The sequence below is a fragment of the Pseudomonadales bacterium genome (assembly GCA_041395945.1).
GTDB lineage: Bacteria > Pseudomonadota > Gammaproteobacteria > Pseudomonadales > Azotimanducaceae > SZUA-309.
This window is the reverse complement of the sequence record JAWKZN010000001.1, coordinates 2,649,093-2,706,763: the sequence shown is the minus strand read 5'-3', so window position 1 is coordinate 2,706,763 and position 57,671 is coordinate 2,649,093. Positions and strand designations below refer to the sequence as shown.

Sequence of the window (57,671 nt, the reverse complement as noted above, 5' to 3'; positions counted from 1 at the left end):
ACCGGAAGGGAAAACCACCTGCCCGGTCTGCTCGCGTATGCGACGCGGCATTCTCTACAGCTTTGCGCGCCGGATCGGCGCCAGCCGAATAGCCCTGGGTCACCACCTCGATGATGTGGTGGAGACTCTGTTCCTCAACCTGTTTTTCGGCGGCCGCCTGAAGGCGATGCCACCCAAGCTCAAAAGTGACGATGGCAGCAATGTGGTGATCCGCCCGCTCTACTACTGCCGGGAACGGGATATCGCCCGATGGGCCGATTACCGTGCGTATCCCATCATCCCGTGCAATCTCTGCGGATCTCAGGAAAACCTGCAGCGTCAGGTGATCAAGCAGATGCTGGAGCAGTGGGATGTCGAGTCACCGGGCCGGGTGGAAAACATCGCGCGCAGCCTGCGCCACGTGGTGCCTTCACACCTTGGCGACAGGGATCTCTTTGACTTTGTGAAGCTGCAGCAGGACGGAGATCGGGAGAAAGCGGCCGAGCTGCTGCCACTGCTGGACCTCACCCCTCCGAAAAGTCGCTCGCTCTGAGCGGAATCTCGTTGCTCGCCAGGGCTTCGGTCGATTCGAGCACTTCGGTCAGCGCGACTTCGAAGCTGCGTACGAGCCCGAGCAGATTGCGGGAGTCGTTGGCGACAAGGGCGAGCTCCAGTGCCTTCGAAGCTTCCTGCAACCGGCTTGCCCCGAAACTGCCCGCGACACCCGCCAGGTTGTGCGCCAGCCGTTCCGCTGCCTCATACTGCTCGGCGGTGGCGTAGCCGCGCATCTTTGCTGCGGCGTCGCCATAGTACTGGCCGAACTCTCCCATGAGCCGGACCATCAGTTTCACGTTGCCGTTGTGGCCGCGAATGGCGTCGCCGATATCGATGCCGGGCAGGCGCTGCTGGGGGAAGGAGCGCAGCGCTTCTTCCATCATGGATTCCGCATCGGCATCCACCGCCACCACCGGCTGATCGCTGGCGCGTCGACGGGGCTGGCTGCTGTCCAGACTCGGCAGCAGCTCACCCAGGGTGTGGACGAGTTCATCGAAATCGATCGGCTTGGTGAGATAAGCGTCACAGCCAGCCTCGGTTGCCGCGAGCTTGCTGCTGGAAAGGGCGTCGGCTGATACCGCGATGATGGGCAGGGTCAGTCCGAGCAGTCGCAGCTGAGTGGCGGCTTCGAGGCCATCGAGTTCCGGCATGTGGATGTCCATGAGAATGGCGTCGAACTCCGACTCGGTTGCCCGGTTCACAGCCTGCCTGCCATTTTCGGCGATCTGCACCGACGCCCCGCGACGCTGGAGGAATTCAAGCGCCAGCTGCTGATTGATCGGGTTGTCTTCCGCAACCAGGATGCGGCGGTCGTGCAGCACCATATCGCTGGGTCGACGCTTCGATCCCCGCGCTGCTGTGGCGACGGCATCCGAGGGCAGACGGGTCAACAGGGTGAATTCGAAGCAGCTGCCGTTACCCACTTCGGAAGTCACCGAGACCCTGCCACCCATGAGTTCGACGATGCGCTTGGAGATGGCGAGGCCGAGCCCGGTACCGCCATAGCGCCGCGTTGTGGAGGTTTCTGCCTGTTCGAAAGACTCGAAAAGACGTTTCTGGTGCTCCGGATCGATACCGATTCCGGTATCGGTCACCGATATGCGCAGTTCGATCTGATCATCTCCCGCCCGCGCGTTACTGACTTCCGCAGCCAGTTCGATACGGCCGACTTCCGTGAACTTCATGGCGTTGCCTACCAGGTTGACCAGAACCTGCTGCAGACGCAGAGCATCGCCGAGCAGCATGCCGTCTGCGGGGATTGCAGGGTCTGTCTGGGTGCGATCATCGATTTCCAGGACCAGATTGCGTCTGCGGGCTTCGGTGCGGAACAGCCTTTCTACCTCCGCGAGGGTTTCGGAGAGTTTGAAGGGTCGGGCTTCCAGGGTCAGCTTGCCCGCTTCGATCTTCGAAAAGTCCAGCACGTCGCTGACCAGCGTCAGCAGGTTTTCCGACGCGTTGCGGATCGATGTCACGTACTCGTGCTGCTTGCGATCGAGGGAAGTCTCCAGCGCCAGCCGGGAGAAACCGACGATGGCGTTCATCGGCGTGCGGATCTCATGACTCATGTTGGCGAGAAACTCGCTCTTTGCCCGTGTGGCCGCCTCGGCGATCTGTCGCTGTTTGTCTGAGCGTTCCCGATCGATACGCTCGGAAATGTCGATGAGGCTGCCGTCGATGAAATCCCCGCGTTCCGTATCGCTGCTGAGACGTGCGGTGAGTGCCACCCAGAAGACGCGACCGTCCCGGGTCACACCCTGTGCTTCAAAGCCGCTGACCAGGCGGTGCTCCTCCAGCTGGGAGATGAAGAGACCGGCCTGTTCGTTGTTGAGGAACACCCGATCGATGAGGTCCCGGTACTCGTCGAGCAGCTGCTCCACCGAGTCGAAACCGAGAATGCGGGCCAGTGTCGGGTTGGCATTCACCAGATAGCCCTCCGGGCTGATCCGGAACAGGCCTTCGATGGCATTGTCGTAAAGCGCGCGATACTCGTCCTGGGTGGCCTGCAGGTCAGCATAAAGGCGCGCGTTCTCGATCGAGATTGCGGCCTGGGAAGACAGCAGAGCCAGTACTTCAACCCGCTGGGAGGTGAACACCCCGGTGAGCCAGCGATGCTCCACGTAGAGGATGCCGGTGATGTCTCCGCGGTGGATGATCGGCAGGCACATCACGCTCAGAGGCTGCAGGCGTCGTACGTAGGGATCCTGGGTGAACACGTCTTCCTGTGTTGCGTCGGTAAGTACCAGCGCTTCCTTGGTGCGGGCGACGAACTGCACAATGCTTTCCGGCACTTCACCCGTCGCCTCCAGCGGTACCGCCGGGCTGACTCTGCGGGTCGGGCCGGCGTCCACCGAGGCTATGGCTTCCAGGTAGAGACGACGGTCGTGCGCCAGCAGCATGCACGCCTTCTGGGCACCCGCATGCTCGAGTGTCAGCCGCAGCAGCTTTGTCAGTACCTTATCCAGCAGTATCTCGCCGGAGATGGTCTGGGCGGCACGCAGTACCGTGGTGGTGTCCACGATGCGCTCGTTGAGTTCGGTACTTTCGAAGGTCGTGCTGTGAGTCTGGAAATCCCGCACAGTAAGATCTGCGAGATCGCCGACCGATAGACTGGCTCCCCGGGAAACCGGATGATTTTCAGAAAGCAGCCCGTGGAATTCCCGTTCGAGCTGATTGGCTTTTGCGGTAGCCCCCCAGCGCAGATAGGCCTGATAGGCGTTGCGCGCAAACAGCTTGGCGAAGTCACTGCGGCCACTGCTGTCGCAGGCACGGGCGGCCAGTTCATAGGCGAGCGCTTCATCATTGGCCTGACCATTCATACGGGCGCGATCGGCCGCCTGCTCGAAATATTCGAGACTGCGGGTTGTCGCACCGCCGCGGCGCGCGAGCTCCGCCTGCAGGATGAGCCGCTTCGGTCGTGCGTGCAGCGCACCGAGTTTTTCCCAGCCCCGCATTTCCCACAGATTGCGTGTCGCCGTGTAACGACCGGCAACCGTCCCGCGGCGCAGTTCGATCAGGCCTTCGGCGAGTCTGAAAGTCGCCAGCAGCGGCGAACCGGTGAGTGCGGCAACATGTTCGCGAGCCAGCTCCAGAATGGCGCCTGCCCCTTTGAAGTCGTTGAACAGCACGGCGAAATACAGGCGCAGCACGTACACGTAACCGTGAGCCACCCGATCCCGGGGGTTGGAAATCCGCAGTTCATTGTGATCTGCGCCGCTGTCCGACTCACTGCGGCCGAGGAGAGACACTACGATCTGCAGCACGAAATTGGTGATGTTTATTCCGGTGATATGACGGAACTGACCGATGTCCGCAATCTGCCGGATCAGTTCCCGTTTCAATGAGCCGAGTTCAAGTCCCCGCAGCAGACCATTGGCCGCGTAAAGCGCGCTGGCACTGGCCGCGAACTCCACGTCGTGGCGGGCCAGACTGCTGTTCAGATTGTCAGAAAGCACCGGCAGTGTCTGATCGAGGGTGCCGAACCAGGGGTCGAGGAGACCGGCGAGCAGGGTACTGGCGCGGATGGAAGCACTTTCGCCTGGAAACTGTCCGATCAGCGCCCGGGCTTCCAGAGCATGCCGGCGTGCGGCGCGGATGCGACCGTTGGCGACATCGTTGATGGCGGTGGCGGCGAGGGCGAAGGCGGCCTCTGCGCAGTAGCCCTTGCGGGCGCACAGGCGCAGCAGGTCCGAGATCACCCGGTCGAGGGCGGGCAGACCGAGGTGGTAGCCGGCATGCAGCAGGTAGCAGACAAAACGGAAGCTCTGGTGCAGCCGTACATCCTCCAGAGTCCGTACCGGTGTCCGCAAGGCGCGCTGTGGCACGCGCAGCCAGTCAGGCAGAAAACCCGCCAGACCCGGTCCACGCACGGGATAGTTCAGGCTGCCCAGTGCGGCGAGTGCCAGGCCCCGCGCACCGGTCAGGTCGTTCTGGGCAATGGCTGCCCGGACCCTGATTTCCTCGAGCGCGCTGTGATGATCGGGGACGGCGGCAAGGACACGATCGAGCTGTTCGAAATCACCGCAGAAGAATGCCGATTCTGCCGCGCACTGTGCCAGCTCGAGCTTCATGGGCTCGGTGCCCGGATGCCGGTGCAGCAGCAGCAGGCCGATGCGACAGTACTTGTAGGCCTGCTGAAAGGCGCCCTGCCGCAGGGTCTCCCGTGCGGCGAGCAGATTGCAGTGGGCGACTTCCGTGCGGCGCGCTTCGTCCGGCTCGGTGGGGTGGGTGGCGGCGTTCAGATGATCGGCGATCTGCAGCAGTTTGGCGCCGCTGGGTCTGCCGCCCTGTTTGAGCTTGGTGGCGACCCTTTGATGATTCGCAACCTTTTCGGACTCTGTGAGCCCGCCGTAGATGGAGGCACGGATCCGCGGATGGGCGAACTGATACTGGAGCTGGGTGGCAGTCCCACCCATTGACTGGGTGACCAGCAGCCCCTGATTCATGGCGGGTCGCAGAATGGCAGCGGTGGCGGACTGATCATGGTCCGCCAGATCCGCGATCAGGCGTGCGGTGAACTGTTCCCCGATAGCGGCACCGAGCCCCAGTGCATGCAGCGTTTCTCCGGGAAGCTGATTGAGCTGATGGGTGATGCGGGCTGACGTGTTGTTGCTGAAGAAGTGGCCGCGGATTCTATCCAGATCCCAGGACCAGCTGCCCGCGTTGGCGTCATGCACGATGGACTGTGTCTGGTGCAGTTCTTCGACAAGCGCAAGCACGTCCCGGGGCAGCCCATCGGTCTTCGTGTGAATCTCACCGGCAAGTTCCCTTACCCGCGCCTCGCTCTGGGACAGCATGTCAGCGAGCAGCGCGCGCACATCGGATTTGTCAAACGGGGCCAGAGGCAGGTGAGTAGTTTTTGCGGCGATCCGTGGCTCGGAGAAGAGCCTTGGATGGGGACGCTCCCGGGTAATCACCAGCAGCAGATTTCGGGAATACAGAGCTGCATCGATCAGATCACTGAGACATTCCAGGGGTACCTGATCCGTTTCCTCCACCACCACACAGACCGGCTGCGGGACGATAGCGCTCAGCAGCGCGCGGATACCCCGGGCCGGGAGTCCGGCGCTGGACTCATCCGGAGCGGGAAGCAGATTTTTCAGCTCCGGAATGAAAGGGGTGAGCGCGCGGACGTCTGCGGATTCGAGATGAGACAGGCGTTCGATAAGCGCCTCAGCGGGAGATTCTCCCAGCGAGAGGGCCTGGCGCACGAGCTGACGCAGCAGCTCCAGCCAGAGAGAGTCGGTGTCACGAAGCTCGACTCCTGGCGCAGATATCCGGGCCAGGAGCATCCGGTTCTCGTGTGCGGACCGGCCGATTGTGCTGCACAGGGCGCCCTTGCCGACCCCCGCATTGCCGGTAATTTCCAGAATGAGCACTTCACCCTGGGCGATCCGGCGCAGGTGATCGGTGACCTTGGTGGTTTCTGTAACACGCCCGTAGAGTCGTTTGGGTAACGTCAGCTGTCCGGGGGTATCGGTCTGACCGAGGCGGAACGGAATGATGTTGCTGTGATTCTGGCCTTCTGTCAGGTCGTCGTGCACCGCGGCGGCGGATTGATAGCGATCTTCGGGCTGCTTGGCGAGCAGCTTCTGCACGACTTCGGACAGCCAGCGGGGTACCGTATCGACCACCGCGTTCAGCGGGCGTGGTGTGCTGGCGATATGGGCGTGTATCAGCTCCAGCGGGTCCGTGTTGGGAAAGGGCGGCGCACCGGCGAAGAGTTCGTAAAGGGTTGCACCGAGGGAGTAGAGGTCGGTCCGGTAGTCGACTACCCGATTAACCCGGCCGGTCTGTTCCGGGGACACGTAGGGGAGGGTGCCGGTGAGCTGGTGGATGTGATCGGTCTGCGGGTACTCCCTGGGTATGAGGGTAGCCAGTCCGAAATCGATCAGCCGCACACTGAAAGTTTCTTCGTTGACGATGATGTTGCCCGGATTCAGATCGCGGTGAATCACGCCTTCATCGTGAATCGACTGCAGGGCGCGGGTGATGTCTGCGGCGATGTCGAGACGCTCGTCGAAGGTGAGTGTGCCGGTCTGGATCAGGGTCCGCAGCGACTCCGCACCGTCATCTTCATAGATGATTCGTGTGTTGCGGTCGTCCATCGCCAGCGCCCGACATACATAGGGACTGGTGAGCGACTGATTGATGTTGAACTCGTGGTGATAGCGCGTGATCGCGTTGGGTGTCTGCGCGCTGGCCTTGAGAGTCTTGGTGACAACGGCCTGATCGTGCCACGTCGTCCGCTTCACCAGGGTCGACGCGCTTTCGTAGATTTTCCTGTCTACCACCGGATTCCCCGATCCCGACCCCCGGGAAGCAGTCTGTGCTGCAGCCTGACAGAAACTTTGACCGGTCTGATCACTGTCTTCGCCAGACCGGCGGCCGCGATCAATCGGCTGGAGCTGTCAGCGCGATCCGAAGGGTCGCGATACCGTTCAGACCACTTCCGGTGTGAACAGGTATCCCGTGCCATGGATCGTCGCGATGATCTTGGCGTTGGCCGCGCGCTCACCCAGCTTCTTGCGCAGCTGACCGACCAGCACATCGATGTAGCGATCGTCCGGAAACCATTCCCGGTTGCGGATGCGGTTCATGAGCTGATCGCGGTTCATGACTTCACCGGCTTTTTCCATAAAGGCCAGCAGCAGCTGGTATTCGCCGGCCGACAGAGTGGCCTTGGTGCCGTCCGGGGCGGTCAGCTCACGCTTGTTGAGGTCGAGCTGCCAGCCTTCGAAATTTCGGATGTGGTTCTTGCGGCGCTGCTTCTGCTGGATGTGGACCCGGCGGATGAGATTGCGGGCACGGCTGAGCAGTTCGCGGGGATCGAAGGGCTTGGTCACATAGTCGTCTGCGCCGCTTTCGAGTCCGAGAATCCGATCGATCTGTTCCTGCTTGCTTGTCACAAGAATGATGCCCATGTCCGACTGGGCGCGAATCTCGCGGGTGAGCGTGAGACCATCCTTACCGGGGAGCTTGATGTCGAGCAGGACCAGAATGATGTCCTTCTCGGTCAACAGCTTCAGCACATCATCCCCTGATGCGGTGGAGGTGACTTTGAAGCCTTCGTCCTCCAGATAGGAGACGAGCTGTTTACGGGTGATGGGTTCGTCTTCGACGACGAGTATGTGATCCTGTTCGGCCATGGTTGTCTTGTCCTTTTGGAGCGCGGTCCTTTCGTAGCGCGCCGTCCTGTCCTGCCCTGTCCAGTCGCAAAGCGGTTCCTTATCCTGATGGAATACCCTGATGGAACGTCACTAAACTACTGATTCAGCTCGATAAGTAACGCACCTTGGCCAGGCAAATTCAAGATAGAATCGAAAGCTTCAGTACAGGTATGCGGCCTGCGTCACTGTTTGGCGGTGGTCTGGTCGTCCTTCAGCCATCCTGAGCCACCGGGCGATGATCGGGGTGGTGTAAATCCTCTGCCGGTCGGGAGTGGCATGAAAATTCCTCTGGAGACGCTCACCGAGGCAGCGCTGGCCGGGATCATCGAGTCTTTTGTGCTGCGCGAAGGCACCGAGTACGGGCCTTCGGAACATGACCTCGAGCGCAAATGCGAGCAGGTGCGACGTCAGCTGCGCCGCGGCGAGGCGGAGATCGACTTTGATCCGGAAACCGACAGCGTCGACATCCGGCCGGTGTCAAAAAACCGTCGCGAAACCTGACAGATTTCGTCACCCGTCAATCCCCTCCATGCCACATTCGGACCTGCAGCGTTAGCGTCAGCATTCTGACGCCACCCTGACTGGCCGCCGCGGAAATCCGTCGGGCCACGCGCCCTGTGGCCTGGACGCCCCGGCAGCGACGGATTTCCGGCACCGCCCTCCTTTGGCACGACCCTTGCCCCTTTTGCGGGGTGATGTGTCACCGAATTGCCGCCCTTGTGAAGATTTACAGCCAATCCCCCGCCAGTTGCGCTGCCGGTTCAGCACCGGTGCGCCTTCGTGCCAAATTTCCGGCAGATATGACGCAGATCACGGATTGGCCCTTCGCAACAGGTAAACATCTGTTTTGGTTGAGGATTGACCAGACAACGAGGCCAGGTACTGCCATGAAATCGAGCCATTGCTCGCGACGCAATCGCGTCGCACGCGTCACTTATCTGGCGTTCGCGCTGTTACTCACACTGGGAGTGAGTGCCAATTCGCAGGCATTGGGTACCGATGCCGGGCGCGAAATCCTCAATTCTGCCCAGGCGAGCTTCGAGATCGGCGGCGTGCCCCAGACCCCGGTGATCAGCCTTCCCAGTCAGACTTTCGTGGACGAACTGCTCAACGCGGTGGTGGTCAGCAACGATGCGGGGCCGGTCGGCGTCAGTGCCGGTCAGGCGAGTGCCATTCTGCAGTTCACGCTGACCAACAACGGTAACGGATCCGAAACATTCCGGCTGATCGCCGACAATGGGGTAGGCGGTGACGACTTCGATCCCGCACTGGTCCAGATCTACCTCGAAAGTAACTCGATAGCCGGCCTGCAGATCGGCGATGACACCGCTTATGTCGCGGGCGCGAACGATCCGCTGCTCGCCGAGGATGCCTCGCTGATCGTCTACGTGGAAAGCAGCATCGGCGCCCATCCGGCCAACGAACAGGGCGCCGTACAGCTGCGGGCAGTGAGTCTGACCCTCTACAGCAACGCCGGCACGGATGATCCCGCCAACCCTGCCTTCCCGCCTGCAGGCACCAGCTATGCTGGCGGCGGAGATCCCAGAGAGTCTGGTGGTGGCAACGTCACCGCTGTGGTCGGCACGAGCCACGATACCGCCAATCTGCTGATCCGCGCGGAAGGGCGATACCAGGTCAGCGCGGCGGTCGTGAACATCACCAAAACCGCCGTTCTGATCGTGGATCCATTTGGCGGTACCACCCTCGTGCCGGGCTCGGTGATCACCTATCAGATCGATGTGAGTGTGACCGGCACAGGCGACGCCGAGAGCCTGGTCATTACCGACGCTATTCCGGTCGAACTCGAATACCAGCCCGGCACCCTTGCGGTGTCGGCGCTGCCGCCCGGCGAGGATGCGGACGACGACTTCGCACCTGCCGGAACGGATAACACCGGCTTCAATGCCGGGACCCAGACGATCCAGGCGACCCTCGGTGTTATCACCGGGGGTTCGCCTGCGATCAGCATCACCTTTGATGCCGCCATTAGATGAGAACCGGCGTCAGCCGGACAACACACACAGGAGAAAAGAGATGACGCAAGCACAGACACGCAACACGGCGCGGAAACTGGCCTGCTCCATGGTTGCCACCTTGAGCCTCCTCCTTGCTGTTTCGGCAGCGGCGGAAGTGAAGCTCGAAAACTCTGTGAAGAAGGTGGAAGCCTTTGTTAACGAAGCGGGCGCGGTAGAGCGGCGCCTGGTCGACGCGGACCGCGTCGTGCCGGGAGACGAGCTGCGCTATTCGATCCGCTTCCGCAACCGGGGCACGGAAGCGATCGATGCGGGGAGCGTCGTGATCACCAATCCGGTACCTGCCGACACGGAGTATCTGGAAGGGAGCGCTTTCGGCGCCGGCACCGAGATTCTCTTCTCGGTGGACGGCGTGCATTTCGATGTGCCCGAAGCGCTGACGGTTCTGCTGAATGGTGAGGAAGTCGTCGCCTCTGCGAAGGACTACCAGGCCATCCGCTGGACGTTTCTGCCGGAGCTTGCTCCGTCGGAAGAAGGGTTCGTCACCTTCAATGTTCGACTCAAGTGACTCTCTCGTAACTAACGCACTGAAGAAAAGGAACTAGCAATGCAGTACTTCAAACGCACCTGCAGAACGGCCCTCGCCGCTCTGGCCATATCCGGCGCGATGCCGGTGCTGGCTATCGGTACCGATGCAGGCACTACGGTAACCAATTCGGTCACGCTGAACTACAGCGTCAACGGTGGCGCCCAGCCGCAGTTGATCGACGCTGTCAGTTTCCAGGTGGACCGTGCTCTTGCGGTGGACGTCACCGCGACCGATGCGAACTGGGTAACCGTCACCGCAGGTCAGCAGTACGCCACTCTCTCGGGAGTGCCAGCTGCGAACTACACAGTGACCAACACCTCCAACGCGGCGTCGGATATCGTCCTGGCCATCGTCGATCAGAATGCCACCCAGGTGAACACCTTTTCGCCGGTGGGCGGAACCTTCTTCGATGAGGTGACCCTGACTCTGGCGATTGATGCCAACGCCAACCAGCTCTACGACGACGGTGTCGACACGGTGCTGGTCCCGGACGGCAACGGTATCTACAGCCTGCCCGCGGTCATCGAAGACGACACCATCGAACTGGTGCTTGTCGTCGAGGTCCCGGGCACTGCTGCCGCGGACGACTATGCGACCTATACCCTGGTTGCAGCGGTTGCCACGGGGGGTGCTGCGATTGCCGCGGACGACAGCGGTAATGCTTCGCCCGGCCAGGCCGGGACCAACAACCCGAACACCGCTGCGGTGGAAACCGTGTTCCGTGATGGCTCATCTGCCAACAGTGAAGACCTGCGCTACAACTTCTTCGCCTTCGCCGTTGTGGCAGGCGCTGATGTGGCCAGCAACGGTCAGAATTCGGACAGCTCGGGCTTCGTAGTCCAGGGTGTGAACATACTGGTCGCAAAATTTGCCGAGGTCATCTATGACCCGATCAGCGGCAACCGCTACGACGGCGCAGGTGCTTTGAATGCGGGTGTGGAACCCAAGGCGATCCCCGGTGCCGTGATCCTCTATGTGGTCGGTGTGCGTAACAACGACACCACCTTCACAGCCCAGTCCCTGCAGATCACCGACGACATCCCGGATGTGGGCCTTCTGCTCACCGAGCCTGTCGACGAAGGGAATACGGGTGCAGCAGCAGTGAACGTGCCCGCCTCGGTGACTTTCGACCTCGACACCGGAATTCCAGTCGTGAACGCCACATTCTCGCTTACGGGCGTAACTGATCTCGATCTGGTACACCGCGAGAACTGCGCGGGCTTCGGTACCGACCTGCCCTATACCGCGGGTACCCAGAACGGCGCAGACGCCAACTTCCCCCAGCTGGAAGTGGACGTCGCCTTTGGTGACTGCGCAGCAGGAGAAGATGGCTTCATTGCCTACTTCGTGACGGTGGAAACGGTCAACTGATTGATCGAATCCTGAAATACTGATGCCAGTTCCGAACACGAGAGCGGAACGCGGAGGGCGGACGCAGCGCAAGCAGCGTCCGCCATCTGCGTTACTGGGTCTGCGCAGTGTGGCCGAAAGGCTGCTCTGCGCCGGCCTGCTCGCGTGGGCGGTGATTTCTGGCGAAAGCTGGGCGATTCCGCCCAACACACCTTTCACCAACCTTGCCACGGCCAGCTATCAGGTGGGCGGCACAGACTACTCGGTCAGTGCCGGCAGCACCCTCATCACTGATCCCGCCGCCGGCAACAGCGCCCCCTACGGCGCGGCGGTCGATCCGGCAGACATCGATGAAAACACCGCAGGTGCCATTGGCCTGCTCAGTGCCTTCGATCTCGACCCGGCTGACAGCCACACATTCTCCACCAGCGATCCGAATTTCGAGATCGTTGGCAACGAACTCCGGCTCGCGACCGGATTTACGCTGGATTTCGAAGCCACGCCACTGACCACTGTTGCTGTGCTTGTCACAGATTCCGCAGGTGCGTCGCGCCTGGTCAATCTGTCCATCACGGTCAACGACCTGAACGAAGCGCCCACGGCGCTAACCCTTTCGAGTACGGGGTTTGACGCCAGCACTCCGGGTGCACCAGTGGGTACTCTGGTGGTAAGCGATCCGGACAGCGGCGACAGCCACAGCTTCGGGGTGGACGATTCACGATTCGAAATCGTCGGCAGCATGCTCAAACTTCTCGATACAGAAAGCCTGCCGCTGGGTACCAGTGTCACCGTAACTGTCACCGCCACGGACAGCGGTGGCCTGACATTTATGCAGACCTTCACGCTGACCGCGACACCCCCCGGGGGTGGTGCGCCGGGTGATGCGACTCTCGTTCTTCTGCAGGCCTCCGCTCCCGGTGCTGGTGCGGGTTCTGTGACTGTGGGTACAGCGCAATGTGATGCCGGAGCAGGCTACAGCGACCTGCCGATACCGGTGACTTTCACAGGTACTACGCTGACAGTACCCGGCAGCATCGACCTGCGCACCGGCAGTCTCTTCAAGAGCGGTGACCCCATATTCATCGATGTCATGGATCAGGATGCGGATCTCGACAGCGGGCTGATCGATACCGTTGAAGTTCAGGTTCTGACCAGTGACGGTGACAGTGAGTTGCTGCGGCTTGCGGAAACCGGCCCGGGCAGCGCACGTTTTGTCGGGTATCTGCAGACGGGTCCGGGGGCTTCTGTCGCCGGTGACTGCGCCCTTGGTGCTGCGGTGAATGTCTCTTTCACCGTTTCCTATGTCGATGCCTTCAATCCCGGCGATCTCGCGAGCACCGCGGGTGTCATCAATCCCTTGAGCCGGGTGTTTCTCGCCACCACCGGGCAGGCGGTTGATTCAACCCGCCTCGAACTGCTGGACAGCACCAGCGGCGCTCCAGCCAGCGTTACCGGGGAAACAGCCGGTGTTGCTTTTCCTGCAGCCGTCTTCTCAGGCGAGACGGCGATCGACGCCCTGGGCAATCAGTACGGCTTTCCGGCCGGCACCTACCGCTTTCCCGCGGTGGCTGCAGGGGCCTATCGGCTGCTGGTCACGCCACCGAACCGGTTCCGGTTCCCGTCAACACTCCCGGACAGCGCACTGCAGGCGTTGCCTGGCGCACCCTATCGCCTGAGTCCCGGTTCCCGCGGGGCTGTATTCACGGTCACGGGTCCCGCGTTCGGTGTGGACGTTCCCCTCGACCTGGCGCCGCTGGTGCCGACTCCGGCGGCGCTCGAAGTGCTGACCCTTGCACCGGGTACCACAGGGGCATCATCGCTTTACGTCTCCCCTACCCAGTGTTTCGACGGCAGCGCGTTCACACCAGCACCCATGCCGGTGGATCGACTCGGCACGGCCATCACTGTCCCGGGTACGCAGCCGCTGCTCGAGGCGGGACGCTTCAATCGGGGCGACACGATATTTCTGCGGGTGAACGACCCTGATCAGGATCTGGATCCCTTTGCGCCCGACTGGATCGAGGTCGTGGTGACTGCCGCCGACGGCGATCGTGAGCGTGTGCGCCTGCAGGAGACCGCGGCGAGTTCCGGGATATTTTCCGGTTATCTGCAGACGTCCAGGGTTGCCGGTGCAAGCTCGGACTGCAGTCTCAATACAGCCGCAGGCAGCAGTGCGGTGATCGGCTATACCGATCCGGACGATGGCAGCGATGCCATCGCGTTTACCGCACTGCTGGATCCGGGCTTCACCACCTTCTCCAGCAGTAACGGTGCCCCGGTGGATGGGGTGCAGGTCACGCTGCTGGATGCGGTAACCGGTCTGCCGGCCCAGGGTCGGACTTTCGCTGCGGACGGCGTGACCCCTTTCCCGACCACTGTCACCAGCGGCGGCACTGCCACGGATGCTGCGGGCGTATCGATCACCTTCGCACCCGGAAGTTTCTACTTCCCGTATCTGTTGCCGGGTAACTATCGGTTCGAGGTGAGTGCGCCCATCGAGTATCGCTTCCCCTCTGTCCGGGAAGACGCCGAACTTGACGCACTGCCAGGCGGTCCTTATCAGCTCGCCGCGGGTTCCCGCGGGGATGCGTTCACGGTCGCGGCGGGGCAGAGTTTCGAGTTCGATCTGCCGCTGGACCCGCTGACGGTGGATGTGTTTGTCAGCAAGCAGGCGAGCCGTGATGTGGTTGGGATTGGCGACCTGCTGCAGTACCAGGTGCTGGTGCAGGATCCTGAAGCGGTGGTGCAGAGTACGTTCAGCGTAGTGGATGAACTGCCTTATGGTTTCCGTTACGTGGCGGGATCGGCGCAGATCAACGGTGCGGCTGCCGCGGATCCACAGATTTCCGGAGACGGACGCACGCTCCGCTTCACCGATGTCGCTTTCGACAACGCCAGCGCGGCGGTGAAGTATGTGGTGGAGGTCACCATCGGTGCGAAGCTCGGTCGCGCCCGCAACTCGGCGAGTGCAACCGGCATGGCGATCGGCAGTTCCAACACCGCCTTTGCCGATGTGACCGTGCGCGAGGATCTGCTGCAGAGCAAGGCCATTCTGATCGGTCAGATTTACGACGGCGCCTGTGATGCCGGTGCGGATCGACAGGGGCTGGCCGGTGTCCGGGTGTGGCTTGAAGACGGGACCTATGTGGTCACCGACGCCGAGGGCAAGTACCACATCGAGGGTGTCACACCAGGTACTCACGTGGTGCAGGTCGATGAAGCCAGCCTGCCGGAGACCCATGAACTCATCGCCTGTGAGCAGAACACGCGCTTTGCCGGCAGCGTGCGTTCCCAGTTCGTGGATGTCGCGGCGGGGAGCATGTGGCGAGCTGATTTCCATACCCGGCCCAAAGCCCCTGCTGAGAGTCTGCTTCGCGCCCAGCTGTTTGCGAGACTGGAGGCTGAAACCGTGATGCATCGGCTGGTGGTGGCGGGTGGCAGTGTGCCGGTGCAGGCACTCACCGCAGTGGTGATGCTGCCCACGGGCGCGCGCTACGTTCCGGGTTCGCTCGCACTCGACGGCGCATCCCTGGCTGACCCTTCCGGTGCAGACAGTGGTGCCCTCACCATACGGCTGGGTGAGCGCACGGCGGCATTCGAAAACAATCTGGTCTTCGAGACCAGGGTAGATGCCGGTGTGGAATCCCTGTCGACAAAGGCCATGCTGATGTTCGAAACACCGGCAGATGGAAAGCAGAAAACGCCGGTGCTGATCACCGAGCTCGCGCTGAACTGGCCGGATTCCCTCGCCGAGCCCAACGGTGAAGTGCTGGAAGGTGGAGCGGAAGCGGTGCGGGCGAAGGTCTACGAGCCCAGCAAGGGAGAGTTGATGGCGCGCAGTGAGCCTGTCGGTGTGAAGGTCTCTGCCCCGCCGGTCGCCGAACGTTCCGCGTATCGGATTCCCGAGGTGAGCGATGGCCGCGCACCCGCCTTCGACCGCAACTGGCTGTCTGCGCAGACCGTCGGCAACCAGCTGGTCTGGCCACTGCCCGGTTACAACCCGCGGATGCCGGTGATCACCGTCGCCGCCAAGCATGAAGCCGGGTATCGGGCCCATGTGCTGGTGAACGGGGAGCTGGTGAATCCGCTGAACTTCAGTGGCACCACTGTGGACCGCGCCCGTGGAGTGGCGCTGTCGCGCTGGGACAACGTATCGATTCTCGAAGGCGACAATCAGATTGAGGTACGACTCGAGCCGCTCCAGGCAGCGTCCGCGGAACAGCAGACGGCACAGACTCCGGATGATGTGCAGATGCGCACCAGTGTACGTTTCGGAACCGCACCGGTACGGGCCGAGTTTCTTGCGGAACGTTCTCAGCTCGTTGCGGACGGAATCACGGCCCCCGTGATCGCCGTGCGCCTGTTCGACCGCACCGGCCAGCCGGCACGGCCCGGCCTGACCGGTGAATTTTCGGTTGCACCACCCTATCAGATCCGCAATCCGGAACGGCAGTTCGATGCCGCCGCTGCCACCCAGCAGCAGAGTATCGACCGCTACCTGGTGCGGGAAGATGGCATCGCCTATGTGGAACTCGAGCCGACGACGGTGACCGGCGAAGTGCAGCTCGGCTTCGAGTTCGATGCCGTGCGGCGGGACCTGATCCGCGCCCGTCTGAAGCCGGGCGCCCGGGACTGGATTCTTATCGGTCTCGCGGAAGGCACGGTGGGCTACAACGATGTCTCGGGTAATCTGCAGGGTCTCGATGCCGCCGGTATCGAAGACGACACTTTCAGCGAAGGTCGCATGGCCTTCTATGCCAAGGGCGTGGTCAGGGGCCAGTGGCTGCTCACCGCCGCCTATGACACGGACAAGGAGACCGATCAGCAGCTGCGTCAGCAGATCGATCCCAACAGGTTCTACACACTCTACGGAGATGGCGCGCAGCAGCGCTACGATGCCGAGAGTGGGGAAAAGCTCTATCTGAAAGTTGAGCGGGATGCCTTCGCGGCGTTATTCGGTGATTTCGATACCGGCTTCGATGCTGCTGAACTGACCAAATACACCCGCACACTCACCGGTGCTCAGGCCAGCTATTATGGCGGGAAGATCGAAGCGAACGGCTTTGCCAGCGATACCGGGTTTGCCTTCGTGTTCGATGAAATCCCGGGGGATGGCACCTCGGGTGTCTATCGCCTGAGCCAGCGCAGTCTGGTGGTGAACAGCGAACGGATCCGGATCGTAACCCGGGATCGTTTTCATCCCGAGCAGATCACCAGTGAGGTCAGCCTGAGCCGTTATCTCGACTACACCATCGATTACGATGCCGGCACCGTCATATTCAAGCAGCCGGTGATGAGCCAGGATGAGAACCTCGACAACACCTTCATTCAGGTCGAATACGAGGTGCGCTCCGGTGGCGGCAGTCAGCTCGTTGCGGGCGGCCGTGTGGCCTGGCGTCTGGACGATCGGGAATCCCGGATTGCGATGACCTATATCGATGACCAGACCCAGGGGCAGGGTGGCAATCTGGTCGGCGCGGATCTGCAGTGGGAGTTCCAGACCGGAACCACCCTGCGCGCTGAGGTTGCCCGTTCGGACACGGATCTGCTCGGCAGCGGCGACGCCTATCTGCTGGAGGTGGCGCAGCGCGCCGGTGATCTGGCCGGTCGCGCCTATGTCCGGGAGCAGGATGCGGCCTTCGGATTCGGTCAGCAGTCCACCGTCGAGCGCGGTACCCGCCGCTACGGGGTCGAGGGTGAGTATCGGCTGACCGAGGATCTGCTGATGCGTGCCGAGGCCTTCCAGCAGGATGATCTGGTCAACGACGGCAGCCGGACGGTGCTGGACAGTGCGGCCGAGTACCGGATGGGCGATACCCGATTCACCGGCGGCCTGCGGGCGGTGCGGGAAACGGTTGCCACAGGTGAGGATCTGGATGCCAATCAGGTGACTTTCGGGGTCATGCAGGGTCTGCTCGACGATCGTCTGCGGCTGCGCAGTGATGCCGAGGTGGCGATCGATAAGACGGACAACACCGACTATCCGGATCGTCTGGTGCTGGGAGCGGACTATCTGCTCAGCGACAAGGTCACCCTGAGCGGCGAGCAGGAATTCACCTTCGGCAACTTCCGGGACACCCAGGACACCCGTTTCGGCGTCAAGGCGCGGCCCTGGAACGGTGCCGACATCAGCTCGTCGCTGCAGCGGCAGATGACCGAAAACGGCGAGCGGCTGTTTGCCACCACCGGCCTGCTGCAGCAGTGGAAGCTGGGCGATCGCTGGTCGCTGGATGTGGGTACCGACCGGGTGCAGACACTGCAGCGGGCTCCGCAGGCGGACGATGCGGACGAGCTGCTCGCGAATCCCACCCTGCCACCCGCTTCAGGCAGCATCAACGATGATTTCACCGCCTTCTTCACCGGGGTGGGTTATCGCCAGGAAGGCTGGAACGCTTCCTCCCGGATCGAGTTTCATCAGGGCGATCAGGCAGACAAGTGGAATCTGCTGGCCGGTGTGTCGCGCCGCCTGGCCGACGGCAGGGTGACTTCGGGCAGCCTCGCCGCGCTGTTCGAGGAACGGGAAGACGGCTCCCTGCACAACCGCACCGATATCCGCTGGGGACTGGCGCTGCGGCCTTTCGAATCCCCCTGGACCCTGCTCAACCGTCTCGATCTGGCATTCGACGAACTGCGCAGCAACGCCTTCGATACCCGCTCGCGCAAAATGGTGAACAACACCAACCTGAATTACAAACCGGCCGGTGGTGGCCAGTTGAGCCTGCAACTCGGTGTGAAGTACCTCGTCGAAACCATCGACGACGACAACTACGACTCGGTCACCGCCCTCTACGGCGCTGAGTACCGCCGCGATTTCAATCCCCGCTGGGACTGGGGCGCGCAGGTGGCCGCGCTGCACTCGCTGGAATCGAAGGTGATGCGCTACTCGGCGGGCCTCTCTGTCGGCCGCAGCTTCCTCGAAAACACCTGGATGAGCATCGGCTACAACTTTGTTGGTTTCGACGACTCGGATTTCGCGGCCGCCGAGTACACGGCCAAAGGTCCTTTCATGAAACTGCGCGTGAAGGTCGACCAGGGCGATCTGGCGCGCTTCCTCGATTTCGTCGGCGGACGCCCGCAACCTTAGGGGGCTTCTGACGGCACACACTCCCGAAAGGTGCTTCCACTCCGCAGGGCGATCTGTTCTAACGTGCGTGGGGTCCCGTTGGAAAGCCTGAAAATCGTTCAGTGCTGAGCGCGTTGCCGCTGGCTGAATCAGAGATAGTAGGCCAGCACGTAACTCGACAGCAGAACAGCGATCCAGATGCCGGTGGTGCCGACTCGCCATGGGCGCGCCAGCTCACTGCTGGGTCCGAAGAATCGGGTGGCCTGAAGCTGCGTATGACGGCGGGTGAGGCTACTGAACTTCCCGATTGCGGCCATCAGCAACGATAGTGTCAGACTCACGCCAGTTACCAGTCGGGGTGCCAGCCGACGGTACACCCAGTCGAAATCCAGGTTGGTCGAACGCAGTTCCGGAGGATAGACACCCGTTCGCATGAGGACCGCGAAAGCCAGTGCGGAAAAAACGAGGAGCTGCATCTGATCCACTACATGGGACGTAGTATAGGGTTCATAGGTGTTGCTGTAAGGCAGCAGTTCATAGAACAGTCCCGGAAACGAGCCGATGCCGATACACAATGCGGCAGCCAGTCCCATCGCAATCAGCATGTTGCGGGGGGCTTCGTCGCAGCGTTTGCCTGAATCGTGGGCGAAAAACGCAAAGTATGGGATCTTGATGCCGGCGTGGTGAAAGACGCCTGCAGAGGCGAACAGCAGCACCAGCCACACGCCTGTATAGCCTTCAGTGGCGGCCGCTGTCATCACCATGGATTTGGTGACGAATCCGCTGAAAAGGGGAAATGCGGAAATGGAGGCGGCGCCGACGATACAGAATCCGGTAGTCCAGGGCATGGACTTATACAGGCCGCCGAGCTCGCTGCCGTTGATCGTGCCGATCCGCAGCAGCACCGCACCCATGGACATGAACAGCAGTCCCTTGAACAGGATATCCGCGAAAGCGTGAGCGACGGCGCCATTCAGGGCGAGCTCGGTACCCAGTCCGATGCCCACGACCATGAAACCGAGCTGGTTGTTGAGACTGTAGGCGAGAACGCGTCGCAAGTCGTTTTCGATGACCGCATAGAAGATCGGAAATGCGGCCATGGTTACACCGATCCAGATCAGTTCCTCAGTTCCTGGATATCCGCGCGCCAGCGCGTAGATGCCGAGTTTTGTGGTAAACGCGGAAAGCAGGACAGTGCCGGTGGGCGTTGATTCCGGATAGGCATCCTGGAGCCAGTTGTGCAGGAAAGGGAAAGCGCACTTGATCCCGATGGCCAGGAAGATGACGAAGCTGCCCAGGGTACCCAGCCCGATATAGTCGAAAATAACGGTGCCTGTCTCCTCTGCGTGCACCAGCGCGCCGATGAGCAGCAGCATGCCGGAAGTGAGCTGGACGATCAGATACCGCATGCCCGCACGGAAAGCGCGCTCCGTTCGAGATGCCCAGATGAGCATCGCGGAGGCGACCGCCGAGATTTCCCAGAACACGAACATGGTGATCAGATCGCCGGCGAATATCGCGCCGAGCGCACTGCCTGCATAAACCACAGCGGCGATATGCTGGACCGTATCTTTCAGGTGCAGCGCGTATATTGCACACAGAAACGCTGCAAGCAGGAATACATAGGCGAACATCAGGCTCAACTCATCCACCCGCATGGCGATGAGTTCCTGCCCGGCGAGCACATAGTGGTTGTAGTCGCCTTGCGGAATCAGCAGAACGTGAACAAATGCGAGTACCGGCAGGAGCAGCAGATAGGCTGAGCGCAGATGTCCCTTGAAAAACGGTACGCCTGCCGCACCCAGGATGAGAATGAAAGCAGTGGGAAACTCAGCGGTCATAGTAATCTTCCGGCCGCATCAGAATTCGCCGCAAGCCTTTCGCAGTCACTACCAGAGCGACACAGGCGAAAAAACCGAAGATCGCATAGAAGGCATAGGTCGCCGCGAATTCGACGTCCTCGTGCTTGTGCAGAAAGAAGTCCGGAATAACCCATGCCATACCGAAGAACCACAAGCCCAGGTAGAGCTTGCGGACGTTCTGGGGCCGGTCCAGCCAGTATTGCTTCTCGCTGGTCATCACTGAGTCTCCCTCTGATATGCGGACATGACTATGTGGACATGGCGACCTGACGCGCCAGCTCGAGGATGGGATCCACGAAAAAAAACAGCGCGATCGTCGCGGATGCGGTCAGTCCAAGCGCGAGTACCATGGGCCAGGGTGCTTCGCCATGGTCGCCGTGCGTACCATCATCGGACGTCGCGCGAAAAAACGCTGCGTATACTATGGGCAGAAAGTACGCGGCATTCAGCAGTGTGCTGATGAGAATGACCCCTAAAGACAGATACGCGCCGCTCTGCACGGCGCCCTGCAGCATGAACCACTTGCTGAGGAAGCCGATTGCCGGTGGGACGCCGATCAGAGACAGCGCACCGATGGTAAACGAGATCATGGTGACCGGCATTCTCCGACCTATGCCATCGAGCTGGCTCACCTCAGTTTTGTGTGCGGCCGTGTACACTGCGCCTGCTGCAAAGAACAGGGTGATCTTGCTGACTGCGTGGGCAGCGATGTGCACAGTGGCGCCGAGCACGGACAGCGGCGCGAGCAGGGCTGTTGCGAGAACCACGTAGGAGAGCTGGCTGACGGTCGAGTAAGCAAGCCGACGCTTGAGATTGTCGGAGCGCAAGGCCACGACCGATGCGGCCAGAATCGTGAAGCCGGCGACAAAGGGCAACCACGTCGCGCTGCCGAGTGCCGCCAGGTTGTCGATGCCCAGAATGTAGACCATGACCTTGACTACGCAGAAAACCCCGGCTTTCACCACGGCGACCGCATGCAGCAGTGCGGAAACGGGTGTTGGTGCCACCATCGCCGCCGGCAGCCACCGGTGCATCGGCATCACCGCAGCCTTGCCGATACCGAAGACATAGAGCGCGAGCAGAACCGCCATGAGTCCTTCGCCCGTCCTGCCTGTCAGAATGCCACCGGGCTGGAAGTCCAGAGTGCCCGCAAGGACATAGGTCCAGGCGATTGCGAACAGCAGCAGCGTAACCGATGTGCCGACCAGGACACCGAGATAGATCCGTCCGCTGCGGCGGGCCTCCGGGGTTCCCGCATGGGTAACGAGCGGATAGGTGATCAGCGTCAGGACCTCGTAGAACACGAACAGGGTGAGCAGATTACCGGCGAATGCGATACCGATGGTGCTAGCGATCGCTCCCGCGAAACAGACATAGAATCTGGTCTGGTGCTGCTCGCCATTGGCGCGCATATAGCCGATCGAGTAAATCGAGTTCACGATCCACAGGGCGGCAGCGATCAGCGCAAACAGCATCCCGAGTGGTTCGACTTCAAAACGCAGTTCGAGACCGGGCATGATCTCCAGCAGGCTGAGAAGCGGACGCCCTCCTGCGAGCACCTCGGGTGTCAGCGCGACAACACACAGCAGTAGCGCGCCAGCGGTGGAGAGAGTCGCGGCTTCCCGTGCGTTGGGCAGCCGATGCAGGCAGGCAATCAGCGCTGCACCAATCAGCGGGATCGCCAGCGCTCCGGTGATGAGCCACTGCGCGCTCATTGCAGGTGTCTCAGCAGTGACGCAGCCGCCTCCGAGGCGAGTTCGAGGGGCAGCTGGGGCTGCAGTCCGTAATAGATGCCCGCCAGCGCCGGCAGCCACAGACAGGCCAGCATCCACATGGGGGCTTCGGTTCGTCCTTCGATACTGCCGGCGGAGACCGGTGCACTGGTGAAGTAGGCGATCTCGATGATCCGCCAGATGTACACGAGAGCCATCAGGGATCCGATCAGAATGGCTGCGACCAGCGCAATACCAGGGCCACCCAGATCGAGGGCGGCCAGCACAAGATGCCATTTGGTGATGAAGCCGGCGGTGCCGGGCACACCGATCAGACTCAGGCCGGCGAGAACGAATCCAGCCATCGTAAGGGGCATTCTGCGCCCCGCACCCGCGATAGACTCGAGAGACAGTCCACCACAGCGCATGGCCAGGCAGGCGACCGCAACGAACAGTGCGGACTTTGCCAGTGCATGGTTGAACATGTGGACGATACCGGCGGTCAGACCCGTTGCTGAGACGAAGCTCGCGCCGAGCAGAATGTAGCCAATCTGAGCAATCGAAGAATAGGCCAGCAGCCGCTTCAGATTGCGTTCGAAAAGCGCTACCGCAGACCCGGCGAAAATGGCGAGCAGAGCGAGTGGCATGAGGAAGCCGGCAAACTGGATGTCATGCCCCGGCAGGTTGCCCTGGAACACCGAAAAATCGAATCGCAGCAGCACATAGAGGGCGACCTTCGTCGAGCATGCCGCGAGAAAGACGGTGACCGCATGGGGAGCGAAGGTATAAGCGTTGGGTAGCCATACGTGAAGCGGGAAAACCGCCGCCTTGAGCGCCAGCCCGACCGTGATGAAACCACCGGCCACCAGGATAGGTTTCAGGTCCGTCACGAGCGGGATTCTGGCTTCCATGTCCTCAAGATTGAGCGTCCCCGTCATCATGTAGACGAGACCGACACCGATCAGATAGAAGGTCGCGCCGATGGTGCCCATGATCAGGTACTTGAACACCGCGGTCAGTGCCTGTCGCTGCGGTCCACCGGCGATGAGGATGTAAGAGGCCAGCGCGGCAACTTCCATGAAGACGAAGATGTTGAAGGCATCACCAGCGACGACGATACCGACCATGCCGGTAAGCGCGAGCAGCCACGCGGTGTAGAACAGGTGCTGACGTTCTGCGGGGATCTCGGAATCGAGATTCGCACGGGATACCGCAAGGGCGAGAGTGGAGGCGCCGGTCGTGACGAGCAGCAGCAGTATGGTGAAGGCGTCGATACGCAGCTCGATGCCGTATGGTGCCTGCCACCCGCCCATCGCGTAGTTCAGATCGCCACTCGCCTGCCACACATCGAGCAGCAGTATCGCGATCGAAAACGTCGTGATCGATGCCAGCATCGCCGCAGCCCATGCGAGGCGTGGATCACGCAGCAGCAGTACAAGAGGCGCCGTCAGCAGGGGTATCACCACCTGCAGCGCGGGCAGATCAGCCGCAAGCGCGCTCGCTGCGGGCACGCTCACTCGTGATCCATCTTGTGGGTTTCATCCTCCTCGACGGTGCCATACGCTTCATGGATGCGCACCACGAGGGCCAGCCCCAGTGCGAGCGTGGCGATTCCAACGACGATGGCGGTGAGGATCAGCACCTGGGGCAGCGGATTCGAATAGATCTGGTCCAGCTGGTCCTTCTGGATGATGGGGGCCGTGCCGCCATCCACCTTGTCCATCGTGATGTACAGCAGAAACACGGCAGATTGAAAAACTGAGATTCCAATCAGTTTCTTGAAGAGATTCGCCTTCGTGATGACCGTATACAGACCCGTCATGAGAAGGATGGCGAACACCCAGTAGTTGTACAGCCCCAGGAGCTCCATCATTTCCTGTGCTCTCGCGAAGCGAACGCATGAAAGATCGATACCAGCACACCTACCACCGTGATGCCCACTCCCGCCTCGATAATGAGAATACCGAGCTGCTGACCGGCAACCGGGTCAGCACTCAACACCGAGTAGTCGAGGAAACGGCTGCCAAGCAGCATACCTGCCACGCCTACGCCACCAAAGATCAATGGACCAGCAGCGACCATGCCGACCAGCAGGCGTGCAGGCGCGACTCGCAGCGACTCGGTCTCGCCGTCGAGCAGGGCAATCAGGATCAGTCCTGCGGCAATCAGCGCGCCAGCCTGGAAGCCGCCACCGGGGCCGTACTCGCCATGAAACTGAATATAAAGGCCGAACAGAACGATGAAAGGGACCAGCAGGCTGCCAACTACCCGGGGAATGAGGTGGTGCCGCAACCCTTTCGCTTCCGCCAGCGGTGTCCGCGCATCAGCCAGACGACTCCATGGCGTGCCCAGCACGAACATCACCCCGACACCCGCGGTAAAAATCACGAAAACTTCACCCAGCGTATCGTAGCCACGGAAGCTGGCGAGTACCGCCGTCACGACGTTCGGTATATCGATCAGCGCGGGTGTGTTCTCCAGGTACCACGGCGCCACATGCTGGTGAACGGGCGCCTCGGGATCACCCATGCGGGGCTTGTCAAAGGTCGCATAGAGCACGATCAGTGTCGTCACAGCGACGACAGGCAGGGAGAGTATCCAGCCACTGGTGCCACGGCGCTCTTCGGCCACTGTCAAAGCCAGCGCTCCGAGAAAAAGAACAGTGGAAATCCCTGCGCCCACCGCTGCTTCCGTCAGTGCAACATCGGCAGCATCGAGAATGAAGAATATGGCGGCCATCTGCAGGCTGAAAATCCCCATGAGCATCACGGCGACGAACAGGTTGCGCGCCTGCACGATGCCGAATGCCGTGATGACCAGCAGGGTCAGCAGGAAGACGGCGAAAAGCGTGATCATCCGCGTTCGATATCCTTCTGACCACCGGAGGGTGTCCCGGAAAAATGCGCGGCAGCCCGCGGCAGCAGACCGGAGAACCGTGCGGCGTTCGCCAGAGCGTAGGTTGCGGTGGGACTCGTGAGCATCAGAAATACAAGTATGGAAAGCAGTTTGAGTGTGGCGAGCGAAAGCCCTGCCTGCAGGGCAACGCCCGACAGCACGAGAATGGTCCCCAGGGAGTCGGTCAGGCTGGCGGCATGCAGACGGGTGTAGAAGTCAGGCATCCGCAGCGCGCCGACACCGCCGATGAATACGAACACACCACCACTCATCAGCAGGATCCAGCTCATTACCTCGACGATCATTCGTTGCCACCGTCTGCGTCTGGCTCGACCTGACGCAAGCCATGGTTCTGCAGAAATTCGAGTACGGCCAGTACGCCGATGAAGTTGATAAGTGCATATGCCAGCGCCAGATCGAGGAAGTCGGGTCGGCCATAGAGAAACGCGACAACGGCCAGCAGCAGCACGGTTTTCGTACCGAACATGTTGACGGCCAGTACCCGGTCGTAGACCGTGGGGCCGAGCAGTGCGCGACCGAGTGCAAGGCCCATAGTGACCATGATTGCGATGGCGGCTGCATAGAACATGATCAGTTCCCCATCAGTTTTTTTGCCCGGCGCACCATTTCGCCCTCGCGCAGTTCCTCGGCGGAGGATTCCGTCAGGCAGTGAACGTGAATGAGCCCTTCATTCACATCGAACGACACCGTCGCCGGTGTCAATGTTATGGCATTGGCAAGAATTGCCTGGCCGACGGGTGGCAGATGTGATGCCTGTACCTTAATCAACGTAGGGCTGATGGGCATGTTTGGTGTCAGAACAATGCGCGCCACCGTCAGATTGGCTTTCACAATCTGTCCGACAAGCCACAGCCAGTACGCGGGAAGCCGCGTTGCCAGATGGAGAGAATAGACGCCAGAGTCGAAGAAGCCTGCGCGTCGGGCGAGCAGCAGCACGAGGGCGCAGGACAGCAGACCGAGTCCGTTCAGGAGCGGAGTGTAGATCCCGGACCACAACAGCCACGAGACTGCGAAGATCGTACCAGTGAAAAGCAATCGCATCAGCAGATTGGCTCGCCTGCTGAATGGTTACTCGCTGCAGGGATAGTGTTTGCGCAACAGTGTGTACATCGTATCCCTGGCGAGGTCGTCTTGTTCAGGTGGTTTCTCCGAGATTTCACGCTGCAGCAGCTCAATCACTTCGGCCACCGGAACCGGCTCGCCGATACAGTATTCGGCGTAGACAGACGGCCCGTGTCGAAGTATTCGCTCACCGACCCGCGTGCGAAGGGCCCGTTCGGTGAACGTCTCCTTTCGTTCCAGCTCCTTGGCCACGTTCTGGGCTACCCGCTCATCCGTCGCTACTGCGCCATCGAGAAAGCCGGAAATATACAGTTCGCATCGTTCCGTAGCTGCCTGCCCGTCTTCCCGGATTGCGCAATCGCGCGCGAATTCGCTCGCCAGCAAGGGTGGAACAGCGTATGCCTCCGGCGCCAGCAGCAAAGGAACCAGCAGCAGTGGTCTCAGCAGGAAAGTCGCCTGCGGACAAGCTGCCAGCAGCGATGCCGGGCCTGCAGAAGCGAATCTGGCATATCCCATCGTCAGCTCCGAGCTCTGGTGGCGGACCATTCTAGCAGCACGCAGCGGAAGGTTAGAACAGCGGTCCGATAAGTCGGCTCAGCTCAGCAGCTTCTGCCTCATTTCCGTACCGACAGCCTCGAAGCCGAATTTCGCATAAAAGGGACGATTGTGTTCGGTGCTCTCCAGCAGATAGAGACCGAATTCGGCGCAACCCCGGGATCTGGCGTTGTCGATCGACTTCTGCACCAGCAGGGCGCCGATGTTTTTGCCCCGGGCGTCGCTGTCGACGATGAGTTCCTCCAGCTGACAGTACTCACCGCCATAGCGCATCGCGAGGTTATAGCTGACCGTGGCCATACCGAGGATCCTGGTTTCCTCGGAAGCTACCAGTACTTCACCACGTGCCCGGGTCAGAAGTTCTTCGAAGGCCCGTCCAGCAGATTTCCCGCCGCCCTGTGTGCCTGACGGATTCAGTGCTTGCAGCAGTTCCAGACAACGCGCCTTGTCCCGTGGACGTGCGCTGCGAATTTCGATGTTCACGGTGGCGACTCCTCCGGTGTACAGGCTGCAGACATTCTAACGATCTTCTCCCCAGTGTCTGCCGGTTCTCCCTTGCCCCTCAGAGGGTGATTGTTTAATGTCCTGCAGCCTTGCCGCCCCAGGGTCGGGTGCTGTCCGTTCAGGAGACCATTGCGTGAGCGGAACGGCACAGTACCCCCACAGAATCGAATGGATCCAGCTATGCCTGTTAAAAGAACAACCGCAATCCTACGGACCCGCACACCTGGGCGGTCGAGCCCTCCCGCCTCCCACCCTGCAGGGACCCTGCTGCTGGTGGCTGTTCTGGGGGGATCCGTCTTCCCGTCACTGCAGGCCAGCGCAGCGGAATCCCCGACCGGTACAGTACCGGGCATTGAGGAGCTGCTGGTCAGTGCGGACTCCACTCTGGCGGACCGACTGGGCGCTGCGGGCAGTATCACGGCCATCGAGTCGGAGGAACTCCGGCTGATCGGCGCCACCCACATCAGCGAGGCGCTGGCGCGGGTCCCGGGGGTGTGGGTTGCCCGCGGCTCAGGTCAGGAGCACCTCACGGCCATCCGCTCGGCGGTGCTCACCGGAGCCGGCGCCTGCGGCGAATTTCTGTTCCTGGAAGACGGTCTGCCGATCCGCCCGGCGGGTTTCTGCAATGTGAACGGTCTGTTTGAAGTGAATTCGGAGCAACCCGGGCGCATCGAAGTCTGGCGCGGTCCGGCGAGTGCGTTACTCGGCGGCAATGCCCTGCATGGCGCGGTCAATTTCGTCACCGACATACCCACTGCGAACACCTTCTCCGCCGAAGGTGGTCCCTATGATTACTATCGACTTTCGGGTCAATTCCACCAGGAGCTGAACGGTCATGAGTTCGGCGTGTCGATCAACGGCAACTCGAGCAATGGCTATCGGGATTTCACCGGCTACGATCAGCAGAAGGCCTCATTGGTGCACAGCACCGATGTCGGCGCCTGGTCGGTATACAACACGCTGCATTTTACGAACCTGAACCAGGAAACCGGAGCGTTTGTGGAAGGGTTCGAAGTCTACAAAGATGATGATCTGCGCAAAACCAATCCTGCCCCTGAAGCCTATCGCGATGCGAAATCGGCACGGCTGGCCAGCTTCTGGACGAAGGACGCCTGGCGCATCACACCTTACCTGCGCTGGTCGGACATGAATTTTCTGCAGCATTTTCTCCCGGGCGAGCCCCGGGAACGCAATGATCAGACCAGCGGTGGTGTGCTGCTCGGTTACGACTTCCCTGCCAGCGGCAGGCTCCGTGCCAGTGCTGGCGCCCACCTGGAGCTTATGTCGTCCCATCTGGACGAATATCAGGATGAGCCGCTTACCACCTCTTCCGCCTTCAACAACGCGGTGCGTCCTCAGGGCTGGCACTACGACTACGATACCGACAGCATGATGGCCGCCGGTTTCTATGATCTCTCCTGGTCCTTCACTGAGGAAACCCGCCTGGTGCACAGCCTTCGCATCGAGTATCTGGAATACGACTACAGCAACCGCATTCTCGACGGAAATACCCGGGACGATGGCACTGCCTGTGGCTTCGGTGGCTGTCTCTATAACCGGCCCGCGGATCGCACCGATGACTACACCAACGTCGCTGGTCGCATCGGCATCGAGCAGGATTTCAGCACGGGAATGGCCTATCTGGTGATCGGCAATGGCTTCCGTCCGCCCCAGGTCACCGAACTGTACCGGCTCCAGCGCGGTCAGGATGTGGCCGATCTGAAGAGCGAGGAGCTGTGGTCGGTGGAAGCCGGATTCAAGGGCGGATTCTTCAATGTCGCCCTGTTCAGCGAGCGCACCGACAACTACATCTTCCGGGATTCCGCCGGGCTCAATGTCAGCGACGGCAGGACCAAGGCCTGGGGTGTGGAGTTCGAAGCCTTCCGCAGTTTCGGTGACCACACCCTGTCTGTCTCCGGCACCTATGCGGAACACAAATACGATTTCGATCGGGACGCCACCGGTGGCGAGGTCATCGAGAAAAACAACTACATAGACACAGCACCGAAGTGGCTGGCGAATGCGCGCTGGAACTACGCCGTCACCGACAGTCTGGGCCTGGAGCTCGAGGCGGAATTCGTGGATAAACACTACATCAACGCGGACAACACGGCTGAGTACGATGGCCATCTGGTGTTCCATCTGCGCGGACGCTATGCGGTGAACGATCGACTGTCCGTATTCGGCCGGGTCATCAATCTGCTGGATGACGAGTACGCCGAGCGGGGTGACTACACTGTCTTCAGCCCGCTGAACTATCGATACTTTCCCGCGATGCCGAGGCAGATCTACGCGGGTGTGACAATCGACCTCTAAGAGCAGGACGATGAAAGCCGATATGCCCGAGAAGGTGGACATCACCGTTGGTCCGCGTGGCAGTCTCGAACTGCTCTCCCAGCACGAAGTAGACACGCTGACCGGCTCTTCGGAACACGCTCAGCTCTTCGAGCTGTTCCGTCGCTGTGCGCTGGCTGTGCTCAATACCGGCAGCGAGACTGACGATGCGGCCGCGCTGTTTGAGACCTACTCGGATTTCTCCATCGAGATCGGCAAGCGTACCCGAGGCCTGAAACTCATCATCCGCAATGCGCCGGCCAGCGCCATCGTCGAAGGTCGGATGATCGAAGGGGTGCGTCAGCATCTGTTCGCCGTGCTGCGGGACATCGTCTTCCTCGGCACCGACATCGCCGCTGCGGATCAGTTCGATCTGACCTCCGGCAGCGGGATCACAGATGCGGTGTTTCACATGCTCAAACATGCGCGGGTGCTGGATCCTGACATTCCGCCGCGCACGGTGGTCTGCTGGGGTGGACACTCGATTTCGAGAGACGAGTACGATTACTCGAAGGAAGTGGGCTATCACCTCGGCCTGCGCGGGCTCGACATCTGTACGGGCTGCGGCCCGGGCGCGATGAAGGGACCGATGAAGGGTGCGGCGGTAGGGCATGCCAAACAGCGGATCCGCAACGGCCGCTATCTGGGCCTGAGTGAGCCGGGCATCATTGCTGCCGAGCCGCCCAACCCGATGGTCAGCAACCTGGTGGTGCTGCCGGATATAGAGAAGCGGCTCGAAGCATTTCTGCGCATGGCGCACGGCATTGTCGTATTCCCGGGCGGGGTGGGTACCGCCGAAGAGATTCTCTATCTGCTCGGCGTGCTGCTGGATCCGGCCAACCGCAACATCGTACTGCCGGTGGTCTTCACCGGTCCTGCAGGCAGCGAAGCCTATTTCAGGGAGCTGGATGCTTTTCTGCGGCTGTGTCTCGGAGACGCTGTCAGTGCCTGTTATCAGATTGTGATTGCCGATGCAGAAGAGGTCGGTCAGGTTATGGGCAGGGCAATCCGCGGCGTGCGCAAGCAGCGCCGCCGGGATGGTGACGCCTACTATTTCAACTGGCTGCTGCACGTGCCACTGCAGCACCAGCAGCCTTTTGCAGTGAGCCATGGGAATGTCGCCGGTCTGCGTCTGAGTCGTGACCTGCCGGCGCACGAGCTTGCGGTCAATCTGCGACGGGCCTTCAGCGCGATTGTCACCGGTAATGTGAAGGCGGACGGCATCCGCCTGATTCGGGAACGTGGACCCTTCGAGCTGCACAGCGACGCCATCCTCACCGACGCGCTGGACCGGCTGCTGCAGGCATACGTGGCCCAGGGTCGCATGAAACTCCATGGTGAATACAAACCCTGTTATCAGGTCAGATCGGTGGGATGATTCCCGCATGATCTCGAAACGGACTGTTGATGACACTGCCGGCGATGTCTGACTCACTGCTGCAGATCCGCAATCTCGGCTGTCTGCGGGAGGGCCGTCTGCTCTTCGCGCACCTGGATCTGGATGTACGCGCCGGGGAGTGCATCGAACTGACCGGTCCCAATGGCAGCGGAAAGTCCACGCTTCTGCGCTGCCTCTGTGGCTTTTTTCCGGACTACAGCGGCAGCATTCGCGCGGAACCCGTTGCCTATCTGGGTCACAAACCGGGTATCAGCTCATTGCTGTCGCCCCGTCAGAATCTGGCCTGGTATGCCGCCTTCGGCAGCAGCAGCGATGATCACATCGCTGTTCTGGAACGGGTTGGTCTCGCCGGTTACGAGGATGTCCGCTGTCAGCGTCTCTCCGCCGGGCAGCAGCGTCGTGTGGCGCTGGCGCGACTGATACTCGATGACCGCCGACTCTGGCTGCTGGATGAGCCCTTCACCGCACTCGATCACTCGGGTCAGTCTCTGGTGCGGGAGCTTGTCAGCGCACACCTTCAGGAAGGCGGAGCGGCGATCTGCGCTACCCACCAGCCGCTGGAGCTGTCCGGCGCCCGGCCCCTGCAGCTCGGGCTGGTGGTCTAGTGCACGGTAACAGACGTTCCGGTGGCCTGTTCATCGCCCAGCTGCGCCGTGAATTCGCCCTGCTGCTGCAGAGTCTTGAAGAGATGCTGCATCCGCTGGTGTTTCTTTTTCTGGCGATGACCCTGTTCGCTCTTGGCACTGGTGGCGGACCGGATGCGCTGCGCGACCAGGCACCCGCCATCATCTGGGTGCTGGTACTGCTTGCCAATCTGCTCAGTCTCGATGCCCTGTTCCGCCGCGACTACGACGACGGCACCCTGGAGCAGCTGGTGCTGATGGCCGAGCCCAGATTTCTGCCGATTCTCGCAAAGATCCTGGCCCACTGGGTCTTCAGCGGCCTTGCCATGACCCTGCTGGCGCCGGTCGCGGCACTGATTCTGTTTCTGCCGGTCGAAGTGCTGGGCAAACTGATGCTCGGGCTGCTCATCGGCACGCCTGCGCTGAGTCTCATTGGTGCCATCGGTGCTGCGCTCACGGTCGGTCTGCAGCGGGGCGGGGTGCTGCTGGCGCTGCTGGTGCTGCCTCTGTATGTTCCGATCCTGATTTTCGGTGCAGGGGCGGTGCTGGAGCAGATGGCGGGCATCGGGACCCTGGCGCAGATCTACTGGCTGGGTGTGATTTCGATGGTGGCCTTCACGCTGGCGCCCTTTGCGGTGGAAGCGGCGTTGAAGATCACTCTGGAACAGTAGCGGATTGACGCATGAACATTAAACAGTGGTGGCACAGACTTGGCTCTCCACGCTGGTTCTATGACATCAGCGGCCCCTGGGTCTGGGTATTCGGGGTGCTGGCGGCCGCGCTGCTCCTGGTGGGTACTGTGTGGGGGCTGGCCTTTGCACCGCCCGATTACCAGCAGGGCAACAGCTTCCGGATCATGTATGTACATGTACCCACTGCCATTGTCGCCCAGTCTGCCTACATGCTGATGGGCGCGGCGGGTCTCGTGCTGCTGGTCTGGCGCATGAAACTGGCGGACATGGTGCTGGCGACCGTCGTGCCCTTCGGGATGTCGATGACTGCGCTGGCGCTGTTCACCGGGGCGGTCTGGGGTAAGCCGACCTGGGGTGCCTGGTGGGTGTGGGACGCCCGCACCACCTCGATGCTGGTACTGCTGTTTCTCTATTTCGGTCTGTTTGCGCTGCGCAAGGCCATTCCCCGGGAAGAGAGCGCGGGGCGTGCCTGCGCCGTTCTCGCGCTGGTCGGCACCATCAATATTCCGATCATCAAATACTCGGTCGACTGGTGGCTCACCCTGCATCAGCCTGCCACCTTCAGAATTACTGAAGCCCCCGCCATGCCACCGGAAATGTGGCTGCCGCTGGCGGTCAATGTGTTCGGCTTCTATTTCCTGTTCGGCGCCAACCTGCTGGGACGTCTGCGCCTGGAAATCCTGAACCGGGAGCGGGGTACCGCGTGGGTGCGGGCGCTCGTCGGCGGGCAGGGAAGCGTCGGATGAGTTTCGCATCTCTGTCCGACTTCCTGGCAATGGGCGGCCACGGTCTGTACGTGTGGCTCAGTTATGGCGCGACGGGACTGGTAGTGTTGGCAAATGTGATGGCTCTGCGGATAAGCCGCGGCCGCTTCCTGCGAGAATCCCGCGCACTCGAAAGGCGCGCGGCTGCAGGGGTAGAATCCGCGCGGGCTGAAAAGGCCGCCGGCAGCGGTGATCCGGGAACGGGAAGCAGTGGGTTCTGAAGACCTGAAGAAGAGGTAGTTTTGCATCCGAAACGACGTAACCGATTGATTGTAGTGACATTTCTGGTACTTGGTGCAGGCGCGACCGTGGCCCTGCTGCTCACAGCACTGTCCGAGAACATCAACATGTTCTATCCGCCGGATCAGGTGGTGGATGGCAGCGCGCCGGTCGGCGCGCAGATCCGCGCCGGTGGGATGGTTCTCGAAGGGAGTGTGGCAAGGGATCCTCAGAGCCTCGAAGTCTCCTTCGTGCTCACCGACTACCGGGGTGCTGAGTTTCCGGTGCGCTACAGCGGCATCCTGCCGGATCTGTTTCGCGAGGGGCAGGGTGTCATTGTGCAGGGCGCTCTCGCCGCTGGCGGAACATTTGAAGCCAATCAGGTACTGGCCAAACACGATGAGAATTACATGCCCCCGGAACTGGCGGATATGAACCCGGCGCACAGCACCAGGCCGAAGTCTCCCCTGGATGTGAACAGCGAAGCGAACAGAGCACCGGCGGGTGCTGTGAGTGGCAATGACAGTTGAACTCGGCCATTTTGCGCTGATTCTCGCGCTGGGCTTCGCTGTCCTCATCGCCGTCTTCGGTCTGGGTGGTGCAGCACTGGGCAGGCTGCGCTGGATGCAGGCTCTGGGCATGCTGGTCGCCGCTCAGTTTGCTTTTATTCTGCTCGCCTACGCAGCACTCACCCTGGGCTTCATCGAAGACGATTTCTCGGTGGCTTATGTCGCGGCGAACTCCAATTCACTGCTGCCCTGGTACTACAAAGCCAGTGCGGTGTGGGGCGCTCATGAGGGATCGTTTTTGCTGTGGACGCTGATCATGGCGGGCTGGACACTGGCCGTGGTGCTGCGCAGCGGCGATCTGCCGGTACGCTTTCTCGCCCGGGTGCTGGGTGTCATGGGTCTGCTCAACGTGGGCTTCCTGAGTTTTCTGCTGTTCACCAGCAATCCGTTCGAACGCCTGGTACCCATGACGCCGGCGGATGGTGCGGACCTGAATCCGCTGCTCCAGGATTTCGGGCTGATCGTGCACCCGCCAATGCTCTACATGGGCTATGTGGGCTTTTCTGTAGCTTTCGCTTTTGCCATCGCCGCGCTGCTTTCCGGACGACTCGATGCGGCCTGGGCGCGCTGGTCGAGACCCTGGAGCAACATCGCCTGGGCGTTTCTTACCGTTGGGATCACCCTCGGCAGCTGGTGGGCTTATTACGAACTCGGCTGGGGTGGCTGGTGGTTCTGGGATCCGGTGGAAAATGCCAGCTTCATGCCCTGGCTGGTGGGCACCGCCCTGATCCATTCTCTGGCGGTTTCGGAAAAGCGCGGCACCTTCAAGAGCTGGACGCTGCTGCTTGCCATCGCAACTTTTTCCCTGAGTCTCCTGGGTGCATTCATCGTCCGCTCAGGGGTACTCACATCCGTGCACGCCTTCGCCGTGGATCCCACCCGGGGTCTGTTCATTCTGATTTTCCTGGTGCTGGTGGTGGGCGGTTCGCTGCTCATCTACGGATTCCGCGCATCCGCGATCCGTTCCCGCGTGCACTTTGAACTTCTCAGCCGGGAAGCTTTCCTGCTGCTGAACAACGTCCTGCTGGTCGTCGCGATGGCCGTGGTGCTGCTGGGCACCCTCTATCCCCTGGCGGTCGAAGCGATCACCGGGGGCGACAAGATTTCCGTTGGTCCGCCTTATTTCAATGCGGGATTCGTACCGCTCATGCTGCTGCTTGCCGCGGCACTCGGGCTGGTCTCGGCGCTGAACTGGAAGCGCACCCCCCTGGCCCGCATCTGGCTGCGGCTGCGCTGGATTGCAGCGGGCAGTCTCGGCTTCGGCGTGGTGGTACCGCTGCTGGCCAGTGGTGCCATGAGCTGGCAGGTCGGCGTCACCCTGGTTCTGGCAGCCTGGGTAGTCGGTTCTCAGGCGCTGGACGTCTGGCTGCGCATTGCCGGCGGCCTGCGCCGGGTGCCCCTGGCTTACTGGGGTATGTGTCTCGGTCACCTCGGCTTTGCCTGTACCCTGCTCGGTGTCGCACTCACTTCCCAGCTGTCAGTGGAGAAGGACCTGCGCATGATGGCGGGAGATCAGGTCGAGATCGGCGGCCGGGTATTCGAATTCATCGAAGTCTCCCAGGTGCGCGGTCCCAACTATGTGGCCCAGCGGGCAACCTTCAGTGTCAGCGAGGGTGACCGCCGCATCCTGATGGCGCCGGAGAAGCGCAGCTATCTGGCAAGCCGCAATCTGATGACTGAAGCGGCGATCGACCCGGGATTCACCCGGGACCTCTACGTTTCCATGGGCGAGCCGATTGGCGACGGAGCCTGGGCGGTACGTATCCAGATCAAACCCTTCGTGCGCTGGATCTGGTTCGGTGGTGTGCTCATGGCACTCGGTGGTGGACTCGCGGTGCTCGATGGCCGCTATCGACGGCTGCGTCGGCGGCTGGAAACCCCCGCCGGAGCAACGGTCAGCGCCTCATGAGCCGGGCGAGTCTGTTTATCCCGCTGGGAATCTTTGCTGCCATCGTGGTGATCGGCTATGCGGGATTCAGCCTCAACGACCCTCACGCCCTGCCTTCCGCGCTGCTGGGTAAACCCTTCCCGGAATTCACAGCACCCCGGCTCGACACGCCCCGGGTTCAGGTGGATCGCCAGGCGCTGCTGGGCAGTCCGGTCCTGGTCAACGTGTGGGCCACCTGGTGCCCGACCTGCAAGGCCGAACATGAGGAACTGGTGCGGATCCGCCGGGAAACGGGCCTGCGGATCGTTGGCATCAACTACAAGGACAATCGCCAGGCGGCGCTGCGCTGGCTGGCGGAGTTCGGGGACCCCTATGAGTTCGTGATCCAGGACCTGGACGGCTCCCTGGGTGTGGAACTCGGCGTGTACGGCGCGCCTGAAAGTTTCCTGGTGGATGCCAGCGGGGTAATCGTCTACAAGCGGGTCGGCGAGATCAATCCACGGATCTGGCAGGACGAGCTGCTGCCCCGGCTGCGCACTCTTGAAGCCCCGGGTCTCGAGATCACCGGTGTGGCAGGGCGTTCTCATGAGGGTGACTGACCGCAGTCAGCGGTTCGGTCTGCTGGTTCTGGTGTTGACGCTGTGCGGCGGAGCGTCTGTCGGCGCGGCTCCGGACGCCTATGGTGCGGGTCCGGTGGATGCGCTCGAGTTTCCTTCCGGGGAACTGGAGGCGCGCTATCGGACCCTGATCGATGAATTCCGCTGCCCGAAATGTCTGAACACCAACCTGTCAGGCTCGGACGCGCCGATTGCACACGATCTGCGGATGACCGTGCACCGGCTGCTGGTCGTCGAGGGGTTGAGTGATCAGGAAGTGCGCGATTTTCTGCAGTCCCGCTACGGTGACTTCGTGCTTTACGATCCGCCCTTCAAACCCAGCACCTGGCTGTTGTGGCTGAGCCCCTTCGGGTTTCTCCTGCTCGGCGCCTGGGCGTTGCGGCGGATGCTGCGGCAGCCCGCTGCGGATCAGTTGAGTGCCGCGGAGCGCGACAGACTGGCAAGCATCCTCCGGAACGGCGAATGATCTGGCTTGGCGCCGCATTACTGCTGTCAGCCGCCGTGCTGCTTCTGGGGATCGCACTGCTGCGACAGCCTGCTCGGGGCGAGGGTCCGTCGCGCCAGGCAACCACCACCGCGCTGTATCGGGATCGCCTCGACGAACTGGAGCAGGATCTCGCCACCGGCACTCTGGCCGCCACTGACCGGGATCTGGTCACCGAAGAACTCAATCGATCCCTGCTCGATGACTATGCCGAAGAGGAGCGCAGCGGCGGTGATCGGATTGCGCCCTGGATTGCCCTGTTTGCGGCGCTGTGCCTGGTCGCGGGCTCTCTCGGCCTCTACACCCTGATCGGCGATCCTGCCGCGGACAGTCTGCGTGGTGCAGAAAGGCTTCTGCAGCTGGATGCGGAAGCGGACAGGCAGGCGCTGCTGGAGTGGCAGGAGCAGTTGCAGCGCCGGGTGGAAAGCCGTGCCGGGGACGCGAAAAGCTGGTATCTGCTGGGCCACACCCACCTGAAACTGGGTAACTATCAGGCTGCGGCAGAGGATTTCGCCCGTGCCCACGCGGTGCATGGCGATGATCCCAGTATCGACGTTTACTGGCTGCAGGCCCGCTATCTGGCAGGCGGGGGCGTGATCGACGCCACCTCCCGCAGCATCGCCGAGCGGCTGCTGGCCCAGGACCCCAATCATCTGCTGGTGCTGGAGATGTATGCGATAGACGCTTTCCGCAGTGGTGAGATCAAAGCCGCGGTCGGCTATCTCGATCGCGCCCTGTCCCGGGCCCTGGACGCGGAACAGCGGGCGTCCCTGCGCGCCGGCATGGCGGAAGCCAGGCGTGCGCTGGGCAATCTCAACCCGAGCGTGGATGTCGACGTCAGGGTGGCGGACCCGGTGCCCCGGGGCGCGACCCTGTTTGTGATTGCGCGCCCGGTCGGCGGTGGTATGCCTTATGCGGTGGTGCGCCGTCCCGCCCTCGACTTTCCCCTGTCCATCCGCCTCGACGATGCGGTCAGCATGAATCCCGCGCAGCCGCTTTCTGCTGCGGGAGAGGTGGAAATCGCCGTCCGCCTCAGCCTGGGAGGGACCCCTCTGGCCCAGCCCGGCGACTGGGAGTGGCAGTCCCAGCCGATCGGACTTGAAGATCTCGACGCACCCGTCGTACTGGAAGCCCGGCTCACCCCTCCGACCTGAAGGTCCTCCGGAACCCCACTCACTCTGACGTTGTCTTACCGCTTGGACCGGGCACAGCCAGGGAGCAGCGTAATGGGTTTTGAGCCAGCGATCAGCCTGACCGAGCAGATTGCCGATCATCTGAGTAATGAGATCATCCGGGGGCGGCTGAAACCCCGGGCACGCATCCAGGAACTCAAGGTTGCCGGTGAACTCGGGGTTTCCCGGGGATCAGTGCGGGAGGCCCTGCTGATTCTCGAAAAACGCCACCTGATTCGGATCATCCCCCGCCGGGGTGCGGTCGTGAGCGCCATGGAAGGTCAGGAGATTGCCAACTTCTGCGAACTGTATACGGAGCTGCAGGTACTTTTTTTCCGCAAACTCGCCGCGCTGCCCGGGCAGCACCTGGAACGCCTTGAACCGGCTCTGAATGAGATGAATGCCGCCCTCAGCCAGCCCGATGTGACCCGGCTGCTCGCGGCCAGGGCACAGTTTCTGGCAGCCAGTCTCACGCAGCTCGATAATTTCTATCTGAATTCGGTACTCGAGGGTCTGGTGCCCGCCGGCATGCGAGTGGCGCATCTGGTGGCCGCGCATGAAAACTTCGAGCCGAGGGATACCCTGCGTTATCACCAGGCTCTGACTGCCGCTCTCGCCGAGCGGGCGGGAGATCGCGCCGGTGAACTGGTGCGGGCCTTCCATGGTCGGGAGAAGCGTCTCGCGCTCGGCTGTATTGATGGCGGTGGGGAATCACCCCGCGGCGCACCGCGCGGACATCCGCTGTCCGGGAAGTCGCACACTCCGGCCTGAACCGGCGGACGAAAAGTCCAGCGAAAACGCCTGTAATAATGCCCAATTGACGACGGTGCGGGTGTTACGCTCATCCGGCAATTGCTTTAGACTAGCGCCGTTTCAAAAACCAGGGTGACCCAAGCGCGCAGAGCCCCTCCAGAAGGTCGAAGCGCGCCTCGACTATGCGGCTGAAAGCAATAAAGCTCGCTGGATTCAAGTCTTTTGTCGATCCGACAACGGTCATCCTCCCCAGTAATCGATGTGCCATCGTCGGGCCCAACGGCTGTGGAAAATCGAACATCATCGATGCGGTGCGCTGGGTGATGGGAGAAAGCTCCGCCAAGCAGTTGCGTGGCGAGAACCTCACCGACGTCATCTTCAACGGCTCCAAAACCCGTAAACCCACGGCCCTTGCCAGTATCGAACTGCTGTTCGACAACCGGGATGGACGCATCGGTGGCGAGTACGCGTCCTACGGCGAAATCTCCGTGCGCCGCCAGGTCACAAGAGATTCCCAGTCCGCCTATTTTCTCAACGGCAACAAATGCCGCCGGCGTGACATCATGGACATCTTCCTGGGCACGGGCTTCGGGCCGCGCAGTTACTCGATCATCGAGCAGGGCATGATCAGTCAGCTCGTCGAGGCAAGGCCTGAAGATCTGCGGGTGTATCTGGAAGAGGCGGCCGGCATCTCAAAGTACAAGGAGCGGCGCCGGGAAACGGAAAACCGCATCCGCCACACCAGGGAAAACCTCTCCCGCCTGAATGACATCCGGGAAGAGCTTGAAAAGCAGATCAGACATCTGGATCGGCAGGCCAAGGCGGCGGAGCGATACCGGGTGCTGAAAGCGGAAGAGCGCAAACTCACCGCCGAACTCTATGCCCTGCGCTATGCCAGCCTCGAAGCCGAACTCAACGCGCGCCACGCCCTGATCCGCGACCTCGAAGTTCAGTTCGAGCGGGCCGCAGCTGACGCCCAGCGGATAGACACCGAGATCGAGAAGCTGCGTCAGCAGCATGCGGATCAGAGCGAGTCATTCAACGCTATCCAGGGCCGTTTCTATCAGCTTGGAGCCGACATCGCCCGGGTCGAAGAGGCAATTCAGTTCAATCAGGAGCGGGTCAAGCAGCTCGAACTCGATCTCGCCAGTGTCGAACAGCAGGCGTCTGAAACCTCCCGCCAGCTGGAGATGGACGAAGGTCAGATTAACGAACTGAAGCAGCGTATCGCCGAGCTCGGTCCCCAGGTACAGGCAGCGGAAGAGTCTGATCAGCAGGCGTCCGGTGCGGTCGCCGAGTTCGAAGCCCGTTATCGGCGCTGGCAGGAGGCCTGGGATCAGTTCACCCGGGCGTTTTCCGATCATGAGCGCAATGCCGAAGTGCAGTCTTCGCGTATCGAACATCTCGAGCAACTGCTGCAGCGGCTGCGCGGTCGTCTCGAACAGCTGCACTCGGATGCCGCACAGGCGCCGGAGATAGCCTCGGACGATGTGCAGTCTCTGGCAGTGGAAATCGAAGTACACGAAGAAACCCGCAGCCGGCTCGAGGCAGAAGTGGATGCGAGTCTGCGCGAGCTCGCTGCTGCGCGTGAAGATCTGCTGCTGCGCGAGCGTGTTCTCGAAGATGCCCGCGGCGAGGTCCAGGAACTGCGCCATGAGCTCGCCAGTCTGCAGGCACTGCAGCAGGCGGCACTCGGTCGCGACGATCGGGAAGCCCGGGACTGGATCGAAGCCCAGGGACTGGCGGGAGCAGCCCGTCTGGGTGAGGTGCTGTCGGTAGTCGCCGGCTGGGAACAGGCCGTGGAAACTGTGCTCGGTGACCGGCTGCAGGCCATCCGTGTCGACCGGGTGACCGACTATCAGACAGCCGTGGAAGCCCTGACCACCGGGGATGTCATGCTGCTTGAAGCGGGTGTCGATGTGCAGATGGCCGGGGAACTGCCTGGACTTGCCACCCTCATCCGCAGCCAGGATCTCCGCCTCGGGTCCCTGCTGCAGGGCATCTACGCAGCGGAATCCGTCGCGGTGGCGTTCCGCCACCGGGAAACGCTGCAGCCAGGTGAAAGCATCATCACCCGGCAGGGTCTGTGGCTCGGACCAGACTGGATCCGTCGCTTCATGGCCCGGGACGGCGATGCACGCACGGGCGTGATCCAGCGCGCCCAGGAACTCGATACCCTGAACCTGCGGGTCGAGGAGTCTGAGCGGACGCTGGCCGAGCTGCAGGGCAAAGTCATGAGCGGGCGTGCCCGGATTGAGCAGGCAGAGCGGAACCGGGATGCCCAGCAGGGTGAGATCAACGCACTCAATCAGTCCCTCGGTGATCTGCGCACCGACCATGGTGTGCGTCGGGTGCAGCTCGAAGAGGCGGATGCCCGTCGCGAAAGACTGAACCGCGAACGTGCTGAACTGGAAAGCCAGGTCGGCGAAGAAAGTACCCGGTTGAGCACAGCGCGTCAGGCGCTGGCCGAAGCGCTGACGGCCCAGGATCAGCTCGCCGAACAGCGTGAGCACCTGGCCAGCGAAAAAACAGAGAGTGAGAGCGCATTGAGCACGGCCCGGGAAGCCGCCCGGGCGAGCCGCGATCAGTACCACCGGCTGAACAGCGAGTGGCAGAGCCTGCAATCCCGCCTGCAGGCTGGTGAGACAGCCCGGGACCGGCTGCTGCGGCAGCGGCGCGAGCTTGCAGAAAGGCAGGAACAACTGCGGCAGGGTGTGGTCACCAGCTCCACGCCGCTGCCGGAGCTTAAGAAGGATCTCGAAGAGAAGCTGGCCGCACGCCACGGCGTCGAGGGCGAGCTGAAGGACGTGCGGCGGTTACTGGAAAGCGTGGATGCCGGTATCCGCGAGTTCGAAGCCCAGCGGGGCAATGCCGAGGCAGCTCTGGAAGATCTCCGATCCCGGCTGGAGAGCGCCCGGGTAGAACGGCAGGGCCAGTCCGTGCGTGCCCAGAATCTTCTGGACCAGCTGCAGGCAACCGGGATGACCCTGGAGCAGGCGCGGGAAGGCCTGACCGAAGAGGCCAGTGTGGATGCCTGGACCGAGGCGCTGGAAGCCACCGACCGGCGTATCAACCGACTGGGGCCGATCAACCTGGCCGCCATCGATGAATTCAAATCACAATCCGAGCGTAAACTCTATCTCGACCAGCAGAATGAGGACCTCGAACAGGCCCTCGAAACTCTGTTGTCCGCGATCAGAAAAATAGACCGGGAAACCCGGCAGCGATTCAAAGATACTTTCGAAACCGTGAACAAGAGACTGGGGGAACTGTTTCCAAAAATTTTCGGCGGAGGACACGCCTATCTTGAACTGACAGGGGAGGACCTGCTCGATACCGGGGTTTCGCTCATGGCGCGACCACCGGGCAAACGTAATGCCAGTGTGCATCTGCTCTCTGGCGGCGAAAAAGCGATGACGGCGCTTGCGCTGATCTTCGCGATTTTTCATCTCAATCCGAGCCCTGTGTGTATGCTCGATGAGGTGGATGCGCCACTCGACGATGCCAACGTCGAGCGTTTTGCCGAGCTGATCAAAGACATGTCGCGTGACGTACAGTTCGTGGTGATCACACATAACAAGCTGACCATGGAAATGGCCGACCAGCTGATGGGTGTGACGATGAACGAACCGGGTGTCTCGAGACTGGTCTCCGTGGACGTGGAGGAAGCTGCAGCGATGGCCGGATAGGCCCAGGCTGCGGTTGAAGAGTTCGAGAGAAGCGAAGTCGCAATTGCGACCGAGGAGCCGGAAATGGACATAAAAGATTTCATCCTGATTGGGGGCGGCCTTCTCATTGCCGCGGTGATCGCCCACGGTTTCTGGATTGCCTGGCTGGAACGGCGCAGGGATCTGCGCTTCGACATCCAGCCGGATCTGATACCGGATCTCATCGACGACATGGCCCGACTGAAAGGTGAACTGCCCAATGGCGGTGCGCGGGTGTCCCGTTCGCGCCGGGAAGAGCCGGAACAGAATGCTCTGCCCCTCGAAGATCCGCCGCCTCTGCTGCTCGAACCCAGCGAAGGCCCGCCACCGGCTCCGGTGCGATCCGACCGGACGCCGCCCGTGGGGCCTGAACAGCGTCGTGAGTCCCGATCCGGGACCCGCGCTGATACCCGGGCCGAACCCCGGCTTCAGATACCCGGCCAGGCTCAGGAGCCCCTGCCGGAGCGCGGTTTTGCGACTGTCCCTGGCGCAGGCGCACGTTCCAAGGTGGCCGATGTGTCCCTTCCCGAGCCACTGGTCACCGAACCGTCGCGCAATTCGCGCCGCCTGAGTCAGCGCCGTACCCCCGAGCGCGCAGGCTCAGCGTCCTTTTCCGGCGCTGCTGTTACCGATCGTGCCACGGCCAGCCGGCCCGCATCCAGTCGCTCCCTGGAGCGGGCTGAGCCCGCCGCGTCTGCGCCCGTAGAGGAACTGCTGGTCCTCAATGTGCTGGCAGATCGTCGTGCGCCCTACACCGGCGATGGTCTGTTCACCGTGCTGCGCTCGGAAGGGCTCAAATGGGGCGATATGAACATTTTTCATCGGGTGGAACCGCTGACCAAGGTCGTGCACTACAGCATCGCCAACGCGGTCGAGCCGGGCACCTTCGACATGTCCGAAATGGAGAGTTTCCGCTCCCCCGGCCTGTGTCTGTTTCTGCAGCTGCCGGGACCCGAGAATCCGCTGGAGGCATTCGAGGACATGTTGAAAGTTGCGCGAACTATCTGTCGCACCCTCGGTGGTGAGATCAAGGACGAGCAGCGCAATGTGATGACACCCCAGACGGTGGAGCATTACCGACAGCGTGTGCTGGAGTTTTCCCGGCGGCGCATGTCGAAGCGGGCATGACCGCAGGCGCAGGGCGTGAAGAGCAGCGGCGTGAGAAGAGCCGGCTCGAGGAACTCCGTGCGCTGCTCCATCACCACAATCATCGCTACCACGTGCTCGATGATCCCGAGATCGCTGATGCTCAGTACGATGCGCTTTTCGACGAACTCTGCGCCCTGGAAGCAGCGCATCCCGACTGGGTAACGCCGGACTCTCCCACCCAGCGGGTTGGGGCTGCCCCCCTCGCCACTTTCCGCCAGGTCACCCATGAACGGCCGATGCTATCTCTGGAAAAATGCACGACCCGGGAGGAGGTGGCCGACTGGCTGAACCGTTGCCGGACGCGCATCGATGCCGATGCCGAACTGCGCCTGACCTGTGAACCGAAGATCGACGGCGTGGCGGTGGCGCTGACTTACGAAGGTGGTGTCCTGACCCTGGCGGCGACCCGGGGAGACGGGGAGCGTGGCGAAGACATCACCGCCAATGTGCGCACCATCGGTGCCGTACCCCTGCGTCTGGTCGGCACCGACCTGCCGCCCCGGCTGGAAGTCCGGGGAGAGATCTACATGCCCCTGGCGGCCTTCGAGCAGTTCAATGCCGAAGCCCGACGGCTCAATCAGAAAACCCTGGTCAATCCCCGCAATGGAGCAGCCGGCAGCCTCAGGCAGCTCGATCCGCGACTGACCGCGACACGCCCGCTCACCCTGTTCTGCTACTCGATCGGCTGGGTCGAAGGCGCCTGGCAGCCCGACACCCATACCGAAGCACTGGAAAAGATGGCGCAATGGGGCTTCCGTACCAATCCCGAGGTAGGTCAGTGCGACGACCTGGAAGCCGTCTATGCCTATCTGGACCGGCTGCTGGCACGTCGGGATCAGCTCGGTTACGACATAGACGGTGTGGTGGTCAAGGTCGACTCGCTGCGGCTGCAGGAGCGCATTGGCACGGTCACCCGCAAGCCGCGCTGGGCCATCGCCTTCAAGTATCCGGCGGAAGAAGCCACCACACGGTTACTGGATGTTGAATTCCAGGTGGGTCGCACCGGTGCCGTCACCCCCGTCGCCCGACTCGAACCAGTGTTTGTCGGTGGTGTCACAGTCTCCAATGCCACTCTGCATAACATGGACGAAATCGCCCGCCTCGATCTGCATATCGGGGACAGGGTGATGCTGCGCCGGGCGGGCGATGTCATCCCCCAGGTCACTGCGGTGATTGCCTCCCAGCGACCGAAAAATGCACCAAAGGTGGTGATGCCTGAAACCTGCCCGGTGTGCGGCAGCGCGATCGTGCGCAGCGCCGATGCGGCGGTGGCACGCTGTTCCGGAGGAATCGCCCGCTGTCCGGCGCAGCGCAAGGAAGGGCTGCGGCACTTTGCCTCCAGACTGGCGCTGGATATCGAGGGCCTTGGTGACAAGCTCATCGACGTTCTGGTGGAGCAGGGACTGGTGCAGGAGCCCGCGGACCTGTTTCGATTGAGCGCTGAGACGCTCTCCGCGCTGCCGCGCATGGGTGAGAAATCTGCGGCCAAGCTGCTGGTTGCGCTGGACAGAAGCCGCAACACCACCCTGGCCCGTTTCATCTACGCGCTCGGGATTCGTGAAGTCGGTGAAGCCACAGCGCGCAATCTGGCCGTTCACTTCGGTTCGCTGGAAGCCCTGATCGCCGCAGATGAAGAAGAACTCACCACCGTGCCGGACGTCGGGCCCGCGGTGGCGCAGAGTGTGCGGGAGTATCTGGGTGATCCGGAAAATATCGCCAGAATTGCGCGACTGCGTGAGATGGGTGTGCGCTGGCCCGATCCGGTTCCGGGTGCAGGCAGCAGCGCGCCGCTGGCGGGCCAGACCTGGGTGCTGACCGGTACGCTGGAACAGATGACACGTCCCCAGGCCAAGGCGCGCCTGGAAGCGCTCGGAGCCACTGTCTCCGGATCCGTTTCCGCCAGGACCCATCAGGTCGTTGCCGGTCCAGGTGCGGGCAGCAAACTCACCAAAGCCGCAGAGCTGGGTGTGCCGGTGATGGATGAAGCGGCGTTTCTCGTGGTGCTGAACAGACTGGAAGCCGGTGATGCCTGACCCGCGCCTCATTGCCTTTGCCACTGCCATGCTGCTGCTGGGCCTGCATGCCTGCAGCAGCAAACCGCCAGCCCGCCCGGACAACATCTGCGAAGTCTTCGAAGAAAAACGCAGCTGGTACAAGCATGCTCACGCTGCGCAGAAAGAGTGGGGGCTGCCGATTCCCGTAGGCATGGCGTTCATTCACAAGGAGTCGAGCTATCAGTCCGACGCCCGGCCCGATCGGGAAAAGCTGTTGTGGGTGATCCCCTGGAAGCGGCCATCGAGCGCCTATGGCTATGCCCAGGCTACCAATGAAGCCTGGTCGGACTACAAGAAGGCAACCGGTGTCAGCTGGTTCAAGGAACGCGACGATCTGCGCGATGCGCTGGATTTTGTCGGCTGGTACAACGATCGCAGCGCCAGGCGTCTGGGTCTGAAGAAAACCGACGCCTACAGTCTTTACCTCGCCTACTACGTGGGGCCAACCGGCTATGCGAAAGGTGTGTGGCGCAACGATGCGAAAGTGAAGGGCTACGCGCGCCGCGTCGCCCAGCGCGCGGCGAACTATCAGCGGCAGCTCAATGGCTGCGAAAAGCAGTTCAAGAAATCCTGGTTCTTCTTTTGAGTGCCCGCGAGTCGCGATGACCGAAACAATTCTCGGCCCGACACTCAAGGAAGACATTCAGGTCGCCTACCGTTCCTGGCTGGGTGCCCGGGGTTTCCGGCCGCGCCGCGGCCAGCGCGAAATGATCGCCGCCATCGCCCGCACGCTCACCGGTGCCGAACCGCGGCTGGCTGTGATCGAAGCCGGCACGGGCACCGGGAAGACCGCCGCTTACGCGCTGGCAGCGATTCCGATCGGTGCGGCGCTGGGAAAAACCGTGGTCATCTCCAGCGCAACCGTCGCTCTTCAGGAACAGGTGGTATTCCGGGACCTGCCGGATCTGAAATCCCGTTCAGGGCTCGAGTTCAGCTTCGTTCTCGCCAAGGGGAGAGGCCGCTACCTGTGTCTGAAACGGCTGGACGATCGGCTCAAATATGCAGGTGCGGGCGAAACACCGCTGTTCGAAACTCCCCTCTCCGGGGCGGCGGCTGGCGACGATGTGCAGGCGGTGTACCAGTCGATGCTGCAGTCCTTCAGCGATCGTCAGTGGGATGGCGAACTCGACAGCTGGTCCACACCCCTGGATGCGGATCTCTGGCGCACGGTCACCACGGACCATCGCGGCTGCAGCAACAACAAGTGCAGCTTTTTTAAACAGTGTCCCTTTTTCAAGGCGCGAGCCAGTCTCGCCGGCTGCAATGTGATCGTAGCCAACCACGATCTGGTTCTCGCTGATCTCTCCCTGGGTGGCGGTGCCGTACTCCCGGATCCTGAGGACTGCATCTTCATCATCGACGAAGCCCATCATCTGCCTGCCAAGACCCAGCAGCACTTTTCCGCATCCACCCGGCTGCGCAGCACCTCGGCATGGCTCGACACGGTGAGTACGGTATTTGGCAGCATGACTCAGCGCTTCGGCAGGCCCGAGGCGCTGATGGCCCTGGCCACCCGCTGTGCGGAACATCAGGATGCCGGTGGCGGTGAGCTGCTTGCGCTGTCGGACGCTGTGCAGGCGCTGCCCTTCGAACCAAGGGATGATCACACCGCCTGCCACCGCTTTCCCGTGGGCGAGATTCCCGCGGGACTGTCGGAACTGGCCGCCCGGGCATACCGGAGATTCCGGCTGCTGGCGGAAGACATCGATCGGGCCCACGAAATGCTGCAGGACGTGGTCCGGGGTGAGCTGCACTGGGAGCGCGCGTTTGAAGCGGAAGACTGGCTGCCTGCACTGGGCACGCTGCATGCCCGGGCCCAGGCGACCACCCGTCTGCTGGAAGACTATGCCCGGGCTTCAGGCGGCAGCGCCGGGCCGGTATCCGGCGCTCATGCCCGCTGGGCCAACCGCTACGATGAGGACGTGGAACTGGTGAGCGCGCCAATCCAGCCGGGCACCCTGCTGCAGGACGCCCTCTGGTCGCGCTGCTTCGCCGCGATATGCACTTCGGCCACCCTGACCGCGGTGGGTCGCTTCGATCGTTTCCTCGAGCGCTCGGGACTGGCGGCAGCGATGACGCTGCGTATTCAGAGTCCTTTTGATTTTCAGCGCATCGCCGTGCTGCACGTTCCTGCGATGAAAGCGGAGCCCTCGGACTTTGCGGCGCACACTGCGGAAGTCGCCGAACGCCTGCCCGATCTGCTCGGCGATCAGCACGGCAGCCTGGTGCTGTTCACCTCATGGCGGCAGATGTTCGCCGTGCTGGATATGCTCGACGAAGCGCTGCGTGCGGGTATCAAGGTACAGGGCGAACGCTCGAAACAGGCACTACTGGACGCCCATCGCGCCGACGTGGATGCGGGCAGGCGCAGCGTGATCTTCGGCCTTGCGAGTTTCTCCGAGGGCGTGGATCTGCCGGACGACTATTGTCGCCACGTGATCATTGTGAAGCTGCCGTTCTCGGTCCCCGACGATCCGCTCGACCAGGCGATGGCCGAGTGGGTGGAAGCCCAGGGTCGCAATGCCTTTTACGATATCTCGGTACCCGACGCCGCGCTGCGGCTCGTGCAGGCCTGCGGGCGACTGATCCGGCATGAGCAGGACTGGGGGCGGATCACCCTGCTCGATCGACGCATTGTCACCCGCCGCTATGGCCGGGATCTGCTGGCCTCCCTGCCGCCCTATCGACTCGAGGTGGCCTGAGTGGTCAGCGGGATACCACCGGCGGGTACTGGTACACCGCGTGTGGGCACCTCTTCGAAGTGACCCCGGTTGAAGACCAGCACCCGGGCGCTGTCGAGGCGGCCGATCACGCCCTGCAGATACTCGATCATGTCCTGCTTTGAGAGTGTGCCGATGAGTTCGGCAATGCGCAGCTGGGAATCGAAGGTGGTGACATCCGCGGACAGCTCTGCCCAGTAACGCCTTGAACGTTCACCCAGGTTTTTGTCCCGTTCGGTCAGTCGACTGATGAGTGCCGCCTTGTGCTGGTCGAAGTCACTCTGCGCCAGTGCACCGAGCGCGCCGATCTGCTCTTTCATGAAGGTGCGGGTGGCTGCCTCAAGATGTGCGGATGATGCCACCGGTGACTGGATGATAAACGCCAGTCCGCCCTGATCTTTGAAAGTCCGATTCGAAAGGTTGACCACGTAGCCCAGCTGCTGTTCGGTGCGCAGTTCGCTGAAATATGCCTGTCCCAGCAGTTGTCCGGCGAGCGCACTGCGGGCGCGATGGGGATAGCCGGGTTCCGGATCCTGCACGTAGAGCGCAATGGAGGCGTCGTTGTGATCGATGGGGACTTCCTGCAGCCAGTTCCGATCAATGCGTGTCAGGCGGGCACGCTGTACAGGAAAATCCGCCAGCGGCAGGTGGCGGCTGAGGTGCTCGCCGATCTGCTGCACGGCGCTGGTGTCCATGTTTCCATGTGCAATACCCACCACGGCGAATCTGGCAAGCCGGCTCTGGCGCCAGGCTTCCAGATCGTCGGCGCCGATGCCCGCCAGGGTGTCTGCGAGCTGATCCGGCGCGAAGCTGTCGGAGAGCATGAGATTGTTGAGCGCGGAAAAGGTCTGGGAGTAGGGGCGCTCATTGCGGAAATTGCGCCACTCGCGGATCAGTTCGGCCTTGTAGAGTTCGAACTTGCCCGGATCGACGGCCGTGCCGGTGAGGGCTTCGAGAACCGCATCCAGCAGGCTTGCCTGTTTGTCCGAATAGCCCGACAGGTTCAGGGTGAAACCCGCTGCGTCCACGCTGAGCTGATAGCCCAGGCCCGCCAGGTAGGCGGGGTAGGTATAGCGGTTCAGTGTGTCGACTACCAGACGCTGATACATCTGTGCCATGGCGAAGTCCCGGGCGCCATTCAGACCATTCCGTACACCCAGCGTGAAATACTGGTTGGCTCTGGGCGTGCCGAACTCCACATCGAGATCCAGCCAGAGATCCAGATTGCTTTGCTCGGGCTGGCTGACCGCAAGTATCGGTCCGAGGTCATCCGGCGGCAGCAGCTCGAGCCGCTCCGGGAGAAAAGGATTGGGTTCGGGAAGGTGCAGACCCCGCTGGTTCACTTTACCCATCCGCGCAGGTCGCCGTTCCAGGCGATAGGGCACCTCGAAGAAGCGCTCCAGCCGATCGGTTTCCACATCCGCTCCCGAGACCTCCATCAGCAGGTTCTCAGGGGTGAGGTAACTGAGGTAGCGCTTGATCAGCGGGCCATCGAAACCACTCATCAGGTAGGGGGCAATGAGCACGTCCTCGGGCGGATAGAGGGCCAGTGCCGGGCCGGTACGATAGACGAATCCGGTGGCGCTGGTCGCTTCCTGAAAGCGGAAACCCAGCTCGGCGACCCGGGCCTGTTCATCGTAGCGCCAGGCTTCCGGCTCTTCTCTGTTAAGCAGCGCGATATAGCCGAACAGAGCTTCGGTGATCGCGGGTATGTCGTTCCAGCCCTCCTCGGTCAGTTCGATATTGATGCTGAGGAAGGCATTGCGGTCATCGAAGCGGTTGGTCCCCGCGGCGAGGGATTCGATGAGTCCCCGGGCCTTCAGACTCTGGTGCAGACTGCCTTCCCCCTCGTGACCGAGCAGGTTGGTCAGATAGTCCGCCGGCTTGGTGCGATAGTAGGCTTCGGTTGCGGGAATCGGAAAGTTGTAGCTGACACTGTGCTGGGCCTTCAGCGTCTGGTAGGTGAGTACGCCGGGCAGCTGTTCGTCAGTGAAGACGGGCTCGGGCACCGGTGCAGGTCCGATGCGGCGATCCGCGATGGCAGTGAACATCGGTTTGATCCAGCCTTCGAGTGTGTCGAGGGATTCGGCACCCAGTGCCACCAGGATCATCTGATCGGCGCTGTAGTTGTCGTGGAAGAAAGTCGCCAGGGCAGCATCGATCTCGCCGGAGAGGGTTTCCAGACTGCCGATATTGAAGCGGGCACCGGCATAGTCCGGATTCATGACCGCCTTCAGGGCAGCCCAGCCGCGCCAGCCATCGTCCTTGCGCTGCAGCTGGTATTCCGAATCGACCGCGTTGCGCTCCCGGTCGACATAGGCCGGGTCGAATGCGGGAGCGATGAAGAACTGGGCGAATCTGTCCATGGCGGCGGGAAAATGCTCGACCTGCACATCGAAGAAGTAGTTGGTGTGGTCGGCAGCGGTATAAGCGTTGGTCGAGCCGCCGTGGGCGTCGATGAACTTCTGATAACCGTCAACCTCGGGATACTTTTCGGTGCCCAGGAACAGCATGTGTTCGAGAAAATGGGCGAGCCCCGGGAAATCTGCCGGATCATGATTGCTGCCGCGCTGCACGGTCAGGGAAGCCGCCGCTTTGTCCGTGGCCGGGTCGGATACCAGGAGCACCCGCAACCGGTTCTCCAGCACCAGGTAGCGGTACTCCCGGGTATCGTTAGGACTCTTGCGCACCTCGATGGTGGCTGAGGTCGCCTGAGGGATGGCGTCTGGATTGCTGGTGCAGGCCGTCAGTGTCAGGGCGAGGACCAGAAACAGGGGGATACGGGAGTGGTTCACCGTTCTACCGTTGCTGTGAAAGGGCGCGATTATAGGCATCTGTAGGTCATGCTGCAGGAACAGTTGCTCGATCTCAGGCTGGGGAGCGCTCCGGTGGTAACCGTCTTCGGGCCAGCCGTCCCAGATAGTAGTCGAGGCTCAGATAACGGCCGCCACCGATGACGGCCAGTGCCAGCAGCATTGCGAAATAGCTGGCGGCAAATTCGATGCCGCTGTTGAGTTTGACGATGCTGCCGCTGCCGTTGAGGTAGCGCCAGTTGCCTTCGCGGCGAAGGATGTCTTTCGCCACATCGAGCCGCTTCGAAGCTTCGATCGTCCGCTCATTGACGTTGTAGCAGTGCACGAAGCGCTGGAAGAGGCTGGCCTCGGCCCGTGCGGGATCCTCCGGAATGCAGATCGGTGAGGGATTGGATGGCGCGATGGCCGCCCAGCCGTTGTCGAGATGCACAGACCAGGCCGCCACGAACATCACTACCGCCAGCGGCAGGGCGAACAGTCGCACACCGAGACCGAGGAGCAGGGCGATGCCGCCCAGGAACTCGCTCCAGGACGCCAGAAACCAGGAAACATCCGCAGGGATGAGATTGAAGGGAAAGGGGAAGCTGTCGAGGCTTGCGCCGAACCAGTTGAATCCGGTGATTTTCTCCCAGCCCGACGCGATCAGTACCGGCCCGAGAATGAGGCGCAGCAGCAGAGACGCGAGACCGTCGAAATGGCGCAGCGTGTTGACTCCCCGGTCATACAACGCCGTGGTGGATTCGATTAGAGTGGCCATTCGCGGGGAATCCCTCGTTAAATGCAGCCTGTTAGACCCATCGAGACCTCATGGTTCCCCAAGTTCTGTCCCTTGCCGAGCTGGTTCAGATTGCCGCCCCCGGTCAGGAGATCGCAGCGGCGCAGCGCCTGTTCAAGCGGCTGCCGGCAGATGCGCCCGGGGATTGGCGCAGACTGGCCGTGGCGCTGGCGCTGCGAACCGTCGCGTCGGGCCGGCGTGTATTTGGTATCAGCGGTGGGCAGGGTGCGGGCAAGACTACGCTGGCGCATCTCACCTGCGAGGCGCTGCAGGCGCTGGGGGTGAACAGTCTGAGCCTGTCTCTCGACGATTTTTATCTTTCCCGCGCCCGGCGTGCCGAACTGGCCGGATCCATCCATCCGCTGCTGGCGACCCGGGGTGTGCCCGGCACCCATGACGTCGTCCGGGCGCGGGCGGTGATCGCCGAGCTGCTGGCAGGTGTCGCCTGCGAGGTGCCGGTATTCGACAAGGCGAGGGATGATCAGGGCGCGGTCCGGCGCATCAATGCCGCTGTGGAGGTGGTGGTGTTCGAAGGCTGGTGTCTGGGCGTGCGTCCCCAGCCGCCGGACGCCCTGACGTTGCCCTGCAATCCGCTTGAAGCACTGGAGGATGGCGAAGGGCACTGGCGTGGCTTCGTCAACGAACGGTTGCGGCTCGACTATCCGGCGTTATGGTCCCTCATCGACGATCTGCTGTTTCTCGCAGTACCGGATATCAGCGCCGTGCATCGCTGGCGGGCACAGCAGGAGGCCGGACTGGTCAGCGCTGCACAGCGCGATGCCGCTGGACTCGCAGCGGGCATGGCTGCGGGTATGGATGAAGCGCAATTGACCCGCTTCATCGCCCACTATGAACGGCTCACGCTCTGGGCACTCGAGGATCTGCCGCGCTTTGCGAACCTCACGGGTCACCTGGACGGACATCATGCGCTGGTGCGGCTGGATGCCCGCTAGGGAACCTTTGAACAAGTATCACTGCCTCAGCGTGTCTTCCCGGCGCTGTGGCTTTCCTGTCCTCAGGAACGCGCGCTTCGCCGGCAATGGTGGTTCCATTGCCAAGAAGTGCAACGCAGTCCACAGCGCCGGGAAGACGCGCCCTCCGGGAGCTTCTCGCCGCCGCCACTGCCGCGTTGCGACCCTCACCAATACAACCAGTATTGCTTTCGGATCGCGCCTTGCAGTGACGGCGGCGAGAAGCTCTGAGGCAGTGATACTTGTTCAGAGGTTCCCTAGGCTGCGCCCTTCACCAATTCAGTGCTGAGGACCCCTGCGGTTGATCTTGCCAGGCCAGCGCAGCTGCCGAGCGAGGCCCGGGGTAGCCCGTCCTCGCCCTCGCTCTGATCAACCGCCCTCCGAACTCCCTGGCGGTCTCATCCGGTCGGGCCGGCGTGAAAAATCCGTCACGGCTGTGGCCGAAGGCGCCTCCCGGAGCCCGGTTTTCAAGGGCTTTCGGGCATTCAGAATGTGTTCAGTCTGCTGCCGCTAATCTGCCGCCACGAACATCAATAAGGAGCAGTTCGATGTCTGTGGCAAAACTGATGATTCCCGTCCTCCTGGTACCTTCTCTGGCGATGGCCGGTACCAGCTACGACCGGGCTAAAGTGGTCGGTGTGGATCCGGTGTACGAGACCGTGACCTATCGGGTGCCGGTGGAGCAATGCCGACTCGAACAGGTTCCGGTGTCCTACGACACCCCCCGCAGCCCGTACCGTTCCTACACCGGTCCGATTGTCGGCGCCATCATAGGTGGTGCGATCGGCAACGCCGTGGGTCATAACAAGACCAACAAGAAGGTGGGTACTGCGGTGGGTGCGGTGCTGGGTGGTACCATCGGCCGGGACATCTCCAACCGCAATGCAGCCAGCCGGGAAGGCGATTACTACCGGCAGCCGGTGAGCTACCGTACCGAAGAGGTCTGTGAAACCGTGCAGGAGTCCCGGCAGGAGATGCAGCTGAGTGGCTACGATGTCACCTACCGCTATGCGGGCGAGTTGTTCACCACCCGCATGGATCACGACCCGGGTAAATACCTGCGGGTGCGGGTGCACGTCACGCCGGCCTGATGGGATTTGGGGGTACAATGACCGCCGTACGCAACGCAGACAGTTGCGTGCGGCGGCACGGAAAGAGTCGGAAAGAAAGAGTCGGACAGAAAAGCTCGAAACGGAAGTACCGAAACAGAAAGCCCTGAAACAGAAAGCCCTGAAACAGAAAGCCCTGAAACAGAAAGTACCGAACGGAAGAATCGCTTGAGAAGGTCAGAGCAGTTGAGTGTGAGGCAGACGGTGGGGCGCAGAGCGCTGATCGGCCTGCTGCTGGTGCTGCCGATGGCGTTCTCACCCGTTGCCCGTGCCGATCAGCAGGCCGAGCCCAACTACTATTCCAGACCAGCCGGTATCTCTCTCGAGCAGGCGGCCGACATGGTACGTCGCGAGACCGGTGGCCGGGTGCTTTCCGCGAGCCCGGTCAACAAAGGCGGCCAGCGCGGATACAACATCCGGGTGCTGGTTGATGAAAAGCGCGTAAAAAATTATTACGTGGACTCGGAAGGCCGCGTTTCCTCCCGCTGAGCCAGTCACGAGGATCTCAAGTCATGCGCATTCTGGTGGTGGAAGACGAGCCGAATCTCTCGGCCCAGCTCAAGGCCCGACTCAAGGAGGCAGGCTTCATCGTCGACGTGGCGGCGGATGGCGAGGAGGGTCTTTACTTCGGTCGGGAATACGATTACGACGCCGCCGTCGTCGATCTCGGGCTGCCAAAGCTCGATGGCATCGATCTGATCGGCGAACTGCGCAAACTCAACCGGGAGTTTCCGGTTCTGGTTCTGACCGCCCGCAGCAACTGGCAGAACAAGGTGGAAGGCCTTGAGGCGGGTGCAGATGACTATCTCACCAAGCCTTTCCAGATCGAGGAACTGCTGGCGCGGATCAATGCGCTCATCCGTCGGGCCGCCGGTTATGCTTCGCCGGTTATCATTCAGGGTGATCTGCGCCTCGACACCGCGAAAAAGGAAGTGCGGGTCGCAGAGAGTCTGATTGAACTCACCGCGTACGAGTACAAGGTGCTCGAATACCTGATGCTCAATCCGAACCGGGTCGTCTCCAAGGCCGAACTCACCGACCACCTGTACGAACAGGATTTCGATCGGGACAGTAACGTGATCGAAGTTTTCGTCGGCCGCCTGCGCAAGAAACTGCTGCCGGTGAATCCGATCCGCACCATCCGCGGCCAGGGCTATCGCTTCAATCAGGAAACCGCTGCTTGAAGGCAGGGATCCAGACCCGCCTGCTGGTGATCACCACAGTAGTTCTCGGCACCTTCCTGTCTCTGGCAGGTGTTGTTCTGGACCGCTCGTTTCGTGCCAGCGTGCTGGACAGCGCGGAAGAACAGCTGCGCCTCGTGATCTATTCCCTGATGGGGGCCGTGAACGATTCGGCGGCAGGCTTCAGTTTCGGCGGAGAACTGCCCGAGCCTCGACTCAATCAGCCCGAGAGCGGCCTCTACGCCCGGATCAACGCCTTCGACGGCAGGCCCGACTGGCTCTCTCCCTCAGCCATCACCACCGGTGTGAACTTTCCAGCGGATGGACCACTGCGTCCGGGTGAATTCAGATTCGAAGCAGCCAACGGCAGCGAATCTGCTGTAGGGCGTTTTTTTCTCAGCTATGCGGTGATCTGGGAGGAGTCGGCGGACGCGCTGGTGACCTTCTCGGTGGGGACCGATCAGCGACCGTTCCTGGCGGCCATCGACAATTTCCGTCGCAATCTGTACATCGGGCTCGGCGCCGTCACGCTGTTCTTCGTGCTTGCACAGTATCTGGCGGTGCGCTGGGGGTTGCGGCCGCTGCGCACCATGGCCAGCGAGATCAGTGAGCTGGAGGAGGGCCGTCGGGATCGGCTGTCTGCGGACTATCCGGTCGAGGTGCAGGCACTGGCAGTGAATCTCGATCGATTTGTTGAACACGAACGCCGCAGCCGCAGCCGCTACCGCAAGGCCATGGAAGATCTGGCCCACAGTCTCAAAACACCGCTCGCGGTGATCCGCAATGAGCTCGCCTCCCGGGATCCTGCCCAGGCGCTGCTGTGTGAGCAGCTCGATCGCATGGAGAGCACGGTCACCCATCAGCTCAGTCGTGCCGCTGTGACCGGACCGGTGGTGGTCGGCAGACCGGTTCCGCTGGCCACTCTGGTGGAGCGGCTGCTGCGTGCGCTGCGCAAAGCCTATGCGGACCGGACCATCGAAGTCGAAGTCCGCATACCCGGAACTTTGAACGTGCGCGGTGATGAGCGGGATCTCATGGAGATGCTGGGCAATCTCATCGACAACGCATTCAAGTACACGCAGCAGCGTGTCCGGATTTCTGCCAGTGGCAGCAGCCCCGTGGTGGTGGTGGTGGAAGACGATGGCGCGGGCATTCCCGTCGCGCTGCGGGAGGAAGTGCTGAATCGCGGTACCCGGGCGGATGAAATCCAGACAGGACAGGGCATAGGGCTGGCGATGGTGCAGGAACTGGTCAGCGCCTATGGGGGCAGCATTGCCATCGGAGCCAGCGCACTGGGCGGGGCGGCGGTGAGTCTGCGTCTGCCATAGGGAAACTCAATCAGAGTCCCCCTGGGCCCCCTGGCCGCTCGCTTGCGCGAGAAAGCGTCGGATTCTCCCCCGCGTCATGAACAGCACATCCAGTTTCCGCTCGCCGTCCGTCAGCGTCGGATACCTCCGTATACCCTTCTCGCGCGGCGCCTCCGGATGTTCGAGCACGTTTACCCGGGTGATGGCGATGTCCGGGAAATCCGGCTGCAGCTTTTCCAGCGACAGACCTGCCGCTCGGCAGCGGCCTCAGCGGGGTGAGTGGTAAAAGACGACTGTTTTCATCGAAGGTTCAGGTGCGCAAAGTTCCGTGGAGGATAGGCACAAAGCTTTTTTGGATCCAGCCCGGACTGGGGGCAGGCGACTCCGGCGTTGACGGGCCGGTAGTGAGCGGTGACAGTGCCTGCTGCAACGGTGTTGGGATTAACAGAAGGAAGCACGCGATGAGCGATCTGCCTCGACGGGAACACGTTTATCAGAACCACCATATGGACAGCACCCGCTGGAACTGGTTCACACCCCGCAGCGACGACATCGTGATCGCGACTTCCTACAAGGCGGGTACCACCTTCACCCAGACCATCGTCGGCAATCTGCTGTTTCCCGATGGAGATCTACCTGGACCAGCGAGCTTCATCTCACCCTGGCTGGATCAGCGGGTTTTTCCGCTGGAGCTGGTGCTGGGTCAGCTGGAGGCTCAAACCCACAGGCGCTACCTGAAAACCCACCTGCCGCTGGACGGGATCCCCTACAACGAACAGACGAAGTACATCTGCGTGTCGCGGGATCCACGGGATGTGTTCATGTCGCTGCTCAATCACTGGGGCAGTCACACGGAAGCGTTTTACACGGCGATGAACAATGTCCCGGGGCTGGTTGGTGACCCCTTCCCCCGCCTTCTGGACGACACCAAGACCACCTGGCGCACCTGGATGACGAAGAGCGGGTTCGAGTGGGAGATCGGCGGATACCCTTACTGGTCCCATCTGAGTCATGCACTCACTTACTGGCGCTACCGGCATCTCCCCAACATCCTGATGCTGCATTTCAATGACCTGCTCGCAGAT

At 61.8% G+C, this 57,671-nt stretch carries 43 protein-coding genes and 1 pseudogene (2 of these 44 cut by a window edge); 29 read left to right on the top strand and 15 right to left on the bottom strand.

The features are described from left to right. A protein-coding gene (gene ttcA, locus R3E82_12405; protein MEZ5551685.1) for a tRNA 2-thiocytidine(32) synthetase TtcA crosses the window boundary here: on the top strand, window positions 1-532 show its 3' portion. It extends 365 nt beyond the left edge of the window; only the last 532 of its 897 coding nucleotides appear in the window; its start codon lies beyond the left edge, outside the window; its stop codon occupies window positions 530-532. On the opposite strand, the gene R3E82_12400 is transcribed toward ttcA, so the two are convergent. Together R3E82_12400 and R3E82_12395 are read right to left on the bottom strand one after the other, a co-directional pair. Beyond that, a complete protein-coding gene (locus R3E82_12400; protein ID MEZ5551684.1) occupies window positions 504-6,824 on the bottom strand; it encodes an ATP-binding protein in 6,321 nt (2,106 codons plus the stop codon). The genes ttcA and R3E82_12400 overlap by 29 nt on opposite strands. A gap of 147 nt (window positions 6,825-6,971) precedes the next feature. Beyond that, window positions 6,972-7,679: a response regulator gene (locus R3E82_12395; GenBank protein MEZ5551683.1), complete on the bottom strand. Its 708-nt coding sequence runs from the start codon at window positions 7,677-7,679 to the stop codon at window positions 6,972-6,974. 297 nt (window positions 7,680-7,976) lie between these two features. Between R3E82_12395 and R3E82_12390 the strand changes: the two genes are divergently transcribed. The 5 genes from R3E82_12390 to R3E82_12370 all read left to right on the top strand — a co-directional run bounded on the left by R3E82_12390 (window position 7,977) and on the right by R3E82_12370 (window position 18,696). Then, on the top strand, window positions 7,977-8,201 hold the full coding sequence (locus tag R3E82_12390; GenBank protein ID MEZ5551682.1) for a YheU family protein: 225 nt from the start codon (window positions 7,977-7,979) through the stop codon (window positions 8,199-8,201). Window positions 8,202-8,587: 386 nt separating this feature from the next. Next, a complete protein-coding gene (locus R3E82_12385) occupies window positions 8,588-9,694 on the top strand; it encodes a hypothetical protein (GenBank protein MEZ5551681.1) in 1,107 nt (368 codons plus the stop codon). A 40-nt stretch (window positions 9,695-9,734) separates the two neighbouring features. After that, a complete protein-coding gene (locus tag R3E82_12380; protein ID MEZ5551680.1) occupies window positions 9,735-10,241 on the top strand; it encodes a hypothetical protein in 507 nt (168 codons plus the stop codon). A gap of 39 nt (window positions 10,242-10,280) precedes the next feature. Further along, entirely contained in the window at window positions 10,281-11,633 is a 1,353-nt protein-coding gene (locus R3E82_12375; protein ID MEZ5551679.1) for a hypothetical protein, read from the top strand. Between the two features lie 22 nt (window positions 11,634-11,655). Further along, on the top strand, window positions 11,656-18,696 hold the full coding sequence (locus R3E82_12370; GenBank protein MEZ5551678.1) for a hypothetical protein: 7,041 nt from the start codon (window positions 11,656-11,658) through the stop codon (window positions 18,694-18,696). 128 nt (window positions 18,697-18,824) lie between these two features. Here the strand turns inward: R3E82_12370 and R3E82_12365 are convergent, their stop codons facing one another. From R3E82_12365 to R3E82_12315, 11 genes are all read right to left on the bottom strand, one after another. Then, a complete protein-coding gene (locus R3E82_12365) occupies window positions 18,825-20,516 on the bottom strand; it encodes a Na(+)/H(+) antiporter subunit D (protein MEZ5551677.1) in 1,692 nt (563 codons plus the stop codon). After that, window positions 20,506-20,754 carry a hypothetical protein gene (locus R3E82_12360; GenBank protein ID MEZ5551676.1) on the bottom strand — a complete coding sequence of 83 codons (249 nt, stop codon included), beginning with the start codon at window positions 20,752-20,754 and terminating at the stop codon, window positions 20,506-20,508. Before R3E82_12360 ends, R3E82_12365 begins: the two co-directional genes overlap by 11 nt. Window positions 20,755-20,785: 31 nt before the next feature. Beyond that, window positions 20,786-22,252 (bottom strand): monovalent cation/H+ antiporter subunit D family protein, encoded by a 1,467-nt coding sequence (locus R3E82_12355; GenBank protein ID MEZ5551675.1) that lies wholly within the window; start codon window positions 22,250-22,252, stop codon window positions 20,786-20,788. Continuing rightward, window positions 22,249-23,766, bottom strand: a complete 1,518-nt coding sequence (locus R3E82_12350) for a monovalent cation/H+ antiporter subunit D family protein (GenBank protein MEZ5551674.1) — start codon at window positions 23,764-23,766, stop codon at window positions 22,249-22,251. Before R3E82_12350 ends, R3E82_12355 begins: the two co-directional genes overlap by 4 nt. Next, entirely contained in the window at window positions 23,763-24,122 is a 360-nt protein-coding gene (locus tag R3E82_12345; GenBank protein ID MEZ5551673.1) for a cation:proton antiporter subunit C, read from the bottom strand. The genes R3E82_12350 and R3E82_12345 overlap by 4 nt, the downstream gene beginning before the upstream one ends. After that, on the bottom strand, window positions 24,119-25,105 hold the full coding sequence (locus R3E82_12340; protein ID MEZ5551672.1) for a DUF4040 domain-containing protein: 987 nt from the start codon (window positions 25,103-25,105) through the stop codon (window positions 24,119-24,121). The genes R3E82_12345 and R3E82_12340 overlap by 4 nt, the downstream gene beginning before the upstream one ends. Then, a complete protein-coding gene (gene mnhG / locus R3E82_12335) occupies window positions 25,102-25,449 on the bottom strand; it encodes a monovalent cation/H(+) antiporter subunit G (GenBank protein MEZ5551671.1) in 348 nt (115 codons plus the stop codon). The genes R3E82_12340 and mnhG overlap by 4 nt, the downstream gene beginning before the upstream one ends. Continuing rightward, a complete protein-coding gene (locus R3E82_12330; protein ID MEZ5551670.1) occupies window positions 25,446-25,733 on the bottom strand; it encodes a monovalent cation/H+ antiporter complex subunit F in 288 nt (95 codons plus the stop codon). The genes mnhG and R3E82_12330 overlap by 4 nt, the downstream gene beginning before the upstream one ends. A 2-nt stretch (window positions 25,734-25,735) precedes the next feature. After that, the gene (locus R3E82_12325) at window positions 25,736-26,206 is read right to left on the bottom strand and encodes a Na+/H+ antiporter subunit E (protein MEZ5551669.1); all 471 of its coding nucleotides are present in this window, start codon (window positions 26,204-26,206) and stop codon (window positions 25,736-25,738) included. 27 nt (window positions 26,207-26,233) lie between these two features. After that, window positions 26,234-26,743: a Rap1a/Tai family immunity protein gene (locus R3E82_12320; GenBank protein MEZ5551668.1), complete on the bottom strand. Its 510-nt coding sequence runs from the start codon at window positions 26,741-26,743 to the stop codon at window positions 26,234-26,236. A gap of 78 nt (window positions 26,744-26,821) precedes the next feature. Further along, a complete protein-coding gene (locus R3E82_12315) occupies window positions 26,822-27,265 on the bottom strand; it encodes a GNAT family N-acetyltransferase (GenBank protein MEZ5551667.1) in 444 nt (147 codons plus the stop codon). A 294-nt stretch (window positions 27,266-27,559) separates the two neighbouring features. Here R3E82_12315 and R3E82_12310 point away from each other — a divergent pair, with 294 nt between their 5' ends. The 17 genes and pseudogenes from R3E82_12310 (at window position 27,560) to dinG (ending at window position 48,412) form a co-directional block, all read left to right on the top strand. After that, complete coding sequence (locus R3E82_12310) at window positions 27,560-29,602, top strand: TonB-dependent receptor (GenBank protein MEZ5551666.1); 2,043 nt, start codon at window positions 27,560-27,562, stop codon at window positions 29,600-29,602. A gap of 22 nt (window positions 29,603-29,624) precedes the next feature. Beyond that, window positions 29,625-30,998, top strand: coding sequence for a nucleotide 5'-monophosphate nucleosidase PpnN (gene ppnN / locus R3E82_12305; GenBank protein ID MEZ5551665.1), 1,374 nt, complete (start codon window positions 29,625-29,627; stop codon window positions 30,996-30,998). Window positions 30,999-31,042: 44 nt separating this feature from the next. After that, window positions 31,043-31,624: a cytochrome c biogenesis heme-transporting ATPase CcmA gene (gene ccmA / locus R3E82_12300; GenBank protein MEZ5551664.1), complete on the top strand. Its 582-nt coding sequence runs from the start codon at window positions 31,043-31,045 to the stop codon at window positions 31,622-31,624. Continuing rightward, entirely contained in the window at window positions 31,624-32,313 is a 690-nt protein-coding gene (gene ccmB, locus R3E82_12295) for a heme exporter protein CcmB (GenBank protein ID MEZ5551663.1), read from the top strand. The genes ccmA and ccmB overlap by 1 nt, the downstream gene beginning before the upstream one ends. A gap of 11 nt (window positions 32,314-32,324) precedes the next feature. Beyond that, window positions 32,325-33,080, top strand: coding sequence for a heme ABC transporter permease (locus R3E82_12290; protein MEZ5551662.1), 756 nt, complete (start codon window positions 32,325-32,327; stop codon window positions 33,078-33,080). After that, window positions 33,077-33,235, top strand: a pseudogene (gene ccmD, locus R3E82_12285) (heme exporter protein CcmD). Before R3E82_12290 ends, ccmD begins: the two are co-directional and overlap by 4 nt. 138 nt (window positions 33,236-33,373) lie before the next feature. Beyond that, complete coding sequence (gene ccmE, locus R3E82_12280) at window positions 33,374-33,847, top strand: cytochrome c maturation protein CcmE (GenBank protein ID MEZ5551661.1); 474 nt, start codon at window positions 33,374-33,376, stop codon at window positions 33,845-33,847. Further along, window positions 33,837-35,795 carry a heme lyase CcmF/NrfE family subunit gene (locus R3E82_12275; GenBank protein MEZ5551660.1) on the top strand — a complete coding sequence of 653 codons (1,959 nt, stop codon included), beginning with the start codon at window positions 33,837-33,839 and terminating at the stop codon, window positions 35,793-35,795. Before ccmE ends, R3E82_12275 begins: the two co-directional genes overlap by 11 nt. Continuing rightward, the gene (locus R3E82_12270; GenBank protein ID MEZ5551659.1) at window positions 35,792-36,373 is read left to right on the top strand and encodes a DsbE family thiol:disulfide interchange protein; all 582 of its coding nucleotides are present in this window, start codon (window positions 35,792-35,794) and stop codon (window positions 36,371-36,373) included. The genes R3E82_12275 and R3E82_12270 overlap by 4 nt, the downstream gene beginning before the upstream one ends. Further along, the gene (locus R3E82_12265) at window positions 36,360-36,857 is read left to right on the top strand and encodes a cytochrome c-type biogenesis protein (GenBank protein MEZ5551658.1); all 498 of its coding nucleotides are present in this window, start codon (window positions 36,360-36,362) and stop codon (window positions 36,855-36,857) included. Before R3E82_12270 ends, R3E82_12265 begins: the two co-directional genes overlap by 14 nt. Beyond that, window positions 36,854-38,029, top strand: coding sequence for a c-type cytochrome biogenesis protein CcmI (gene ccmI, locus R3E82_12260; protein MEZ5551657.1), 1,176 nt, complete (start codon window positions 36,854-36,856; stop codon window positions 38,027-38,029). Before R3E82_12265 ends, ccmI begins: the two co-directional genes overlap by 4 nt. 72 nt (window positions 38,030-38,101) lie before the next feature. Continuing rightward, window positions 38,102-38,818 (top strand): GntR family transcriptional regulator, encoded by a 717-nt coding sequence (locus tag R3E82_12255; GenBank protein ID MEZ5551656.1) that lies wholly within the window; start codon window positions 38,102-38,104, stop codon window positions 38,816-38,818. A gap of 164 nt (window positions 38,819-38,982) precedes the next feature. Beyond that, the gene (smc, locus tag R3E82_12250; protein ID MEZ5551655.1) at window positions 38,983-42,489 is read left to right on the top strand and encodes a chromosome segregation protein SMC; all 3,507 of its coding nucleotides are present in this window, start codon (window positions 38,983-38,985) and stop codon (window positions 42,487-42,489) included. Between the two features lie 63 nt (window positions 42,490-42,552). Beyond that, complete coding sequence (zipA, locus tag R3E82_12245; GenBank protein ID MEZ5551654.1) at window positions 42,553-43,635, top strand: cell division protein ZipA; 1,083 nt, start codon at window positions 42,553-42,555, stop codon at window positions 43,633-43,635. After that, complete coding sequence (gene ligA / locus R3E82_12240; GenBank protein MEZ5551653.1) at window positions 43,632-45,689, top strand: NAD-dependent DNA ligase LigA; 2,058 nt, start codon at window positions 43,632-43,634, stop codon at window positions 45,687-45,689. The genes zipA and ligA overlap by 4 nt, the downstream gene beginning before the upstream one ends. Next, entirely contained in the window at window positions 45,682-46,296 is a 615-nt protein-coding gene (locus tag R3E82_12235) for a lysozyme-like domain containing protein (protein ID MEZ5551652.1), read from the top strand. The genes ligA and R3E82_12235 overlap by 8 nt, the downstream gene beginning before the upstream one ends. A gap of 16 nt (window positions 46,297-46,312) precedes the next feature. Further along, entirely contained in the window at window positions 46,313-48,412 is a 2,100-nt protein-coding gene (gene dinG / locus R3E82_12230) for an ATP-dependent DNA helicase DinG (GenBank protein MEZ5551651.1), read from the top strand. Here the strand turns inward: dinG and R3E82_12225 are convergent. Both R3E82_12225 and R3E82_12220 read right to left on the bottom strand, forming a co-directional pair. Then, window positions 48,391-51,264, bottom strand: coding sequence for an insulinase family protein (locus R3E82_12225; protein ID MEZ5551650.1), 2,874 nt, complete (start codon window positions 51,262-51,264; stop codon window positions 48,391-48,393). The two genes, dinG and R3E82_12225, sit on opposite strands and share 22 nt — an antisense overlap. Before the next feature lie 34 nt (window positions 51,265-51,298). Further along, window positions 51,299-52,000 carry a DoxX family protein gene (locus R3E82_12220; protein ID MEZ5551649.1) on the bottom strand — a complete coding sequence of 234 codons (702 nt, stop codon included), beginning with the start codon at window positions 51,998-52,000 and terminating at the stop codon, window positions 51,299-51,301. Between the two features lie 50 nt (window positions 52,001-52,050). Here R3E82_12220 and R3E82_12215 point away from each other — a divergent pair, with 50 nt between their 5' ends. From R3E82_12215 to R3E82_12190, 6 genes are all read left to right on the top strand, one after another. Then, window positions 52,051-52,971, top strand: a complete 921-nt coding sequence (locus R3E82_12215) for a hypothetical protein (GenBank protein MEZ5551648.1) — start codon at window positions 52,051-52,053, stop codon at window positions 52,969-52,971. Between the two features lie 566 nt (window positions 52,972-53,537). Then, on the top strand, window positions 53,538-54,080 hold the full coding sequence (locus tag R3E82_12210; protein ID MEZ5551647.1) for a glycine zipper 2TM domain-containing protein: 543 nt from the start codon (window positions 53,538-53,540) through the stop codon (window positions 54,078-54,080). A gap of 204 nt (window positions 54,081-54,284) precedes the next feature. Next, on the top strand, window positions 54,285-54,587 hold the full coding sequence (locus R3E82_12205; GenBank protein MEZ5551646.1) for a hypothetical protein: 303 nt from the start codon (window positions 54,285-54,287) through the stop codon (window positions 54,585-54,587). Between the two features lie 23 nt (window positions 54,588-54,610). Further along, window positions 54,611-55,282: a response regulator transcription factor gene (locus tag R3E82_12200; GenBank protein ID MEZ5551645.1), complete on the top strand. Its 672-nt coding sequence runs from the start codon at window positions 54,611-54,613 to the stop codon at window positions 55,280-55,282. Continuing rightward, window positions 55,279-56,607: an ATP-binding protein gene (locus R3E82_12195; protein ID MEZ5551644.1), complete on the top strand. Its 1,329-nt coding sequence runs from the start codon at window positions 55,279-55,281 to the stop codon at window positions 56,605-56,607. Before R3E82_12200 ends, R3E82_12195 begins: the two co-directional genes overlap by 4 nt. Window positions 56,608-57,047: 440 nt before the next feature. Continuing rightward, window positions 57,048-57,671, top strand: the 5' portion of a protein-coding gene (locus R3E82_12190; GenBank protein MEZ5551643.1) for a sulfotransferase domain-containing protein. Its footprint extends 306 nt past the window's final position; 624 of the gene's 930 nt are visible here — the first part of the coding sequence; the start codon lies at window positions 57,048-57,050; its stop codon lies off the right edge, out of view.

Coding starts and splice junctions, on each gene's coding strand:
- R3E82_12220 (MEZ5551649.1), bottom strand. CDS start 52,000: ATGGCCACTCTAATCGAATCCACCACGGCGTTGTATGACCGGGGAGTC.
- mnhG (MEZ5551671.1), bottom strand. CDS start 25,449: ATGATCGTCGAGGTAATGAGCTGGATCCTGCTGATGAGTGGTGGTGTG.
- ccmI (MEZ5551657.1), top strand. CDS start 36,854: ATGATCTGGCTTGGCGCCGCATTACTGCTGTCAGCCGCCGTGCTGCTT.
- R3E82_12345 (MEZ5551673.1), bottom strand. CDS start 24,122: ATGATGGAGCTCCTGGGGCTGTACAACTACTGGGTGTTCGCCATCCTT.
- ligA (MEZ5551653.1), top strand. CDS start 43,632: ATGACCGCAGGCGCAGGGCGTGAAGAGCAGCGGCGTGAGAAGAGCCGG.
- ppnN (MEZ5551665.1), top strand. CDS start 29,625: ATGCCCGAGAAGGTGGACATCACCGTTGGTCCGCGTGGCAGTCTCGAA.
- dinG (MEZ5551651.1), top strand. CDS start 46,313: ATGACCGAAACAATTCTCGGCCCGACACTCAAGGAAGACATTCAGGTC.
- R3E82_12330 (MEZ5551670.1), bottom strand. CDS start 25,733: ATGTTCTATGCAGCCGCCATCGCAATCATGGTCACTATGGGCCTTGCA.
- zipA (MEZ5551654.1), top strand. CDS start 42,553: ATGGACATAAAAGATTTCATCCTGATTGGGGGCGGCCTTCTCATTGCC.
- R3E82_12385 (MEZ5551681.1), top strand. CDS start 8,588: ATGAAATCGAGCCATTGCTCGCGACGCAATCGCGTCGCACGCGTCACT.
- R3E82_12380 (MEZ5551680.1), top strand. CDS start 9,735: ATGACGCAAGCACAGACACGCAACACGGCGCGGAAACTGGCCTGCTCC.
- R3E82_12210 (MEZ5551647.1), top strand. CDS start 53,538: ATGTCTGTGGCAAAACTGATGATTCCCGTCCTCCTGGTACCTTCTCTG.
- R3E82_12275 (MEZ5551660.1), top strand. CDS start 33,837: ATGACAGTTGAACTCGGCCATTTTGCGCTGATTCTCGCGCTGGGCTTC.
- R3E82_12365 (MEZ5551677.1), bottom strand. CDS start 20,516: ATGACCGCTGAGTTTCCCACTGCTTTCATTCTCATCCTGGGTGCGGCA.
- R3E82_12235 (MEZ5551652.1), top strand. CDS start 45,682: ATGCCTGACCCGCGCCTCATTGCCTTTGCCACTGCCATGCTGCTGCTG.
- R3E82_12320 (MEZ5551668.1), bottom strand. CDS start 26,743: ATGGGATATGCCAGATTCGCTTCTGCAGGCCCGGCATCGCTGCTGGCA.
- R3E82_12370 (MEZ5551678.1), top strand. CDS start 11,656: ATGCCAGTTCCGAACACGAGAGCGGAACGCGGAGGGCGGACGCAGCGC.
- R3E82_12390 (MEZ5551682.1), top strand. CDS start 7,977: ATGAAAATTCCTCTGGAGACGCTCACCGAGGCAGCGCTGGCCGGGATC.
- R3E82_12375 (MEZ5551679.1), top strand. CDS start 10,281: ATGCAGTACTTCAAACGCACCTGCAGAACGGCCCTCGCCGCTCTGGCC.
- R3E82_12200 (MEZ5551645.1), top strand. CDS start 54,611: ATGCGCATTCTGGTGGTGGAAGACGAGCCGAATCTCTCGGCCCAGCTC.
- R3E82_12225 (MEZ5551650.1), bottom strand. CDS start 51,264: ATGCCTATAATCGCGCCCTTTCACAGCAACGGTAGAACGGTGAACCAC.
- R3E82_12395 (MEZ5551683.1), bottom strand. CDS start 7,679: ATGGCCGAACAGGATCACATACTCGTCGTCGAAGACGAACCCATCACC.
- R3E82_12325 (MEZ5551669.1), bottom strand. CDS start 26,206: ATGCGATTGCTTTTCACTGGTACGATCTTCGCAGTCTCGTGGCTGTTG.
- R3E82_12290 (MEZ5551662.1), top strand. CDS start 32,325: ATGAACATTAAACAGTGGTGGCACAGACTTGGCTCTCCACGCTGGTTC.
- ccmA (MEZ5551664.1), top strand. CDS start 31,043: ATGTCTGACTCACTGCTGCAGATCCGCAATCTCGGCTGTCTGCGGGAG.
- R3E82_12340 (MEZ5551672.1), bottom strand. CDS start 25,105: ATGATCACGCTTTTCGCCGTCTTCCTGCTGACCCTGCTGGTCATCACG.
- R3E82_12255 (MEZ5551656.1), top strand. CDS start 38,102: ATGGGTTTTGAGCCAGCGATCAGCCTGACCGAGCAGATTGCCGATCAT.
- R3E82_12215 (MEZ5551648.1), top strand. CDS start 52,051: ATGGTTCCCCAAGTTCTGTCCCTTGCCGAGCTGGTTCAGATTGCCGCC.
- R3E82_12270 (MEZ5551659.1), top strand. CDS start 35,792: ATGAGCCGGGCGAGTCTGTTTATCCCGCTGGGAATCTTTGCTGCCATC.
- smc (MEZ5551655.1), top strand. CDS start 38,983: ATGCGGCTGAAAGCAATAAAGCTCGCTGGATTCAAGTCTTTTGTCGAT.
- R3E82_12355 (MEZ5551675.1), bottom strand. CDS start 22,252: ATGAGCGCGCAGTGGCTCATCACCGGAGCGCTGGCGATCCCGCTGATT.
- R3E82_12360 (MEZ5551676.1), bottom strand. CDS start 20,754: ATGACCAGCGAGAAGCAATACTGGCTGGACCGGCCCCAGAACGTCCGC.
- R3E82_12265 (MEZ5551658.1), top strand. CDS start 36,360: ATGAGGGTGACTGACCGCAGTCAGCGGTTCGGTCTGCTGGTTCTGGTG.